Genomic DNA, 57,125 nt, shown 5'->3' with positions numbered 1-57,125 from the left:
GTCGAAATCCTGAAGATCAAGAACCCGGCCGAAAAATTCGCCAAGCTGCGCGAAAGCCAGCACCCGCAGGCGCAGTTCGTGTGGGCGACCTTCCGCGACCTGTTCCATTACAGCGCCTACCACCTGGCCGACATCGCCGAGACCGCGCGCGACGTGGACCTGGCCATCCGCTGGGGCTACGGCTGGTCGCTGGGGCCGTTCGAAACCTGGCAGGCCGCCGGCTGGAAGCAGGTCGCGCAGTGGATCGCCGATGACATCGTCGCCGGCAAGACCATGTCCAGCGCGCCGCTGCCGGACTGGGTGTTCGACGGCCGCGACGGTGTCCACGCCGCCGAAGGCTCCTACAGCCCGATGCAGAACGCCAAGCTGCCGCGCTCGTCGCTGCCGGTGTACAAGCGCCAGCGCTTCCCCGATCCGCTGCTGGGCGAGCAGTTCGCGCAGGGCGAGGCCGTGTTCGAGAACGACGGCGTGCGGATGTGGCACGACGGCGATGACGTGGCCGTGGTCAGCTTCAAGACCAAGATGAACACCGTCTCCGACCAAGTGCTCGATGGCCTGCAGGAAGTGGTCAGCCGCGCCGAGAAGGACTTCAAGGGCCTGGTGATCTGGCAGCAGAAGGAGCCCTTCTCCGCCGGTGCCGACCTGGCTGGTGCGCTCGGCCTGCTGCAGGCCGGCAAGGTCGATGCGTTCGAGGCAATGGTCGCCAACTTCCAGGCCACCAGCCAGCGCATCAAGTATTCGCTGGTGCCCGTGGTCGCGGCGGTGCGCGGCCTGGCGCTGGGCGGCGGCTGCGAGTTCCAGATGCACAGCGCCAAGACCGTGGCCGGGCTGGAGAGCTACATCGGCCTGGTCGAAGCCGGCGTCGGCCTGCTGCCGGCCGGCGGCGGCCTGAAGGAGCTGGCGGTGCGCGCCTCCGAGGCTGCAGGCCCGGGCGGCGACGTATTCGCCGAGCTGAAGAAGACCTTCGAGACCATCGCCATGGCCAAGGTCTCGACCTCGGCGGTCAACGCCAAGGAATTGGGACTCCTGCGCCCGACCGACAAGGTGGTCTTCAACGCCTACGAATCGCTCTACATCGCCAAGAACGAAGCCGCCGCCCTGGCCGACAGCGGCTATCGCCCGCCGATGCCCGCGCGTCGCATCCAGGTGGCCGGCGACGTCGGCATCGCCACCTTCAAGATGCTGCTGGTCAACATGCTGGAAGGCCGCTTCATCAGCGAGTACGACTACGAAATCGCCACCCGCATCGCCACCGTGCTGTGCGGCGGCGAGGTGGACCGTGGCGCGCTGGTGGACGAGGAATGGCTGCTCAAGCTGGAGCGGCGCCACTTCGTCGAGCTGGCCCAGCAGGAAAAGACCCAGGCGCGCATCGGCCACATGCTCAAGACCGGCAAGCCGCTGCGTAACTGACCCAGGGCGCAGGCCTGCTACTGGCGGCCTGCCCTCCTCCTTCGCGTTACCGGTTGCCCCAAGGCAGCCGGCCACTTTTCAGGACCCACTGAAATGAGCAAGCAGATCCAAGAAGCCTATATCGTCGCTGCCACCCGTACCCCGGTCGGCAAGGCGCCCAAGGGCGTGTTTCGTAATACCCGGCCCGACGACATGCTGGCGCACGTGCTGAAGGCGGTCGTGGCCCAGGCGCCGGGCATCGACACCAGCCGCATCGACGACGCCATCATCGGCTGCGCTATGCCCGAGGGCGAGCAAGGCATGAACGTGGCGCGCATCGCCGTGCTGCTGGCCGGCCTGCCCGACGTGATCGCCGCGCAGACCATCAACCGCTTCTGCTCGTCCGGCCTGCAGGCCGTGGCGCTGGCGGCCGACCAGATCCGCCTGGGCAACGCTGACCTGATGCTGGCCGGCGGCACCGAGTCGATGTCGATGGTGCCGATGATGGGCAACAAGGTCGCCTTGAGCCCGTCAGTTTTCCGCGACGACCACGTCGCGATTGCCTACGGCATGGGCATCACCGCCGAGAAGGTCGCCGAGGAATGGAAGGTCTCGCGCGAGGATCAGGACGCGTTCGCACTGGCCTCGCACCAGAAGGCCATTGCCGCGATCCAGGCCGGTGAGTTCAAGTCCGAAATTACCCCGTACGAGCTCCACTCCTACCAGCCCAACCTGGCCGACGGCAACACGATTGCGCTGCGCAAGCTGCTGGTCGAACACGACGAAGGTCCGCGCCCGGATTCGTCGATCGAAGGCTTGGCCAAGCTGCGCCCGGTGTTCCGCAACGGCCAGTTCGGCGGCAGTGTCACCGCGGGCAATTCCTCGCAGATGAGCGACGGCGCTGGCGCGGTGTTGCTGGCCTCCGAGCAGGCGATCAAGGATTACGGCCTGACCCCACTGGCCCGCTTCGTCAGCTTCTCCGTTGCGGGCGTGCGTCCGGAAGTGATGGGCATCGGCCCCATCGCCGCGATTCCCAAGGCGCTCAAACAGGCCGGCCTGACCAAGGACCAGTTGGACTGGATCGAGCTCAACGAGGCCTTCGCGGCGCAGTCGCTGGCGGTGATCCGCGACAGCGAGCTGGATCCGTCCAAGATCAATCCGCTGGGCGGCGCGATCGCCCTGGGCCATCCGCTGGGTGCCACCGGCGCGATCCGCACGGCCACGCTGGTCCACGGCCTGCGCCGTCGCCAGCAGAAGTACGGCATGGTGACGATGTGCATCGGTACCGGTATGGGCGCGGCGGGCATCTTCGAAGCGCTCTGAGTTTCAGCGTTGCCGGGGATCGGGACGGCCTGATGCCCGACATGAAAAAGGCGGCCAGTTGGCCGCCTTTTTCGTCACTGCGAGGTACCGCGCGTTCGCTCAGGACTCGCGGACGCCGAGTTCCTTCAGGGCATTGCGCATGGCTTCGGCCGCAGCTTCACCAATCTTCTCGCTGTGCAGCGCGTAGTGGATCGTCGCCTCGACCAGACCGATGTGGGCACCGCAGTCAAAGCGCGTACCCTTGAAACGATAGGCATGGACCGGCTTCTGCTTGAGCAGCGTGGCGATCGCGTCGGTCAGCTGGATCTCGCCACCCGCCCCCGGCTTGGTTTCTTCCAGCAGCTTGAAGATACTGCCGTCCAGCACGTAGCGGCCGACCACGCCCAGGTTGCTCGGCGCGTCGGCCGGCTTGGGCTTCTCGACCATCGCGTTGATCTTGCCGCTGCGACCATCGAACGCGTCGGTGGCGACGATGCCGTAACTGGCGGTCTTGTCCGGATCGACATCCTGCACGGCGATCTGGCTGGCACCAGTGGCGGCATGAGCATCGGCCATCTGCTTGAGCGAGCCATCACCGTCGCGGTTGACGATCAGGTCGTCCGGCAGCATCACCGCAAACGGCTCATCGCCCACGATCGACTTGGCGCACAGCACCGCATGGCCAAGGCCAAGGGCTTCGTTCTGGGTCACGAAAATCGCACGCACGCCCTTGGGCAGCGGGTTGCGGACCTTTTCCAGCAGGTCCAGCTTGCCGGAGGCTTGAAGCTTGTCTTCCAGCTCGTAAGCTTTGTCGAAGTAGTCGCCAATGGCGTGCTTGTAGCGATTGGTGACGAAGATCAGCGTATCGCAGCCAGCTTCGACTGCTTCATCGACGGCGTACTGGATCAGCGGCCGGTCAATGATCGGCAGCATTTCCTTCGGCACCGTCTTGGTCGCCGGCAGGAAGCGCGTGCCAAGCCCGGCGACGGGAAAAACTGCCTTGCGGATACGTTGGGTCATCGGTGATTCCTGGCCTCTCGTGTGGGGAATGGCACCACAGTGTTGATCGCCTCGTGGTCAGGCGCCGGACTGAATTCCGGGATCGCCGCGTGCAGCACACGCGTGATCGCATCGTTGTCGTAATCAGCCACAGCTTGGCGCAACTGATGCAACGCACGCGTGACGGACTCAGCCGAGACCTCGCGCGCCCGGGCTTCCAGGATCTTGGAATGGGCCGTCGAGCGATACAGCTCCTCGGCATGGAACAGGGTTTCGTGCAGCTTTTCGCCCGGACGCAGGCCGGTGTAGGCGATGGCGATGTCGCGGCCGGGCTGCTTGCCTGCGAGGCGAATCATCTGTTCGGCCAGAACCCGGATCGGGATCGGCTCGCCCATGTCCAGCGTATAGATCGAGGCATGCGCCGCGCTGGCCGCGGCCTGCACGATCAGCTGGCAGGCCTCCGGAATCGTCATGAAATAGCGGGTGACGTCGGGGTGGGTCACCGTGACCGGCCCACCGCTACGGATCTGCTCGCGGAACAGCGGCACGACCGAACCAGCCGAATCGAGCACATTACCGAAGCGAACGGTCGTGAAGCGCGTCCCACCCCGTTCGTCCAGGCTCTGGCAGGCCATTTCGGCCAGACGCTTGCTAGCACCCAGCACGTTGGCCGGATCGACCGCCTTGTCGGTGGAGATGAAGACGAAGGTGCCGACCTTGGCATCGCGGCAGGCGCGGGCCATGGTTTCGGTCACCAGCACGTTATTACGGATGGCCTCACGCAGCTGACCTTCCAGCAAGGGCACATGCTTGTACGCGGCCGCGTGGAAGACCGCGTCCGGTTTGACGATCTTCAGCGCGTGCGCGATCGCGGACGGATCGCCGCAGTTGCCGAGGAACGGCAGGATTTCCAGGTCAGGGAAAGCCTTGGTCAGCGCTTCGTGCGACTTGATCAGGGCTAGCTCGCTGATTTCCATCAGTGCGATGCGCTGCGCGCCGTGACGCGCGCACTGGCGACACAGCTCGGAACCAATCGAACCGCCTGCGCCGGTGACCAGCACCGTGCGCCCGCCCAGCCAGCCGCGGATCAGCTTCCAGTCTGGGGTTACCGGCTTGCGACCAAGCAAGTCGTCGATGGCCACTTCTTTCAGCTCACCCGGCATCGAGCGGCCTTCCAGGATGTCGACCAGACGCGGCACGGTGCGGAACGGCAGGCCGGTCCCTTCGCAGATCGACACCACGCGCTGCATGGCGGTCGCATCGAGCGATGGCATGGCGATGACGATCAGGCGCGCAGCGGTCTCGCGCGCAATCGCCGAGGCGTCGGAAAGCGCGCCCAGCACGGGCACGCCGCGGAGCTTGGTCCCATGGAGCTGCTCGGCATCGTCAAGCAGGCCGACCGGCTCCCAGGCGCCACTGCGGCGCAGGTCGCGCAACAGCGCTTCGGCGGCGCGGCCGGCACCCAGTACCAGCACACGCTTGGCGCCAATCTCCATGGCGTCGTGGGTCTGGGAATCCTTCCAGGCGCGATACATCAGTCGCGGCAAACCAAGCAACCCAACCAACGCAAACGGATACAGCACCAGAGCCGCACGCGAGACCGCATCAATGCGGTTGTAGATCACCAGCCCCATGGCGATGGCTAGCAAGCCGATCAGGCCGGCCTTGAAGATATTGCCCAGGTCCGGAACGCTGGCGAAGCGCCACAGTCCGCGATAGAGCCCCACACGCCAGAACACCAACCCTTGGGCCACCAGCACAATGAACGATTCGGTCGACCACCATGGCAGCGACGGTGCACCGGGAACCATCGCATAGCGCAGCCAATGAAGTCCGTGCCAGCAGAGCCAAACCATGACGAGGTCGTGGCAGACGATCGCCGCGCGTGGCAGCGAGATGGCAAGGCGCGTGCGCCATGACTTCATTCAGTGATCCTCATCCTTGGGGCAATGTCCTGGCGCGGCGCTGTATCCACATCCAGGTCCAGGCAGCGAACGAGCAGGAAAGGATCAACATACTGAACCCCAGCAGAACGGTTCCCTGCCGGGCGATCAGCATCAGAATCGTAGCGGTCAAGGAGAACAGTGCACAAGCCATCGTGACCCAGGTATGCCCCAGGCGGCGCGCGGCGCACTGGTAGGCATGCGTGGTATGCGGCTGCCACCACGCTTCGCCGCGCAGTACACGACGCAGCAACGTGAAGCCAGCGTCAATGCAGAACACCACTAACGGCAGCAGCAGTACGAACGGCGACACCGCAGCCTTGAGGCTCAAGGCTGTAAGCGATGCCAGCAGATAGCCCAGCGCCCCGCTCCCGACATCGCCCATGAAGATCCTGGCGCGCGGAAAATTGAACGGCAGGAATCCCAGGCAACCCGCGCAGAGTGCCCAACCCACCCAGCTCCAGGGCGCCGGCAGCAGCAGTGAAAATCCGGCGGCGGCAATCGCGGCCTGGCTGGCCGCCAGCCCGTTGATGCCATCCATGAAATTCCAGATATTGATCAGGCAGACCGCCAGCCCCCAGCCCAGCGCCACCTGCCACCAAGGCAACGCTTCCAGCCATAGCGCGCTCGCAAGCGAAGATGCAGCCAGCAGATGGACGACAAACCGCCGCGAGGCCGGCAGCGGACGGTGATCGTCGAGCCAACCAATCCCTGCCACCAGGACCAGGCCCGCCGCGAACAAGCTGATCGCCGCGCCATGGTCCGACGAGTGAAGCGCACCCCACGCGCACGCCGCCAACACGACCAACACGATCGCGATCCCGCCACCGCGCGGGGTGGGCTGCGTGTGGCTGCGACGTGCGCCTGGCGTATCGAGCAGCCCGCGGCCGAGCGCGTAGCGCCGGGTCAACCAGGTCAACACCGCTGCGGCAGCCAGATGCAGCAGCAACCACGGCACCAGTCCCGGCATCAGACGACGGCGTAGTTCAGCAGTGGCTTCACCGTGCCCCACTCCTTGCAGCTCGGGCACTGCCAGTGATGGGTGCGGGCGCCGAAGCCGCAGCGTGTGCAGCGATAGCTCGGATTGCGGACCAGCAGCTGATCGGTAATGTGCTTGAGGTCGTGCAGGGTCGCCGTCGAATCCGCACCCTCGGACAGCGTGAGATCGATCAGCGCCGCTTCGCCACGGACCGAAGGTCGGTCCTTGAGCTGCCGTGCCAGATAGACGCGCGCCTCATGCAGGCCATCGTGTTTTTCCACCAGGCGGGTCAGCGCCAGCACTGGCGCGATGCCGCGATAGTGCTCGCACATCTCCGACAGGAAGGCGCGCGCGCCCGAGACGTCGCCGACCTTGTCGTAACTGGCCAGCAGGCCCGGCAGGATCTCGGGCAGGTAATCCGGGTCATGCCGCGCGGCGCGCTCAAAGGCACGGATCGCAGCGTCTGGATTGCCCACCTCGACTTCAAGCCGACCTTCCAGGATGCCCGCGCGCACTGACTTGGCATCAGCCTGGTAGGCGCGCGCGATCGCGCCGCGCGCAGAATCGATGGCGTGCGCGGTGCGGTAGCGCTCGGCCAGCTCGCATTCGAACTGCGACACCAGCTTGCCCATCGGCTCGCCGGTCACTTCCTCGAAGCGGTTGGCGTTGTCGATCGCTTTTTCCCAGTCACGCTCGGCCTGGTAGATGCCGATCAGGTGACGCAGCGCTTGCGGAGCACGCTGGTCGATCCGGGCCAGATCGGTGAAGACGGTCTCGGCGCGGTCCAGCAGGCCGGACTTCATGTAGTCCTCGCCCAGCGCCAGCATGGCCTGCACGCGCTGCTGATCGCTCAGGTCGTTGCGCTGGACCAGGCCCTGGTGCAGACGGATCGCGCGATCGACTTCGCCACGACGCCGGAACAGATGCCCCAACGCGACTTGGGTTTCGAAGGTTTCCTTGTCCAGTTCGGCGATGTGCAGGAACAGCTCGATCGCCTTGTCCGGCTGCTCATTGAGCAGATAGTTCAGACCGCGGAAATAGGTACTAGACAGATGGCTGACCTGGCTGACGTTGTGGCGTTGGCCACCGCGCCGGCCAATGACCCAGCCCACCAGCGCCGCCAGCGGCACGAACAGCACGAACCAGAACCACTGGTTGAGGAACTCCATCGAATCAGACTCCGGTGCCCGGGGGGGCGTCGGTGGTGCCGCGTGCGGCGGTAGGTGTCGGGGACGCCGTCAGCTTGCCCGCCTTGCGCAGGCGCGCATACAGCGGCCAGGCCACGGTGGCCAGGACGATCAGGGCGCCGATGCAGACACCGGCCAGCAGTGACACGATGATCGCGGCGCCAGAGCCGGTCGAGATCTGCGTGAACAGCAGGTTGAGCGTGATCGGCTGGGTATTGAGGATGCCGATGACCAGCCCGATGGCGAGAAACGCCAGGGCAATGATCAGACGAAAGACATTCATGGGATCCCTCCGGAAACGTTGGGGCCTAGCTTAGCCGAGGCAGACCGAAGGAGAAGGTAAAACGGAGCCATCCATAAGGAAGGCCTGGAGGCATCGGAACAGGCGATTACTCGCTGCCGATTTCCTCGATGGGCGCCACGGTGCTCACGCGTTCGCGCAGCTCCTTGCCCGGCTTGAAATGGGGCACATGCTTGGCCGGCAATGCAACCGGATCACCGGTCTTGGGATTGCGGCCCATGCGCGGCGGACGATAGTGCAGCGAAAAGCTGCCGAAACCGCGGATCTCGATCCGTTCGCCACGCGTCAGCGCGCCTCCCATCATCTCCAGCAATGACTTGACCGCGAGGTCGACGTCATCCGGCTTCAGGTGCGGCTGCTTGCGGGTCAGGATTTCGATCAGTTCGGATTTCGTCATCGTCTGCGATGTGGAACGTTGGACATGACCACGGCCGGCCCGGACGAACCGGGCCGGCGTGGCTTCACGCGTACGACAGACTTACTCGGACTTGCCGCCGTCCAGCTGCGCGCGCAGCAGGGCGCCCAGGCTGGTGGTACCGGTCGAGGCTTCGGCCGTGGTCTTGTTGTACTCAGCCAGGGCTTCGGCGGTTTCCGCCTCGTCCTTGGCCTTGATCGACAGCTGCAGGGTGCGGCCCTTACGGTCCATGCCCATGAACTTGGCTTCGATCTTCTGGCCGACCTTCAGGTGCTGACTGGCATCGTCCACGCGGTCGTGGGAGATGTCGCGGGCCATCACGTAGCCTTCGACGCCGTCTGCGAGCTCGATGGTGGCGCCCTTGGCGTCGACTTCCTTGACGGTGCCTTCGACCTTGGTGCCCTTCGGGTTCGACGCCATGTACTGGCCGAACGGATCCTGCTCCAGCTGCTTGACGCCCAGGCTGATGCGCTCGCGCTCCGGGTCAACGGCCAGGACCACGGCTTCCAGCGTGTCGCCCTTCTTGAAGTTGCGCGCGATGTCTTCGCCAGTGGAGTTCCAGCTGATGTCCGACAGGTGGATCAGGCCGTCGATGCCGCCATCCAGACCGATGAAGATGCCGAAGTCAGTGATCGACTTGATCTGACCGGACACCTTGTCGTTCTTCTTGTAGATGGCTGCGAAGGTCTCCCACGGATTGGCGGCGACCTGCTTCATGCCCAGCGAGATGCGGCGACGCTCCTCGTCCACGTCCAGGACCATGACTTCGACTTCGTCACCGACCTGCACAACCTTCGACGGGTTGACGTTCTTGTTGGTCCAATCCATCTCGGACACGTGCACCAGGCCTTCGACGCCCGGCTCGATCTCGACGAACGCGCCGTAATCGGTGACGTTGGAGACCTTGCCGTAGACGCGGCTGTTGGACGGGTAACGGCGGGCGATGTTGTCCCACGGATCCTCGCCCAGCTGCTTCAGGCCCAGGCTGACGCGGTTGCGCTCGCGGTCGTACTTGAGCACGCGCACTTCCAGCTCCTGGCCCACTTCCACGACTTCGGACGGATGACGCACGCGCTTCCAGGCCATGTCGGTGATGTGCAGCAGGCCGTCGATGCCACCCAGGTCGACGAATGCGCCGTAGTCGGTGAGGTTCTTGACCACACCCTTCAGCACCACGCCTTCCTGCAGCTTGTCCATCAGAGCCTCGCGCTCCTCGGAGTGCTCGGACTCGACGACGGCACGACGCGACACGACGACGTTATTGCGCTTGCGGTCCAGCTTGATGAGCTTGAACTCAAGCTCCTTGCCTTCCAGGTAGCCGGGATCGCGCACGGGGCGCACATCGACCAGCGAACCGGGCAGGAACGCGCGGACGTCCTTGATGTCGACGGTGAAACCACCCTTGACCTTGCCGCTGATGCGACCGGTGATGGTTTCGTTCTTCTCGAGGGCTTCTTCCAGCTCGTCCCACACCATGGCGCGCTTGGCCTTCTCGCGCGACAGGACGGTTTCGCCAAAGCCATTTTCGAGGGAGTCCAGCGCGACCTTGACCTGGTCGCCCACACCCACGTCGATCTCGCCGGCGTCGTTACGGAACTGTTCGATCGGCACGATGCCTTCGGACTTCAGGCCGGCGTTGATCACCACCACGTCGTTACGCACCTCGACCACGGTGCCGACGACGATGGCGCCCGGCTTCAGCTTGGCCAGGTGCTGCTGGCTCTGCTCAAACAGTTCTGCAAATGATTCGGTCATTGTTGAATACTCAGTTGGACACACGGACAGGCGGCTGCCTTTCGGCCTTTGCCCCTGTCCACCCGTTGAGGCACCAAGAAGGCTGCCGTGTGTAGTTGGTTGATTAACCCTGCCGGCGGAATTGCCGCCAGGGCGCGGATCTGCTGCGAAAGGCCTTTCAGGCCGCGGATGCTGGCACCAAGGCCAACACCCGCTGGACGACGGCTTCGATGCCAAGTCCGGTGGTGTCGATGAGGACGGCGTCTTCGGCCGGCCGCAGCGGCGCCACCGTGCGTTGGGCATCGCGGGCGTCGCGCGCGAGGATCTCGCGCAGCAGACCGTCAATTGTCACCGAAACTCCCTTGTCTTTCAACTGCTTATAGCGCCGCTCGGCGCGCTCCTCCGCGCTGGCGGTCAGAAACACCTTGTACGGGGCGTCGGAGAAGATGACCGTGCCCATGTCCCGGCCGTCGGCCACCAGTCCCGGCGCGGCCCGAAACGCCCGCTGACGCTCCTTCAGCGCCGAACGGACCTCGGGAATGGCGGCGATGGCCGAGGCCACGGTCCCGGTGGTTTCCAGGCGCAGCTCGTCGGTCGCATCGACCCCGTTCACGATCACCCGCATGTCCGCTCCCGCCTCGTCCCGGAAGGTCACGGTTGTATCGAAGGTGCAACGCACCAGGGCCGCAGCGTCGGACAGATCCAGGTCCGCCCAGCTGGCGGCCACACCAACGGCGCGATAAAGCGCACCGGAATCCAGGTAATGCCAGCCTAGGCGCGAGGCCACCATGCGGCTGACCGTCCCCTTGCCCGCCCCGGAAGGGCCATCGATGGTGAGCACGGGGATCGGTGAAGTCATTGCAAGTACCTGTGGGCGTGAAAGCATGAAATTATGTCCGAACGCGCACGTTCGCCGACCCAAATTTGGTGCCACGAAAGAAATTTCGCCCAACTGCTTGAATCAGCTCGGAAAGCCAGGATAGAATGGGCGGCTTAGTACGCTTCACTCCATTCCACGCCGAGGTTTTACATCATGAAGGTCCTGTCCTCCCTGAAGTCGGCGAAGGCCCGTCACCGCGACTGCAAGGTGGTTCGCCGTCGTGGCAAGGTCTTCGTGATCTGCAAGTCCAACCCGCGCTTCAAGGCCCGCCAGCGCTGATTTCTGGCGCCAGTGCGGCAACGAAGAACCGCCCTTGATGGGCGGTTTTTTGTTGTCGGTCCTCTGCTATAAAGATCGCCTCACTTGGGGAGCCCTGCCATGAAGCGTCGCCTGACCGTGCTGTCTCTGATCGCCCTGACCAGCCTGAGCGCGCAGGCGTGGTCGGAAACCCTGCTCGTGGACCGCGCCCGCGACCCGGCCTCGAACCTGCCCGTGCGCGGCCTGACCACCTCGCAGGTGGAAGCCAAGTTCGGCGCGCCGGCCCAGCGCATGGACCCGCGCGGCGGCCAGAAGCGCCAGTGGCCGACGATCAACCGCTGGGTCTACCCGCAGTTCACCGTGTACTTTGAGAAGAACAAGGTGATCGACGTGGTGACCAACAAGGCCAGCCCCAACGAAATCGGCCCCAAGCCGCCGATCCGCTGAACCACCGCGACGCGGTCGCCAAGCGCGCCGCGTTGCCTGCCCGTCATCATCCCGACGCGGCGCTTCCCTAGAAATATCGCCGGTGACCCGTCCCGGCCCAGCTCATGGAAAAATCCGATGACCGATGTCCGTTTCCCCGCGGAGTGGGAGCCCCAGTCCGCGATCCTGATCGCGTGGCCGCACGCTGGCACCGATTGGGCCGACCGCCTCGAGTCGGTCGAAGAGACCTATATCGCGCTGGTGGCCGGCATCACCCGCTTCCAGCCGGTGGTGATCTGCGTGGCCGATGGCGACCTGCAGATCTACGCCGAGGCGCGCCTGCGCTCGGCCCGCGTGGACATGGACCGGGTGCGCTTTATCGAGGCACCGTACAACGACACTTGGCTGCGTGACTCCGGCCCGATCAGCCTGCGCGGCAAGGACGGCTTCAAGCTGATGGATTTCCGCTTCACCGGCTGGGGCGGCAAGTACGAGGCCTCGCTGGACGACCTGCTGGTCGGCACGCTGGCTGGCGCGGGCGTGTTCCGCGACGCGTACGTGCAGAGCGTGGATTTCGCACTCGAAGGCGGCGGCATCGAGACCGATGGCGCCGGCACGCTGCTGACGACCTGGCGCTGCCTGCACGAGCGTCATCCCGACACGAGCCGCGAACAGATCACCGACACCCTGCAGTCCACGCTGCGCCAAGACCGCGTGCTGTGGCTGGACCACGGCTACCTGGAAGGCGACGACACCGACGCGCACATCGATACCCTCGCCCGCTTCGCGCCGGACAACGCCATCGTCTACCAGGCCTGCGACGACACCAGCGACGTGCACCACGCCGAGCTGACCGCGATGGGCGACGAACTGGCCGCTCTGCGCACCAGCGACGGCGCGCCGTACACGCTGTATCCGCTGCCGTGGGCGCAGCCGATCCTGGACGACGGCCGTCGCCTGGCGGCCAGTTACGCCAATTACCTGATCCTCAATGGCGCGGTGCTGATGCCCGCCTACGGCGATCCGGCCGACGGCCCGGCCGCCGCTGTGCTGGCCGAGGCGTATCCGGGCCGCGAGATCGTGCAGATTCCCTGCCGTGCCCTGATCTGGCAGAACGGCAGCCTGCATTGCGTGACCATGCAGCTGCCCGAAGGCCTGCTGGCGGCTTGAACTTTCTCGCCTGCGCCTCACTCCAAGCCGGAGTGAGGCGCAGTGCGACGATGCATCACGGCGCGGCAGTGTCCGCACGCGAGCGCTTCGCATCCATTGCATCACCCGGGCCTTCTGGCCCGTCGCGCTACCATTTCCCTTCCCTGCCGTTGCCCGATCGCTGCCATGACCCGTCGCACCCTGCCCGTTGCCCTGATCCAGGAAAAGAACCACGGCGATGCCGATGCCAACCTGGCGGTGATCGAAACGCGCGTGGCCGAAGCCGCCAAGCGCGGCGCCAAGCTGGTGCTGCTGCAGGAGCTGCACAACGGTGCGTACTTCTGCCAGCACGAATCGGTGGACGAGTTCGACCTGGCCGAGCCGATTCCCGGCCCCAGCACCGCACGCCTGGCGGAACTGGCCAAGCAACACAAGGTCGTGCTGGTGAGCTCGCTGTTCGAACGCCGTGCCGCCGGCCTGTATCACAACACCGCGGTGGTCTATGAAGCCGACGGCAGCATCGCCGGCAAGTACCGCAAGATGCACATCCCGGACGATCCGGGCTTCTACGAGAAGTTCTATTTCACCCCGGGCGATATCGGCTTCAAGCCGATCGATACATCGGTCGGCCGCCTCGGCGTGCTGGTGTGCTGGGACCAGTGGTATCCGGAAGGCGCGCGCCTGATGGCGCTGGCGGGCGCGGACCTGCTGCTCTACCCGACCGCCATCGGCTGGGACCCGGAGGATGTGCAGGAAGAAAAAGCCCGCCAGCGCGATGCCTGGGTGCTGAGTCACCGCGGCCACGCGGTGGCCAATGGCCTGCCGGTGCTGAGCTGCAACCGCGTCGGCCATGAAGCCTCGCCGCTGGGCGCCTCGGGCATCGATTTCTGGGGCAACAGCCACGTGCTGGGGCCGCAGGGCGAATTCCTGGCCGAAGCCGGCGGCGCGCCTGAGATCCTCAGCGTCGAGGTCGACCTGCAGCGCAGCGAGCACGTCCGCCGGATCTGGCCGTTCCTGCGCGATCGCCGCATCGACGCCTACGGCGACCTGACCAAGCGCTACATCGATTGATGCGACTGCGTGCGCAGTCCGCATGAGCCTCGACCCGCCCGTGATCCGGCCGGTCCGCGATGCGGACATGGCCGCCATCGCCGCCATCTACGGCGTGCAGGTGGAAACCAGCGTGTCGACCTACGAAGTCGATCGGCCTGACATCGCCGAAATGCAGCAGCGCATGGCCACGATCGTGGCCCAGGGTTATCCGTACCTGGTCGCCGAACGCGCGGGCCAGATCGCCGGCTACGCCTATGCCACCGGCTATCGCGCGCGCCGTGCGTATCGCTTCACCGTGGAAAACACGGTGTATGTCGACGCCGCGCACCAGGGCCACGGCATCGGCACCGCGTTACTGAAGGCGCTGATCGACGACTGCACCGCGCGTGGCTTTCGCCAGATGATCGCGGTGATCGGCGAAGCCGCCAATGCGGCGTCCGTGCGCTTGCACGAACGCGCCGGCTTCCGCACCGTGGGTGTGTTCCAGGGCATCGGCCGCAAGCACGGCCGCTGGCTCGATACCGTACAGATGCAGCGGGCGCTGGGTGACGGCGACGCGTGCGATCCCCTTGATGAGTGAACCGATGACCGACCCAGATTCCTCCACCCTGCCCGCCGCGCCTGTGCTCGACGACGCTGTCGAACAACCCATGCGCGTCGTCGAACGCGACGGCGTGCGCTACACGCTGCTGGGCACTGCGCACGTCTCCAAGGCCAGCGTGGAGGCCGTGCAGCACGCCATCGATTCGCATCCCTACGATGCGGTCGCAGTCGAACTGGATGCGCAGCGCCTGCAGGCGTTGAGCGATCCCGATGCGATGGCCAAGCTCGACCTGGTGCAGGTGATCCGCAAGGGCCGCGTGGCCCTGTTCGCCGCCAACCTGGCGCTGGCCGCCTACCAGCGCCGCCTGGCCGAACAGCTCGGCATCGAGCCTGGCGCCGAACTCAAGCGCGCGGTGACCGCGGCGCAGGAACGCGGCATGGCCGTGCACCTGATCGACCGCGAAGTCGGCCTGACCTTCAAGCGCGCTTCGGCCAAGCTGGGTTTCTTCGGCAAGCTCAAGCTGGGCACCGGATTGCTGGGCGGCCTGTTTGCGTCGGAAGAAGTCGGCGAAGCCGAGATCGAGCAGCTCAAACAGGGCGACATGCTGGAAGCCAGCTTCGGCGAGTTCGCCAAGGAAAGCCCGGCGCTGTTCGAAGCAGTGATCGCCGAACGCGACCGCTACATGGCCGCCAGCTTGCGCCAGACCGCAGGTGACGCGCGCGACGTGCTGGCCGTGGTTGGCGCCGGCCATCTGCAAGGCCTGGCCAAGCACCTGGCCGAAGACCAGGCCGATCCCGCCACCGTGCGCGCCGAGCTGGAGCACGTGCAGGCCACGCGCAAGCTGCCGTGGATCATGATGCTGCTGAGCGTGCTCGTCCTTGGCGGTATCGCCTGGGGCTTCTACAGCGGCGGCCTGAAGTTCGGCAGCACCCTGCTGCTGCAGTGGCTGGCCTTGACCGGCGGCCTGGCCGGCCTGGGCTGCCTGATTGCCGGCGGCCATCCGCTGAGCATCCTGGCAGCGATCATCGCCGCGCCGCTCAAGCCGTTCCGCCCGGGCCTGCCGGCCGGTGCCTTCAGCGCGCTGGCCGAGGTGCACCTGCGCAAGCCGGCCTACGGTGACTTCCTCGCCCTGCGCGACGATGCGCAGACGCTCAAGGGCTGGTATCGCAACCGCGTCTGCCGGGTGGTGCTGACCTTCCTGCTGACCAACCTGGGCAGCATGATCGGCTTCTGGATCACCGGCGCACTGATCGCCGGCAAACTGCTGCACTGAAGCGCTCCCGCGCTGGCCGCGCCTTGATCCGCACGGCCAGCGCAGTCCTCACGACGCCTGCAGCGCGGCGTCCTGCGGCACGCCGCGCGCGCGTCGCACCAGCCGGCCCATGCCGGCGCTGGCGTCGTCCAGGATCGCGTAGATGGTCGGCAGGAACAGCAGGCTGACCACGGTCGAGAACGCCAGGCCGCCGGCAATCGCGCGCGCCATCGGGAAATACGGCGGGCCGTCGCCGCCCATCTGGGTGCCGCCCATGGCGATCGGCACCATCGCCAGAATCGCCGTGCCCATCGTCATCATGATCGGGCGCAGGCGTTCGCGGCTGCCTTCCACCAGCGCCTCCGTGCGGGAAAGACCGCCGCGACGCAGCGTGTTGATGTGCTCGATCATCACGATGCCGTTGTTCACCACCACGCCCATCAGCACCAGGATGCCGATGAAGGACATCACCCCGAATGCGGTGCCGGTGATCCAGAACAGCCAGAACACGCCGAAGATCGAGAACACCACGCCGGACATGATCGCCGCCGGGAACAGCAGCGATTCGAACACCGCCGCCATCACCAGGTAGATCATCAGCAAGGCGATCAGCATGTTGAACAGCATCTGCTGCATCGCCTCGCCGTCGTCCTGATAGTCGCCGCCATCGAAAGTGAAGTGATAGCCCGGCGGGAACGCCATCGCCTTCAGGCTCTGCTCCATCGCCTCGCGGCCCTTGGGCGCGGTGACCTTCTCGGCCAGGTTGGCGGTGATGGTCAGCGTGGTCTGACGGTTGCTGCGCGAGATCTGCGAGGCCGACGGCGCCACGTCCACGCTCACCATCGACATCAGCGGCACGCTGCGCCCGTCCTTGGCGCGCACGTTGAACTGCTCCAGGTCGGCGATGGCGTACTGCTCGGCACCGGCGAAGCGCAGGGTCACCGGCACTTCCGTGTCGCCGCGGCGCAGCTCGCGCAGCTGGCCTCCGCGCAGGGCAATGTTGACGAAGGTCGCCACGTCTTGGGCTGAGAAGCCGAACGACGCCGCGCGCTCGCGATCCACGCGCACCTTCAGTTCGCTGCTCTGGTCGCCGGCATCGACACGCACGTCGCGCAGTTCCGGCCGGCTGGCCAGCGCCGGTAGCACGTCACGTGCAATCTCCTGCAGCACGCTAGTGGAATCGCCGGTCAGCTGCACCTGCACGCCGTTCTTGTTGCTGCCCCCGTTGCCATTGCCGCCGATCACGATCTCGGCACGCGCCGACTTGGGCAGGCCCTTGCGCAGCAGCTCGACGCGGCGCTTGGTCTCGTCCGGATCGGTCGTATCGAACTTCACCGAACTCGACGCGCCTTCGGTCTCGCTGAACCACGAATAGATCTGGGTGATGCCCAAGGCCTTGCGTTGGCTTTCCATGTACTGCTCGGCGCGCGCGACTTCAGCTGACATCTGGTCGCGGGTATACGAGCCGCCGAACTGGTAGGCCACATAGGTTTCACCAGCGCGCCCGCCACCGAACATGTCCATCTCGGTCAGCTTCATCGGTACCAGGCTCGCAACCACGATCAGCACGATGCCCAGCACGCTCCAGCCGCGGTGTTCCAGCGTCCAGCGCAGCAGGCGTGCGTAGCGGCGCTGCATCCAGGGGATCAGGCCGCGTTCGGAGCGCAATTGCGGCGGCGTCTTCATCCGTGCCGACAGCATCGGGATCAAGCTGATCGCCACCAGCCACGAGGCCAGCAGCGAGACCGAGATCGTCACCGCGATCTGCGCCATGAAGATGCTGATCTCGTTGGTCTCGCCGAACAGATTCGGCACGAACACGATGCAGTGGCACAGCGTGCCGGCCGACAGCGCGATCGCCACGTGCCGGGTGCCCAGCAGCGCGGCCTTGATCGGCTCGCCGGGCATCTTCTCGCGCTCCTGGAAGATGCTTTCGACCACCACCACGGCGTTGTCCACCAGCATGCCCACCGCCAACAGCAGACCCATCATGGTCAGGATGTTGAGCGTGACCCCGGCGAAGTACATGAAGCCCAGCGTCATCACGAAGCAGATCGGAATCGCCAGGGTCACCATCAGCGTGGACGGCCAATGGCGCAGGAAGAAGAACAGCACCGCGATCGACAGCAGCAGGCCGATGCCACCGGCCTCGGCCAATTCCAGCAGCGAGGAGGTGACGTTCTCGCCCTGGTTCTCCATCACCTTGACCTGGACGTCGGCCAGCTCGGGCTGTGCGCGGATCGCTTCGACCTCGGCCAACGCATCGCGCGAGACTTGCACCAGGTTGGCGCTGCGCTCTTTGAAGATATCCATGCCCACGGCCGGCTTGCCGTCCAGGCGGCGGCCGTAGTCCATGCGCGAAGGCTTGAGCTGCACGCTGGCGATATCGCCCAGACGCAGGCCCTTGTCGTTCACCACCAGCTCGCGCAACTGCTGCAGGTCGGCCACCTCGCCCATCGGCTGCACGCGCAGGCGCTGGCCGTGATCATCGATCTGGCCGGCGGAAATGGAGAAGTTTGCCGCCTGCAGCCGTGTGCTCAACTCGTTGAGATTGAGCCCATGCGCGGTCAGGCGATCAGGCGCAATCGCCACTTCCACCTCGTTGGGCGCCGCACCGGAAATCTCCACGCGCGCCACGCCGGGGATGCGCTCCAACCGCCGCTTGAACTCGCGCTCGATCATGTCGTACGAGGCCGTCATGTCGCGATCGCCGGCCAGACGCACGCGCAGGATCGCCTGGTCGCTGCTGGACCACTTGAACACCGAGTAGCGCTTCAGGTCGTCGGGCAGGTCGCTGCGGATCGCATCGATGCGCTCGCGCGCATCGGACGCGGCGATGGCGATGTCGCGATCCCAGTCGCTGAACTCGATGAAGATGCTGGCCGCATCGGCCGTCGCCGTGCCGCGCAGGCGCTTGATGCCGGGCATGATCGCCAGCGCTTCCTCGGCCGGGCGCAGGATGTTGCGTTCCACCTCCTCCGGCGTGGAGCCAGGATATGGCAGCTGCACGAACAGGAACGGCGCGGAGATATCGGGGAAGGCCTCCAAAGGCAATCGCACCGCCGCAATCGCGCCGATCACCAGCAGCGAGATGAAGCACATCACCGTGGTGACCGGCCGACGGATGCTGAGCGCAGCAATGCTCATGCGGCGGCTCCGTGCGCGATCCCGTCGTCGTCACCGTCGGGCGTCGCCGCCGGCGCGCGCGATGGGTTGCGACGATCCAGCAGGTCGTAGACCACCGGGATCACCAGCAGGGTCAGTAGCGTGGACACCAGCAGCCCGCCGATCACGGTGATCGCCATCGGCGCGCGCACTTCCGCGCCTTCGCCCGAGGCCAACGCCAGCGGCAGGAAGCCTAGCAACGTGCACAGCGTGGTCATCACGATCGGCCGCAGGCGCGAGCGGGCGCCTTCCACCAAGGCACGCTGCTTGGCCATGCCCGCGGCGCGCAGCTGGTTGACCGAATCGATCAGGATGATCGCGTTCTTGGTCACCAACCCGACCAGCAGGATCAAGCCAATGAACACCACCACCGACACCGGCGAGCCACTCAGCTTCAACGCCAGCACCGCGCCGACCAACGCCAGCGGGATGGTGAAGAGGATGACGAACGGGTGCAGCAGCGACTCGAACTGCGAGGCCATCACCAGATACACCAGGAACACCGCCAGTCCGAAGGCGAACAGCAGCGAGCGCACCGAGTCCCCCAACTCCTCGCCCTGTCCGCCGATATGCATCGACACGCCGGCGCCCAGCGGATGCTCCGCGGCCAGCGCCTGCACCTCGCGTACCGCGCTGCCCAGGTCGATGCCCTGCAGGCCAGCAGAGACGATCGCCACGCGGCCCTGGTCGGCGCGATGGATTTCGCTGGGGCCAGTGGTGGCGATGACATCGGCCACCGCGGCCAGCGTCACCGGACGGCTGCTGGACGGATTGATGATCAGCCGGCGCACGTCCTCCACGGAAGCGCGATCCGACGCCTGCGCGCGCACCAGCACATCGATCTTGCGATCGCGGAAGCTGTAGCGCGTAGCCACTTCGCCGCGCACCTTCTGCACCACCGCATCGGCGACCTGGCGCGTGGTCAGGCCCAGCGCGCCCGCCCGCTCCTGGTCGAAGCGGATCTGGATCTCGGGGAAGCCCTGCTCCACGGTCGAGCGCACATCGGTGTAGTGCGCGTTGCCGCGTAGCAGCTGGGCCAGGCGCTGGCCGGCCACTTCCAGCGTGGCCAGGTCCTGGCCGCGAAGCTCTACTTCCAGCGGCGTGGACAGGCTGAACAGCGCAGGACGCGCGAAATCCACCTGCGCGCCCGGCCAGGCCTGCATCGATGCGCGCAGCAAGGCGGACTCACGCGCCTCGACCTGCGGGCTGCCGCCGCCGGCCATGACCACGGTCAGCTTGCCTATGTTCTCGCCGCTTTCGGTCGGGTTGGCATCCAGCCGCGTGCCGCTGCCGCTGACGCCGAAGATGGCGGAAATGCCTTCGTCCTTGACGTGCTTCTCCTGCAGCGTGCGCAGCACCGCATCGGTGTCGCGCAGCGGCGTGCCCGGTGGCAGCTTGACCGTCATTTCGAAGCGGTCCTGCGCCAGCTGCGGGATCAGGTCGGTCCCCAGGCTGGGCACAAGCGCGGCCGTCCCGATCAGCGCCAATGCCGCCAGCCCCAGCACGCGGCCCGGATGCGCCAGCGCCGCGGGCAACATGCGCAGGTAGGCGCGCTCGATCCCCGCGTAGGGCTTCATCGCCCAGTCGCTCAGGCGGCGCATCACCGGCCCGACGATCGCGGCGACGCCCCGTGCCAGCCGCACGATCAGCCAGGCGATGCCGAACACCGCTCCGCGCACGCCGGCGCCGATGCCGCGTCCACCCAGGGCAAAGGGCTTCTGCCAGCGCGACTGCGGCTGCCACTGCGGATGCGGCGCTTCGGGTGCAAAACCCAGCGGCGCCTGGCCGCGCAGCGAACTCAGCATCGGGATCAGCGTCATCGCCACCACCAGCGAGATCGCGATGGCGATCGCCACGGTCAGCGCCTGGTCGCGGAACAGCTGGCCAGCGATCCCATCGACGAACACCAGCGGCAGGAACACCGCGATCGTGGTCAGCGTCGAGGCCACCACGGCCATGCTCACTTCGCGCGTGCCAGTCATGGCGGCTTGCACGATGCCAAGCCCACGCTCGCGCGCCTTGGCGATGCTTTCCAGCACCACGATCGAGTCGTCCACCACCAGGCCGGTGGCCAGTGCCAAGCCGCCCAGCGACATCACGTTGAGGCTCAGGCCAAGCCGGTCCATGAAGAAGAAGGTCGCCACGATCGACACCGGCAGCGACAGGCCGATCACGAACGTGCTCCAGCCATCGCGCAGGAACAGGAAGATCACCAGGATCGCCAGCAGGCCGCCGATCACCGCGTCCTGCTTGACCTCGCCGATGGCGTGCTCGATGAAGCGGGATTGGTCGTCCAGCGTGTCCAACGAAACATCGGCTGGCAGCTGCGCGCGCAGGCGTTCCAGCCGCTGCGACAGCGCCTTGGCAGTCGCCACGGTATTGGCATCGCCCTCCTTGTAGATCGCCAGTTCCACCGCTTCGCGCCCGGCCAGGCGGATCACCGCCTCGCGCTCCTTGTAGCCCTGGCGCACGGTGGCCACATCGCGCAGCCGCACCGGCATGCCGCCGGCAATCGAGGTCGTGTCGGACGATGACGCGCTCTGCACCGAGGCGGCGGCCGCCAGCACTTCGGCCGAGCCGCTGGAGGCGGCAATCGCGGCCATCTGCGCCGCTGCGTTGGCTGCCGCACTGTCGCCGCCGCTACGCGTGGTCAGCAACAGGTTGCCGATGTCGTCCACGTCGGCGAACTGGTTGACCGTGCGCACCAGGTAGCGCTGCGTGCCCTGCTCCAAGCGCCCGCCGGACAGGTTGACGTTCTCGGCCTTGAGCCGCTCGATCACGGTGGACAGCGGCATGTGCAGCTGGGCGAGTTTCTGCTGGTCGATGTCGACTTGCACCTCGTCTTCCAGGCCGCCGCCGACCTTGACCGCGGCCACGCCCTCGACCGGTTCGAGTTTCTTCTTCAGATCCTCGTCGGCAAAGCGACGCAGCGCGACCAGCTGGCGCTGCGCGCCGCGCGCATCGTCGGCCGGGACGTTGGCCGACAGGGCCAGGCGGATGATCGGTTCGGTCGACGGATCGAAGCGCAGCAGCACCGGCGCGGTGGCTTCCAGCGGCAGCTGCAGGGCTTCGAGCTTGTCGCGCACCTCCAGCCCGGCCTGGTCCATGTTGGTGCCCCAGGCGAACTGCAGCACCACGTCGCTCTGGCCGGTGCGCGACACCGAAGTCAGGCGACGCAGGTTCTTGACCACGCCGACCGATTCCTCGACCGGCTCGGACAGCAGCGTCTCGATCTCGGCGGGTGCGGCGCCGGTGTACTCGGTGCGCACGGTCAGCGTCGGATAGCTCAAGTCCGGCAGCAGGTTGACCTTCAAACTGTTGAGCGCGATCACGCCGAACAGCAGCAGCGTGATGGTCACCATCGCCACGGTGACGCGGCGCCGCACCGCCAGCGCGACGATGCCGCCGCCCGAAGCGTCGCCTATTTCCCCATTCCCCAGGTGCATGGCGTGCTCCTTCAGCGCTGCGGGCTGGCCATCGCCACGGCCTTGCCGGGCGAGCTGGGCGGCGCATCGATCACGGTGACCGCGCTGCCGTCACGCAAGGCGACCTTGCCGGCGGTGACCACCGCGTCGCCGGCCTTCAAGCCCTTGCGGATCTCGACCCAGGCGCCGTCGATGTAGCCCGGCTCGACCGCGGTGCGCACGGCCTTGCCGCCGCGCACCAGGTAGACGGCCGGATCGCCGTCATCCAGCAGCGCCGCCCGCGGAATCACCAGCGCATCGGCGCGGTGGTCGTACTCGATCCGCAGGCGGCCGAACATGCCGGCCTGCAGCTGGGTGTCACCGGAAAACGCGCAGACCACGCGGAAGGTGCCGCTGCCGGCGTCGACCACCGGCGCCACGCGGTCCACCTTGCCGGTGAAGCCCTTGCCCGGCAGCGCATCGGCCAGCAGCGTCACCGGCTGGCCGGCGCGCAGCGTCGCCAGTTCGCGCTCGGGCACGTTGAGCGTGGCCTCCAGGCGCGAGCGGTCGACGATGCGGATGATCGGCGTGTTGATCTGGACGAAATTGCCCGGCTTGATCGAGCGCGAGGCGACCACGCCGGAGATCGGCGCCACCACCGTGGTGTAGGACAGCTCCAGGCGCGCCAGCCGGTTCTGCGCGCGGGTGTCTTCCAGGTCGTAGCGCAGCTGGTCGACATCGTTGGCGCTGATCATCTGCTGGTCAACCAGCTTCAGGGCGCGTTGGTAGCTGTTCTCCAGCTTGCGCACCTGGGCATCGGTCTGGGCCACGGCCAGCTGGGCGCGGTCGGCATCCAGGCGCACCAGCGGCTGGCCGGCACGGACTTCCTGGCCCTCTTCCACCAGCACCGCCAGGGCGACGCCGGAGGTCTTGGCGATCACCTGCGATTCGGCGCGCGGCTCGAGCGTGGTCGTGCCGGAATAGCTCGCGGCGACCGCACGATGGCTGGCCTTGGCCGCTTCGACCGGCACCGCGTCGGCGGGCTTGTCTTTTTTCTCCTCGGTGGCCGTCTTGGGATCGGCGCCCTCGGCCTTGTTGCAGCCCGGCAGCGCAGCCAGGCAGGCCAGCATCAAAACGGTCAGGCCCAGGCGGGCGACGGGGCGGATCGGGGGAGAGCAGTTCATGGCGGCTGGCCGGATTGAGTGTTGTAGGCAACTACATCACCGAATCGATACCGTTCCATGCGCCAAAGGTCATGGTGACCTGTGTCGCCCCGTGTCGGCCTGCGACACGCGATCCGGGCCAGATTTCCACGCGCCGAAACGCACGTAAGTTGTTGCACCGCGTCAATTTTTCCCCGATCGCGGCCTTGCCGGAGACGCTGAACGGCAGGCTATACTTCGACCCAGCCAAGCGGCTCGGATGGGACGGGACGCGCGCAAATCACGGAACACGACATGACGCGACCGCTGTTGTTCGCCGCCTGTTTCGCCCTGCTCCTCGCTGGTGTGATTCCCACCAGCCAGGCTCGCCAGGACGCCAAGGAACCCGCCCCGCCTGCCTCCACGCCGCCTGCCGCTGCTCCTGCAGCGTCGGTCGCCGCCGCCCCGGCCGCGCCCAAGGCCAACCTGGAGACCGGCAAGCAGCTGTCCTACACCTGCCAGGGCTGCCACGGCGTCACCGGCTACAAGAACGCCTACCCCAACTACCACGTGCCGCGGATCGGCGGGCAGACGAGCGAATACCTCGTCCAGGCATTGACCGAGTACAAGGCCGGCAAGCGCAAGCATCCAACGATGCAGGCCCAGGCCCAGAGCTTCTCCGACCAGGACATCACCGACCTGGCCGCCTACCTGTCCAGCCTGAAGTAAGCCGACCATGCGCACAGCCTTCTTTTCGCGTCTGACCCTGGCCCTGGCTGCCGCCCTGGCCCTGGGCGCCTGCTCCAAGATCGAAACCACCGACACCGCCGCCGCCGATCCCGGCCACGCCAGCGGCGAACACGGCAGCAGTTCTTCCGCCGGCCTGCCGCCGGGCGACATCGCCGCCGGCGAGAAGCGCGCCCAGGAGAAAGGCAAGGCCACCGGCCAGAGCTGCATCGACTGCCACGGGGCCGAAGGTAACAAGCCGATCGCGCCGAACTACCCGCACCTGGCCGGCCAGTACGCCGACTATTTGGCCCACGCGCTGCAGGCCTATCGCGCCGGCGATCGCGAACAGGCGCTGATGACCCCGCAGGCCAAAGACCTCAGCGACCAGGACATCGCCAACCTCGCCGCGTACTTTGCTTCGCGCAAGGGCGAGCTGCGCGACCTGCACGGCCTGGATTGAATGCTTCCTGTCATCCGCACAAAAGAAAAAGGGCCGCAAGGCCCTTTTTCTTTTGTGCATGCCGCGGCGTGTGGACAGTCGTGGAGCGCTAGCCGGCAAGTTCCGCCCTGACGATCGCGGCGCCTGCAGCGAGCGCTTTCAGCTTGCCGTTCGCCACCTGGCGCGGCAGCGGCGCCATTCCGCAGTTGGTGGACGGGTAAAGCTTGTCGGCCTCCACGAACTTGAGCGCCTTGCGCAGCGTGCTGGCGACTTCTTCGGGCGTTTCAACGACGTTGGACGCCACGTCGATGGCGCCGACCATCACCGTCTTGCCGCGGATCAGCTCGATGAGATCGATCGGGACATGCGAGTTGTGGCACTCCAGCGAGATGATGTCGATGCTGGATTGCCGCAGTTTGGGGAAGGATTCTTCGTACTGACGCCATTCCGAGCCCAGCGTCTGCTTCCAGTCCGTGTTGGCCTTGATGCCGTAGCCGTAGCAGATATGCACGGCGGTCTTGCACTTGAGTCCTTCCACCGCCCGTTCCAGCGTAGCGACACCCCAGTCGTTGACCTCATCGAAGAAGACATTGAAGGCCGGCTCGTCGAACTGGATGATGTCCACGCCGGCCGCTTCCAGCTCGCGGGCCTCTTGATTGAGGAGCTTGGCAAATTCCCAGGCGAGCTTCTCGCGGCTCTTGTAATGCGCGTCGTAGAGTGTGTCGATCATGGTCATCGGACCCGGCAGCGCCCACTTGATCGACTGCTTTGTCTGCTCACGCAGGAACTTCGCATCGTCGACGAAGACCGATTTCGGGCGACTCACCGCGCCCACGACGGTCGGCACGCTGGCGTCGTAGCGATCGCGGATCCGGACCGTCTCGCGCTTCTCGAAATCGACACCGTCGAGGTGCTCGATGAAGGTCGTGACGAAGTGCTGGCGCGTCTGCTCGCCGTCGCTGACGATGTCGATGCCGGCGTGTTGTTGCTCCTGCAGTGACAGGCGCAGCGCGTCGCGCTTGCCTTCGATCAGGCCCTCGTCCTGCAATTTCCAGGGCGACCAGAGCTTCTCGGGCTGGGCAAGCCAGGAAGGCTTGGGCAGGCTGCCGGCGGTCGAAGTGGGGAGCATTTTTTTCATGATGGATGCGGTGTGTTCCTGTTGATCAAAGTGCACAGCGGGCCGCCCACTGGTCGAGGACGTTGCGGTAGGGCTTGATGAAATGTTCCTCGGTGAACCTGCCCTGCTTGATCGCGAGCTGGCTGCGCTCCTCGCGGTCGTAGACGATGCGCGTCGACGAATAATCCTGGTGTTTCAGGCTCGGCCGATAGACGTTGCCCGCGGGCGAATTGGCGTTGTAGATCTCGGGCCGGTAGATCTTCTGGAAGGTTTCCATCGTGCTGATGGTCGCGATCAGTTCGAGGTTCGTGTAATCGCCCAGCAGGTCGCCGCGAAAATAGAACGCCAGTGGTGCAACGCTGTGCGGCGGCATGAAGTAGCGGACTTGTAGCCCCATCTTGTCGAAGTACTGGTCGGTCGAGGACGAAGCATCCTGCTTGTATTCCACGCCCAGGATCGGATGCTGGTTTTCGGTCCGAAGATAGGTCCTGCTGCTTGAAGCGCTGATGCAGATGACCGGCGACTTCCTGAAGCGCGCCTTGTAAGCCTCCGAGTTTAGGAAGTGCTTGAACAGCTTTCCATGCAGGTCGCCAAAATCTTCCGGCGCGCTGAAGGCAGAGGCGTTCTGGTTATGCGCCGGCAGCAGCACGCTGAAGTCGTAGTCGCGCACGTACGAGGAAAAATTGTTCCCCGCAATGCCGTCGATACGCTGACCCGTCTGCTTGTCGACGATGTGCGGCACCAGGATTTCGATCAGGGGAAACCCTTCGCCTGCCTGGTTCGCATCGAGCTGCATCTCGGCGGAGATGATCTCGAGTTCGACCGCGTAACGATCGCCGTTAGGGTTGTCCCAATGGGCAAGATCATTGAAGCGGTTGTCGATCATGCGCAGGGTGTTACGCAGGTTTTCCTGGCGATGCGCGCCACGCGCCAGATTGGCGAAGTTGGTCGTGATGCGCGTGCTGTCTGCAGGCTGGTAGTCCTCATCGAACCAGAGGCTCTTGAGGCTGAAGGTGAAGTCTTGCGTCATGGTGCGTGGATGCCTTGTTGCTGAACTGAAAGCCGGGTGCACCTCCAGGTGCGGATGCGGACGCTGGACTGAGCGGCCGATGGCCTGACCTGCGTCATGCCGCGACCTCTTCTTCGGTGACGATCGCGGCGGCAGGCCGCGTCGCTGCAATCAGCGGCATGGCGCGTTGGACCGCCAGCTTGGTCCGCGCGATCAACGCCTCGTCGTGCAGGCGGTAGTCCACGAAATCCCGATCGGTCGCATAGACGCCTAGCGGCAAGGTGCGCGCTTGGAAGAAGCTGAAAAGCGGCCGCAGCTGGTGGTCGATCATCAGCGCGTGGCGCTCGCTACCACCGGTCGCGGCCAGCAGGACCGGCGTATCGATCAACGCGTCCTGATGGATGAAGTCGAAGAAATGCTTGAACAAGCCGGTGTAGGCGCCGCGATACACCGGTGTCGTCACGATCAGCACGTCGGCCTGTTCGACCGCGGCCAGTTCCCGTTCCACCGCCTTGGGCAGTTGGGAACGCCATAACGCGCCAGAAAAGTGCGGTGCCAGACGCCCCAGTTCGACCAGATGCGGCCGGCAGGCAACTCGATCGGCCATCAGCTCCAGCAGGTGTTCGGCCAGCGCGGTCGCCTTGGAGGGACGCTGCAGTCCGCCGGAGACTGCGACGACGCGGAGCGGTGGCTTCGATTGTGGATGCATGGGGATCGACCTGAGCGGCATGGCGCGATGCGACGAAGGGGAAGCTGCCATCACTCAACGCGGGAGCGGCAAGCAAGTTGCGAAGGCCGCAAGCGACCGACGCCAAGGATGCTAGGGCTGGCATTCCATGAAGTAAAATGGTGATATTTCACGGATCCATGAAATTGAATCATCCGAATGCTTGAGCGCATCCATCTGAGCATCGTCCAGCAGGTCGAGCAGCAGGGCTCTCTGACCGCCGCCGCGGGCGTGCTCAACCTGACCCAATCGGCCTTGAGCCACAGCATGAAAAAGCTGGAACAGCAGCTGGGCACCGACGTCTGGCTGCGCGAAGGGCGCAGCCTGCGCCTCACCCAGGCTGGCCAGTACCTGCTGGCGGTCGCGAACCGGGTGTTGCCGCAGCTGGACCTGGCCGAGGAACGCCTGGGCCAGTTCGCACAAGGCGAGCGCGGCGCGCTGCGCATCGGCATGGAATGCCATCCCTGCTACCAGTGGCTGCTCAAGATCGTCTCGCCGTATCTGGCCGCCTGGCCGGACGTGGATGTGGACGTCAAGCAGAAATTCCAGTTCGGTGGGATCGGTGCGCTGTTCGGCTACGAGATCGATCTGCTGGTCACGCCTGATCCACTGTTCAAGCCGGGGCTGACGTTCGAACCGGTGTTCGACTACGAACAGGTTCTGGTGGTGCCCAGGGACCACGCACTGGCGTCGGTCGCCTACGTGAAGCCGCAGCAGCTGACGCGCGAAGTGCTGATCAGCTATCCGGTGGATATCGAGCGCCTAGACATCTACAGCCAGTTCCTGCTGCCGGCCGGCGTCACGCCGCGGCGGCACAAGTCCATCGAGACCACCGACATCATGATGCAGATGGTGGCCAGCGGCCGCGGCGTAGCGGCCATGCCGCGCTGGCTGGTCGAGGAGTACGCGACCCGGATGGCGGTCGTGCCGGTGCGGCTGGGCGCGCGCGGCATTCCCAAGCAGATCTACCTGGGCGCACGCGAGGCGGATACCGCCGTCGACTACCTGCGGGCGTTCATCGAACTGGCCCGGCAACCCGCCGCCGCCCTCGCGGCGCCGTCGAACGCCACGCGATAAATCAACGCACCAGGCGCGACTGCGCTCAGCTGCCTTCGGGAATCGGCGTGCGCTTGACCGGGATGTCCGGCGGCGGCCGCGCGGTGGCGGGCTGATTGTTCTTGTTCGGATCGAACAGCCCGCAGGCGCCGCCGGCCTGCAGCACCGAGACCACGCAGCGGATGCGCTTGCTGGTGCCGGGGATCGGGATCTCCATTTCGCTCACGCCGGCACGGACCCAATCCTGCAGTAGCGTGCCGCCGGGAATCCAGTAGCGGTCGAACATCGTCGGCTCGTAGCCGAACGCCGGGCGCTCCAGCCATTTGCCGGCGCGGTCGGCATCGAACTTGGCCTGCTGGCGCGAGCCCGGCACGCCGGGTTTGACCGTGCTGCCTGCGGCCGTGTCGCCGGGCAATTTGGTGCTGCCGTCGGCGTTGAACAGGCCTTTCAACCCCTCGCCTGCCCCGGCCTGGTTGCCCGGGCTGGCTTTGTTGGATGCGCCCCAGTCATCGGCGGTCTTCGGCCCGGGCGTGCCCCAGTCGTCGCTGGGTTTGGCGCCGGCACCCCGCGCGTTGGCCAGGCTGCCCGCGGTCTGGCCGCCGCTGACCGGCGACGGCGGCGCGCCGGTGTTGGCGCTACTGCTGGATGCTTGGGTCGACTGGCCCTGCTCGGCTTTGGTAGTCGCCGTATTGGAAGCGCTCGACGCTGACGATGCAGCCTCGCTCGTTTGCGCCGGGTTGGCCGCGGAGGCGGTGGCCGCTTCTGAGGCCGGCGCCGATGGCATCGGGATCTCTCGCTGACGCGCCTGCGCCGGCGTGGCCTCGCGCAGCTGGACTTCCGACGGCGTTGTGCTCGGGCGCACGGCCTGCAGCGCCGGCGCCTGTACGGTCTGGACTTCTTCCGGCATCGGGATGTCGCGCTGGCGCACCTGCGGCTGGGCGGCGGCCGTCGCCGGCAGGTCCATCGGACGCGGCGCCACCTGCTGCACGGCGACCGGCTGCTGGCTCTGCACCACCTCGACCTCGCGAACCCGCGCGGCCGTCTGCGGCATCTGGATCGTCGGGCTCTGCAGCTGGATCTGCGGCGGCGTGACCGGCGGCACCACGAAATCCTGCGTGGGCTGCGAGGTTTCGGTGACCTGCAGCGGTTGCTCGACCGGCGGCGTTGGCGTGGGCGTCGGTTGGGGTTCCGGCGCAGCGGCTGGCGCCGGTTGCGCGGGTTGCTGCGCGACCTGGGGCGGTGGCGGCGTTGCCGGCGGCGCTTCTGCAGGCTTCGCAGCCGTCGCTTCCGCCTGCGCGGCAGAAGCTGAAGGTGTGCGTCGCGCCGGGCTTGTCGTCTTGCTGGGCTGAGAAGGCGCGGCCGCCTGCGCACCGGTGTCCGGTGTCTGAGGCCCGGCGCCACCGCCTTCGCCCTGGGTGCCGCGGCCGATCAAGGTCAGCTGCACGCGCGTGCCGTCCTCTTCGTCGGGCGGGGCTGGCATGGTGATCAGGCTGACCAACAACAGCAGCGCGAAGAATCCCAGGTGCAGCAGCAGGCTGCCCAGGCCGCCAAGCCAGCGCGTGCCGCGCTCCTCACGCGGCGGCGGGTCCCAGTGTTGCCACAGCAGCGAGCGCAACGCCCTCCAACGCGTCATCGGCGCCACCTTCGCAGGCGGCTTGTGCGGGCGCCGCGCCAGTTCGGCCACCAGCGCATCGATCGGCGCGTAGGTCAGCTGGCCATGGCGCTGCGGCGCGTTGCGCAGCCAGATGCCCCAGCCGTGTGGCAGGCCGGTGGTGCGTTCGACAACGGGCTTGGGCCTGCGCGGCAGCAGGTACGCGATGATCTCGGTGGCAGTCGTCACCGGGGCGGCGAAATGTCAGGCCGCGTCGCGCGGCATGTACGGCGCTTCGCCCGTGTCGTGATCGGTCGCATCGCGCACCGCGGTCACGCCGGGGACGCGGGTCAGCAGGGTTTTCTCGATGCCCTGCTTGAGCGTGACATCGGCCATGCCGCAACCATGGCAACCACCGCCGAAGCGCAGGAACACCACGCCTTCGCCGGTCACTTCCTGCACTGCGACGCGGCCGCCGTGCGAGGCCAGCTGCGGATTAACTTCATGTTCGACCACCCAGCGCACGCGCTCGACCAGCGAAGCACCTTCGGCCGGCGCCTTGCCCTTGATGTGCGGCGCCTTGATGGTCAGCTGGCTGCCGGTGCCCTGGGTGACGTAATCGATCTCGGCGCCATCGAGCCACGGCACGCTGGCCGCATCCACGTAAACGGTGAAGCCATCGCAGTCCACGGCCCATTCGTCGCCGGCCAGCTCGCGCGGCTCGGCGAACTCCAGCCGCGCATCGGCGCGCGGCGTGCCCGGATCGACGGCGCTCAGGCGCACGCCGAGGCCTTCGGTGGCCTCGCGCTCGATCAGCTTGCGGAAATGGGTCTGGGCGGTGTCAGAGATCTGGATCATGGCCGTATTCTACCGGCCCGCCCGGCCTGCAGTCAGAACACTGCAGTCACGTGCCGGAATGCTACGTTCATCCGCCTGTTCGACCGGTCCGCCGCAGGAGATCCACCATGTCCGACCTCGTCCCGCTTGCCGCTGCCCACTGCCTGCCCCGCAGCGGCGCCGAACATCGCCTGGGACAGGCGCGTATCGCCGAACTCCTGCCGCAGCTGCCCGGCTGGGACCTGTCCGAACAGGGCAAGGCGCTGACCCGCACCTTCCGCTTCCCCGACTATTACCGCACCCTCGCCTTCGTCAACGCGCTGGCCTGGGTCGCCCACAGGGAAGACCACCACCCCGACCTCGGCGTGCATTACGACCGCGTGGTGGTGCGTTTTTCCACGCATGACGTGGGCGGCCTGAGCGAGAACGACTTCATCTGCGCCGCCAAGGCGCAGGCACTGGAACCCAATCAATGAACAACGCGACGTCCCTGCTCCGCCCGCTGCGCCTGGCCCTGTGCGCCTCCGCCGTCCTACTCGCCGCCGGCTGCAGCCAGCAGGCCGAGCCCGAAGCGCCCGCCGCGCCGGCCGCCACCGAACTGACCGCGCTGGAAACCCCGCCGCCGCAGTACCCGATGGAAGCAGCCTGCAACGGCAACGGCGGCACCTCGACCCTGAAGGTCACCGTTGGCACCGAGGGCGCGCCGACCGATGTCACCGTGTTCCGCGGCAGCGGCATTGCCTCACTCGACGACGCGGCGGTCGCCGCGGTGAAGACCTGGAAGTTCAAGCCCGCCACCCGCGGCGGGCAGGCGGTCGCGCAGACCATCAACGTGCCGGTGAACTTTCCGCCGCCGCAGGTCCGCCCGGACGCCTGCTTCTCGCTGGACGAGAAGAAGCCGGCCGCGCAGTAAGCACGGCCGAACGACGCGCCGGCCTCAGGCCAGCGCGTCCAGGGCGGCCGCCAGGTCGTCTGCAAGCGGCGCATTCAGAACATAGGGCGTGCGGCCGCTGTCCAGCGAAAACTCGAGCGACGCGGCATGCAGGAACAGCCGCTTCAGCCCGGCCTGTTCGCGCAGGCGCTTGTTGGCGTCCGGATCCCCGTACTTGTCGTCACCGGCCACCGCGTGGCCGATGTGCTGGGCATGGACGCGGATCTGGTGGGTGCGGCCGGTTTCGATCAGGACCTCGCAATAGGATTGGCCGCCGCGACGTTCCAGCACCTTGAAGTGGCTCACGCTGGGCTTGCCGCCGTCGTTGACCTGAACGTGGCGCTCGCCGCCCTGGCGCAGGCCGACCAGCAGCGGCGCGTCGACGGTCATGGTGCCGTCGGGCATCCGCCCGGTCAGCAGGGTCAGGTAGCGCTTGCGGATGCCCTTGTTCGGGCCGGCATCTTCGCGCAGCAGCGCCTGCAGTTCGGTCAGGGCCGAGCGCTTCTTGGCCAGGATCAGCAGGCCCGAAGTGTCCCGATCCAGGCGATGGACCAGTTCCAGCGGCTGGTTGGGCCGCAGGGCACGCATGGTCTCGATCGCGCCATGGCTGATCCCGCTGCCGCCGTGGCTGGCCACGCCGGTGGGCTTATTAATGACCAGCAGGCGCGCATCCTCGAACACGATCGCCGCCTCCATCCGCGCCAGGAAGCCGGCCGGCGGGGCTGAACCGGGGCCGGTTTCCTCCAGATTGACCGGCGGCACCCGCACCTCATCTCCGGCCAGCAGCTTGCGCTCGGCCTTGGCCCGCCCCCCGTTCACCCGGACCTGGCCGCTGCGGACCAGCTTGTAGACCAGGCTGCGCGGGGCGCCTTTGAGCTGGCCCAGCAGGAAATTATCAAGGCGCTGGCCCTCGCGGTCGGCCGGCACCACGACGGTGCGAACGGCGGTGCGCGGGGCAGGATTTTCGGGGCGTGGGGGTGCAGTCATTTGTCCATCTTGTCTGATACACTCGGCTTGCGAGATAAGGGTTTGATTTCGCAGGGAAGTTGCTCCACGGGCCAGAAGCCCAGCTTTCCTCGCGAAGCCCGGCATAGTGCGCGACCACCGTCCTCGGGATGGCCATGTTAGCGGCTCGCCGGCAGACCCCGACACCCGCCGGGTGCGTCAGACATCCGAGCTGAACACGTCCCGCGCGGCACGACCGGCCTTTGGGCCGGGCAGCCGACGGTCCTGTAGTACCGACTAGCAACAACAAGCGCTCCCGCGGCTCGCCGTGGTGTCGAAGCGCTGGAAGCTCCAACCCGCCCACTCGCGCTGTGCGCGATAAGCGGCCGAACGTTCCAGAGGCAAGAACGCCATGGCGTTTGTCGCGCGGTAGAGCGCGAGGAACGCAACAATGAAACGTATGTTGATCAATGCCACGCAGGCAGAAGAACTGCGCGTGGCGATCGTCGACGGCCAGACGCTCTACGACATCGATATCGAGCAGCCGTCCAAAGAGCAGAAGAAGTCCAACATCTACAAGGGCCGCATCACCCGGCTCGAACCTTCCCTGGAAGCCGCCTTCGTCGATTATGGCGCCGAGCGCCATGGCTTCCTGCCGCTGAAGGAAATCTCCCGCGACTACTTCCAGTCCGGCGTCGACCACAACAAGGCCGGCCTGCGCGAACTGCTGCGCGAGGGCCAGGAAGTGGTGGTCCAGGTCGACAAGGACGAGCGCGGCAACAAGGGCGCGGCCCTGACCACGTTCATCTCGCTGGCCGGCCGCTACATGGTGCTGATGCCCAACTCGCCCACCGCCGGCGGCGTCTCGCGCCGGATCGAGGGTGACGACCGCGCCGCGCTGAAGGCGGCGATGGACGCGCTGACCATCCCCGACGACATGGGCGTGATCATCCGCACCGCCGGCGTTGGCCGCGACGCCGAAGAGCTGCAGTGGGACCTGGATTACCTGCTGAGCGTCTGGAAGGCCGTGGCCGAGGCCGCGTTGGCCAAGCCGGCGCCGTTCCTGATCTACCAGGAGTCGCGCCTGATCGTGCGCGCCCTGCGCGACTACCTGCGCTCGGACGTGGGCGAGATCCTGGTCGACACCGAGGAACTGCACGCCACCGCGCAGGAATTCATGCAGCAGGTCATGCCGCACAACCTGCGCAAGCTCAAGCACTACACCGACGACATCCCGCTGTTCAACCGCTTCCAGATCGAATCGCAGATCGAAGGCGCCTACGAGCGCAACGTGCGCCTGCCCTCGGGCGGCTCGATCGTGGTCGACCAGACCGAAGCGCTGACCGCCATCGACGTCAACTCGGCCCGCGCCACCAAGGGCGGCGACATCGAGGAAACCGCGTTCCACACCAACTGCGAGGCAGCCGAGGAAGTGGCCCGCCAGCTGCGCCTGCGCGACCTGGGCGGCCTGGTGGTGATCGACTTCATCGACATGTCCTCGACCAAGCACCAGCGTGAGGTCGAGAACCGCCTGCAGAACGCGCTCAAGTACGACCGCGCCCGCGTCCAGCTGGGCCGCATCTCGCGCTTCGGCCTGATGGAAATGAGCCGCCAGCGCCTGCGTCCGAGCCTGGGCGAATCCAGCCAGATCGTGTGCCCGCGCTGCGATGGCCACGGCCGCATGCGCAGCGTGGAGTCGCTGTCGCTGTCGATCATCCGCGTGGCCGAAGAGCACGCGATGAAGGACAACACCGGGCAGGTCCTGGTGCAGGCGCCGCTGGAAATCGCCAATTACCTGCTCAACGAAAAGCGTAGCGCCCTGCGCGAGATCGAACAGCGCCACGATGCGCCGATCATCATCGTGGCCGACGAGCAACTGCACACGCCGCATTACGAAGTCACCCGTCTGCGCGAGAACGAGCTGGGCGAAGAGTCGACCAAGCCCAGCTACCAGCGCGGCACCCCGCGCAAGCTGCCGGTGCATGCGCTGACCAAGGCCCAGCTCAACATCCCGGCCGCGCCGGCCGTGACCACGGTCAAGCACGCCGCGCCCGCCCCGGTCCGCCAGGAACGCGAAGCCCCGGCCCCGGTCGAAGCCGCGCCTGCCCCGGTCGCCCCGACGCCGGTGGCAGCCGCCCCGGTCGGCGGCGTCGTCGGCTGGCTCAAGCGCGTATTCGGTGGCGTCGAAGCCCCGACGCCCGCGCCGGCCCAGCCGCAGCGCAACGAGGCCCGTCCGGCACGTCAGGACCGTGGCGGCACCGGCGGCAACAACGCCCAGCGTCGTGACGGCGGCCGCAACCAGAGCGGCAACAACGCCCGCGGTGGCCAGCAGAACGGCCAGCAGCGCCGTGGCGAACGCGACAACCGCAACAAGGACAAGGACGCCGCGCCCGCGCAGCAGGCCAACAACGGCCAGCCGCCGCGTAACCGTGGCGAACAGCAGCCCAAGCAGAACCAGCAGCCCAAGCAGCAGAACCAGCCCAAGGCCAAGCCGCAGAACGACGGCCAGCAGCAGGGCGGCCGCGGTCCCAAGCCGCCGCGCGAGTCGCAGAAGCCGGCCGCCGAAGCGCCGATCGAAACGGTGACTGCAGCCGCCGCGCTGACCGTGGCCGTGCAGGAAGCCGATCAGGTCCAGCAGCAGCCGGCGGTTGTCGAGCAGCCGGAGGCACCGGTCCAGGCCGAAGCCAAGGCCGCACCGGTCGCCGAGCCGCGCAAGGAAAAGCCGCCGGTCGTTGAAGACGCTGCAGCATCTGACGCCGACGCCGATGACGGTGACGATCAGGACAGCGACGGCAACCAGGCCGATGGCGTCGACGAAAGCGGTGCGCCGCGTCGTCGTCGTGGCCGTCGCGGCGGTCGTCGTCGTCGTCGTGGCAACGGCGAGACCGCCGGCGCCAATGGCGAGCAGAACGACGTCGAGTTGAGCGGCGACGAGGAACCGGTCGTGGTGCCGTCGTCTTCGCAGCCGGAGTTCGATTTCGACGACGCCGAGCCGGTCGCGCCCAAGCCCGCCGCCCAGCCGCGCGCGCAGGCCAATGCCGCCAGCACCGCGGCCGTAGCCGCCGCCAGCGCCACCGCCGTGGTCGCGGACGCCGTCGTGGCCGAGACCCGCGCACCTGCGCCGGTCCAGGCCGAAGCGCCGGTGGAAGCCAAGCCGCCGGTCTCCGCACCGGTGGAAACCGTTGCCGAACAGGCGCCGGTTGTTGTTCCGCCGCAGGCCGAAGCACCGCAGGTGGTTGAAGCGGCCGAGCCGGCCGTGGTCGCCGAGGCGGCACCGGTCGCCGAGATCGCCCCAGTCGTCGTGAAGACCGAATCGACCGAACACCAGTCTGTAGTCGAGGCCCAGGCCGAGATCGTGCCGGTGGTGGCTGAAGCCACGCCGGTCACGACCTTTGTCACCGAGGTCCAGATCGAACCCGCAGTCGAAGTGCCGGCGCCGGTCGTCGAACCGCAGGCCGCCGCGCCTGCCGTGGTCGAAGCCCAACCGGACCTGCTGGTCGAAGCCGAGGTCGCGCCATCTGCGGCCCAGGCCGAAGCCGAACAGGCCGCCGAGGCTTCGACTTCCGAAGCCGCACCGGTCGCGACCAAGCCCAAGCCGGCCGCATCGGCCGCCGCGGGCAGCTCGTTGTTCTTCACCGCCGATGCGGACACCCCGCGTTCGGTGACCCGCCATCTGTTCGAGCCGGTGTCCGCACCGCGCCCGGCCCAGGGCGAGACCGAAGCCAACAACGACGATGACGCGCCGGGCAGCGACAAGCCCGACAGCGAGCGCAGCGCCTGAGTCCAGGCGCCCTCGCCCGCCCCGGTCGTGCCGGGGCGGGCATGAAAAATGAAAAAAGGCGGCCGATGGCCGCCTTTTTCTTTGACGTGAGGAAGCTCTGCGCCGCGCTCAGACCACCTTGGCCGGATCGACCAGGCCGTACTGCGCGGCCAGCCGCGCCAGCGCGACCGTGTCCTGCACCTGCGCCTTCTGGAACAGCCGCGTCTTATGCGTGCTGACGGTCTTGGGACTCAGGCTGAGACGGCGTGCGATGTCCTCCTGGCGCAGGCCCTGGATCAACAGCATCGCCACTTCCAGCTCACGCGGCGACAGATCGTCGAACGGCGAATTCGCTTCGTTGACCGCCGCCATCGCCAAGTGGTGGGCAACATTGGTGCCCAGGTAACGCTTGCCGCGGGACACCTCCCGCACGGCGCGCAGCAGCTCGGCCGCATCGCCGCCCTTGCCGACGTAGCCGGAGGCACCGGCCTCCAGCACGCGCTTGGGCAGCGGGCCGTCTTCCAGCACCGAAACGATGATCACTCGGCTGCCGTAGTTGCCGCGCACGATCCGGTCGGTCACGTCGAACCCGCTCAGGCCCGGCAGGTGCATATCGCACAGCACCACGTGCGGCTTGAGCTTGCGGATGATCGGCAGCGCTTCTTCGCCGCTGTCGGCCTCGCCGACCACTTCCATATCGTCCTGGTCGGCCAGGATCATCTTCAAACCCGTGCGCACCAGCGCATGGTCGTCCACCAGAAAAACCCGGATCGTCATCCCTGCTATCCCCTTGCTCGCTGAACGTACATCCCCGCGAGCGAGCCTAACCCTGGCCCCAGATGAGGGCAAGCGCGTGGCTAGGACCTTTTTTTCAGCACCGTGATGCGGCCCGAGGTTTCCAGGATGGCCAGGTCGATCTCGGCATCGTCGCGGCAATCGGCTTCGCGCTTGGAGGTCTCGAAGTCCGCATAGCTGACGTTGCGCCGGACCAGCTCCTTCCAGTCGATGTCGCCATCGCGCGCCAGCACGACCGGCCTGCCCTGCACCAGCGCGTCCAGCGCCTTGCTGCGCGCGGTGCACACGCCGATCAGCCAGTTGAGCGCCAGCAGCACCCCCGCCAGTAGCAGGCCTCCGAGCAGCGAGGTGTCCTCGCCGATCAGCGAGTTCTGCACCGCCGTGCCCAGCAGCACGATCACCAGCGTGTCGAACGGCGTGCTCTGGCCGAGGGCGCGCTTGCCGGTCAGGCGCACCATCAGCAGCACCACCATATAGACGGCCATCGCACGCAGGACGAACTCCCACCACGGCATCGCAAGATCGAATAGTTCGTGTGGCATGTCCCTTCCCCGCCGGTGCGACGATCGCCCGATCTGCGCGGCAGCTTGCGCAAGCGTGCTGGCAGGGTGCGTGAAGTCGCCGCATTGCGCATTTCGGCGACGTCACGCGATCGCTGAAAGCGCGAGCCACGCATTCAGCAATCTGTCTGCGCAGACAAATCAATGCCCTGCACGTTTCACTAACATTCGCCGACAGACGGCGTTAGCCCCAGCCGTGTTTGCCAGTACCTTCGCACCGCTGGGGGCAGCTGTTGTGGACCGGGGATTTCAATGACGTCCTACATGTTTCGCTGCGCGCAACGCGAAGATCGCGTTTCACCGGACGCACTCTATCAACGGGTTTTCCATGCCATTACCGAGCTGCGCCGCGCGCAGCTGGACGTGGTCATGCACCTGGAACGCCTGCTGGTGATGGAAGACCACGATGGGCCGATCGTACTGGCCTCGGTGTCGGGGCCGGATGGTTGGTTCGACGATGAAACGCTGATGGGCAAGCACCAGATCAGCTGCAGCCCGTACGTCTGAGCAACAGGCGTCGCGTCGGTGCGCGATGCAAAACCTGCGACGTCTTGAACGCCGCAGGTCGCGACCGCGACCTCGCATGGCCTGCGATGCACGATCAAAGCTGCATCGCATGCTTCGCTCAATATTCCTGACGCGTCGGGCGGAACAGGATTTCGTTGATATCCACCTCGTCCGGCTGCGACAGCGCGAACACCACCGCACGCGCGAACGAATCGGCCGGGATCGCCACGTCGGCGTAGTACTTGCGCATGTTCTCGCGCACGTCGGCTTCGGTGGCGCTATCGGGCAGCTCGGTATCGACTGCGCCGGGCGAGATCACGGTGGTGCGGATGTTGTAGGGCTTGACCTCCTGGCGCAGGCCTTCGGAGATCACGCGCACCGCGTGCTTGGTGGCCGAATACACCGCGCCGCCCGCGCGCACCTTATGGCCGGCGACCGACGACACGTTGACGATGTGGCCGGACTTGCGCGCCTGCATGTGCGGCAGCACCGCGGCGATGCCGTACAGCACGCCTTTGATGTTGACGTCGATGGTGCGATCCCAGTCTTCGAGCTTGCGACGCTCCAGCAGGGACTGCGGCATCAGGCCCGCGTTGTTGATGATCACATCGACCGTGCCGAACACCTTGATGGCGTGGTCCACCAGCCGCTGTACCTGCGCCGCGTCGGTCACGTCGGTGGCCAGGGCGCTCGCCTTGCCGCCTGCGGCGACGAGCGTTTCGACCAGCGCCTTCAAGCGATCCTCGCGGCGCGCGCCCAGCACGACCGCCGCGCCCTGCGCGGCCAGCATGCGTGCGGTGGCTTCGCCCAGGCCGCTGCTGGCGCCGGTGATGACCACGACCTTGCCGTGGAGGTTGTTGTCCTGCATGTCGGATTCCTTCTGAAGCGGTGTGCTTACTGCCCGCGGTACTGCGCGTCGCTGACCTGTTCCATCCAGGTCACCGGCGAACCGTCGCGCGATTCGGCGATGGCGATGTGGCTCATCGCCACCGTCTCCTTCGCGCCATGCCAGTGCTTGACGTCGGCCGGGATCCACACCGTATCGCCGGCGCGGATTTCCTGGATCGGCTTGCCCCATTCCTGCACCTGGCCCACGCCGCTGGTGACGATCAGGGTCTGGCCCAGCGGATGGGTGTGCCATGCGGTGCGGGCGCCGGGCTCGAAGGTCACGGTCGCGCCGGCGGCGCGCGCCTCGCCGTTGCCCTTGAACGGCGCATCGACCCGCACGGTGCCGGTGAAGTAATCCGGCGAGCCAGCCACCGACGCGGCCGTGCCGACGCGGGTAACGGTGACGGGCGTGGTGTCCTCCGCGGCGCGCTCGATCGGCGCGGCGGCAGCCATCATCGACAGTGACATGGCAAACAGATTCATGGGCGAGACCTCCAATACGGGATGGCCCCAATCTAGGCGCGCGCCGTGCCCGCCACTAGCCGGCGCACTTCGCATGGTCCTAGAAGCCCCGCTCATCAATCGCGTAACGCCCGCCATTGAAGGCGTTGCGGCCGTGACTCATGATGAGCAGGCATGAATCTCATGCAGTGATCTGGTGCGTTCATCATGGCTCGCGAGAATTTCAACGATCTGATGGTGTTCGTCACCGTCGCGCGCGAAGGCAGTTTCACCCGCGCCGCGGCCCAGATGGGCCTCTCGCAATCGGCCCTGAGCCACACCGTGCGGGCGCTGGAAGCGCGCCTGGGCATCCGCCTGCTGACCCGCACCACGCGCAGCGTGTCGATGACCGAGGCCGGCGAGCGCCTGTTCGAAACCCTAGCGCCGCGCTTCGAGGAGATCGAGTCGGAGCTGTCGGCGATCACCGAATACCGCGATCGCCCCGCCGGCACCGTGCGCATTACCACCGCCGGCCACGCGGCCAAGCACTACCTCTGGCCCAAGCTGTCCAAGGTGCTGCCGCAATACCCGGACCTGAAGGTCGAGATGACCGTGGACTACGGCCTGGCCGATATCGTGGCCCAGCGCTACGACATCGGCATCCGCCTCGGCGGCACCATCGCCAAGGACATGATCGCCGTGCCGATCAGCCCGCCGCAGCGCATGGCCGTGGTCGCGGTGCCGGAGTACTTCGCCCAGCACGCGCCGCCGCTGCATCCGGCCGACCTGGCCCAGCACAACTGCATCGGCCTGCGCCTGCCCACGCACGGCGGCCTGCTGCAATGGGATTTCGAGAAGGACGGCGAGGAAGTGAAGGTCCGCGTCGATGGCCAATGGACCTTCAACGGCAGCGACGCGATCCTGCGTGCCGCGCTGGCCGGTGGCGGGCTGGGCTTCCTGCCCGAAACCATGCTGATGGAGCACCTCGCCGCCGGGCGCCTGCAACGCGTGCTGGATGATTGGTGCGATGTGTTCGAAGGCTATTACGCCTACTACCCCAGCCGCCGCCAGTCATCGAGCGCGCTGAAGGTGGTCATCAACGCCCTGCGCTACGAGCCGCCAGCGCCTTGAGGGGATCTTTCGCAACTAGTTGCACACATCCAGGCGATGCGTTGAACTCCGACACTGCCGGAATGATTTGAATTTCAGGAATTTTTTCAACGCTCGCATGACGTAGGCGTCAAGTTCGTCGAAGCGGCCAATGACCTCCAATGCGCACCGCATTGATGAGGACGTCTCATGACACCAATCAGGCGCAGCCGCTTAATGCCGCGCGATGCGCTCCGTAGCATGCAGGGCGTTCTCCCCTGCCTCGCAGGCCACCGCGACACGCGTGCATCTATCTGGCATGCAACCGCGTGATGGCGTTCAGCGCGATGCGCCCTTTCCTTCCCAGGAGCCTGATCCATGAAGACCGTCGGTTATGCCGCCCACAGCGACAGCACGCCGCTTGCCCCCTACACCTTCGAACGTCGCGCCTTGCGCGGCAACGATGTCGCGATGGAAGTCCTCTATTGCGGGGTGTGCCACTCGGACCTGCACACCGCGCGCAACGACTGGGGCTGGAGCTATTACCCGATCGTACCGGGCCACGAGATCGTCGGCCGCGTGATCGAAGTCGGCCCCGAAGTCACCCACTACAAGGTGGGTGACCACGTCGCCGTCGGTTGCATGGTCGACAGCTGCCAGCACTGCGACCAGTGCCATAACGGCGAGGAACAACTCTGCCGTGAAGGCAACACCGGCACCTACGCCGGCCGCGACCGCATCACCGGCGAGAACACCCAGGGCGGCTATTCCAAGCACCTGGTGGTGCGCGAGGAATTCGTCCTGCGCGTGCCCGAAGGCCTGGACTTGGCCAAAGCCGCGCCGCTGCTGTGCGCCGGCATCACCACCTACTCGCCGCTGCGTACCTGGAACATCGGGCCCGGCAGCCGCGTCGGCGTGATCGGCCTGGGCGGCCTGGGCCACATGGCGGTCAAGCTGGCCGTCGGCCTGGGCGCGGATGTCACCGTGCTGAGCCGCACCCCGGACAAGCTGGCTGACGCGCTGTCGCTGGGTGCCGACCGCCTGCTGGTCTCCACTGACGACGGCGCGATGGACGAGGCTGCCTCGCACTTCGACCTGATCATCGACACCGTGCCGGTCAAGCATTCGCTGGACCCGTACCTGCCGCTGCTGGACGTGGACGGCACGCTGGTCATCGTCGGCCAGGTCGGCCCGATGGAAGGCCACAGCACTGTGCCGCTGTTGTTGGGCCGCCGCCGCGTGGCGGGCTCGCCGATCGGCGGCATCGCCGAAACCCAGGAGATGCTCGACTTCTGCGCGAAGAAGAACATCCTGCCGGATTGCGAAATGATCCGCATGGACCAGATCAACGAGGCCTACGCGCGCATGGAGAAGTCCGACGTGCGCTATCGCTTCGTGATCGACATGGCCTCGCTGGAACAGCCGGCCGCCGCCTGATCCACCACGTGCGTCGTCCATGACGCACTGCGCTCGCTGGCCGCCATGCGCGGCCGGCGAAGCGCTATCGAATTCCGGTTCCTCCACTTTCAGGAGTACGCCCCATGCATCCCTTCTTCGCCACGCTGGCCGCGATGTCGCTCTCCGGCGCGCCGCAGTCCGAGCCCACGCCCAACGGCACAACGCCGTCGCCACCGATCGAAGTCCAGCAGGTCGCGCCCTCGTTGTACGACTACACCCAGGACGTGCTGTTCGGGCAGAACTGGAAGCAGGCCGACCTATCGCCGCGCGATCGCAGCCTGGTCACGCTGTCCTCGCTGGTGGCCGGTGGCCGCACCGCGCAGCTGCCTTCGCACCTCAAGCTCGGCCTAGACAATGGCCTGAAGCCGAGCGAGATCGTCGGCCTGATCACGCACCTGGCGTTCTATTCCGGCTGGCCCAATGCGATGTCCGCGGTCGGCGTGACCAAGGACGTCTTTGCCGAACGCGGCATCGATCTGTCCAGCATCAACGTCCATGACGCTGCGCTGCTGCCGGTCGATGCCGCGGCTGAAGCCAAGCGTGCCGCGACCGTCGCGAACAACGTCGCACCGCTCGCGCCGGAGCTTGCGCGCTACACCGATGAAGTGCTGTTCGCCGACCTGTGGCGTCGTCCCGATCTGACCGCACGCGATCGCAGCCTGGTGACTGTTGCCGCGCTGATCACGCAAGGCCAGGCCGAGCAGCTGCCGTTCCACCTCAACCGCGCGATGGACAACGGCCTGAGCCAGGCCCAGGTCGGCGAAGTCATCACCCATCTGGCGGTCTACGCGGGCTGGCCGCGCGCGATGTCGGCCGTGCCGGTGGCCCAGTCGGTGTTCGCTTCGCGCGCAAGCGAGTCCTAAGCGCACGCTTCCTGACGAGACCTGCCCATGCGCCCCAAGATCATCTGCCACATGGTCAGCTCCATCGATGGACGGCTGCTGGCCGATCGCTGGACCCCGCCGGCCAGTGGCATCGATCCGGACATCGTGCCGCGCCACTACGCGCAGGTCGGCACGCGCCTGGAGGCCGATGGCCTCATGGTCGGCAGTCGCACGATGGCCGAGTTCCGTGGCATCACCCGCGGCGAGCCACACCTCGCACTGGGGGCACAACCACGTAGCCTGCCGCACGTGGCCAACAAGACCGAGCCGCGCGTGGCGGTGGTGTTCGACCGCAAGGGCCGGCTCGACTACAGCGTCGATCACGCCGATGGCGATCACATCGTCGCCGTGCTCGGGCACCACGTTGAAGCGCGCTATCTGGCGCGCCTGCGCGCAAAGGGCATCTCGTATCTGTTTGCCGGTGAGGATGGCAACGACCTGGACGCCGCGCTGCGCACGCTGGCCAGCGTATTCGGCGTGCGCACGCTGCTGCTGGAAGGCGGCGCGCGCCTCAACGGCGCGTTCCTGCAGGCCGGCCTGATCGACCAGATGAGCCTGCTGGTGTATCCGGGCATCGATGGCCTGGCCGGCATGCCGAGCATCTTCGAATACCAGGGCGAGGCCTCCACGCGCCCGGCCGAAGGCCAGGTGCTGCGCCACCTCGCCACCAAGACGCTCGATGGCGGCATGGTCTGGATCCGCTACGCAGTCGAGGAAGACGCGCTGCCTGCCGTGGTGTGAGCGTGGCGTCGACAAGGCGCACGCCATCCATGAGCGGCGTTTCTAACCACATGCATGGGTGGCCAGCTAATCAACGCGCGCCTGCGTTGCTAATTTGGAATCACCCAATACGTAGCGGAGTCCGCGCATGAAAACCCGTCAACTTGGCACCAGCGGCCTGGAAGTCTCGGCCATCGGCTTCGGCTGCATGGGCCTCAATTTCAGCTATGGCCATGCGCTCGAAGACCAGGCCTCGATCAAGCTGATCCGCGATGCCGTCGAGCGCGGTGTCACCTTCTTCGATACGGCCGAGGTCTATGGACCGTTCACCAACGAGGAGATCGTCGGCCAGGCGCTCAAGCCGATCCGTGACCAGGTGGTGATCGCCACCAAGTTCGGCTTCGATATCGAAGGCGGCAAGATGGCCGGCCTCAACAGCCGTCCCGAGCACATCAAGGAGGTCGCCGATGCCTCGCTCAAGCGCCTGGGCATCGAGACCATCGACCTGTTCTACCAGCATCGCGTCGACCCGAACGTGCCGATCGAGGACGTCGCCGGCGCGGTCAAGGACCTGATCGCGCAAGGCAAGGTCAAGCACTTCGGCCTGTCCGAGCCCGGTGCGCAGACCGTGCGCCGCGCCCACGCCGTGCAGCCGGTGGCCGCGCTGCAGAACGAGTACTCGCTGTGGACGCGCGGCCCGGAAAGCAACGGCATTCTTGAGGCCTGCGAGGAGCTGGGCATCGGCCTGGTCGCCTACAGCCCACTGGGCAAGGGCTTTCTCACCGGCGCGATGGGCAAGGACACGCAGCTCAGTGAAGGCGACTTCCGCAAGTTGCTGCCGCGCTTCACGCCCGAGGCGATGGCCGCCAACCAGGCATTGATTGCGCTGATCCAGGACATCGCACAGAAGAAGCAGGCCACGCCCGCCCAGATCGCGCTGGCCTGGCTGCTGGCGCAGAAGCCCTGGATCGTGCCGATCCCCGGCACCACCAAGCTGCATCGCCTCGAAGAAAACCTCCGCGGCGCCGACGTCGAGCTGACCCTGGCCGACCTGGGCGAGATCGAGAACGCTGCGGCCGCCATCAAGATCGAGGGCGACCGCTACCCGCCGCAGCTGATGGCCACCACCGGCCGCTGATCACCCGTTTCAACGCAAAAGAAAAAGCCCCTGCATGCAGGGGCTTTTTGCTGATCTGGCGGAGAGAGTGGGATTCGAACCCACGGTAGGCTTACACCTACGGCAGTTTTCAAGACTGCTGCCTTAAACCACTCGGCCATCTCTCCGGGGAGCTTCCAGCGGCAGCGAGGCGCGGCGGGAAAGCACAACGCCCGGGATTGCTCGCCGGGCGTTGCCATTCTCGCATGTGGCCGGCGCAGGTGCACTGCCCTGCGCGCGCATCGGTCACGAGGCCTGGCGCAGGCCCAGCTCCACCAGGCGGTCCACGCACTTGCCACCGCAGTCCAGGCGCGAATCCTCGATCTGCTGCGGCAGGTGTTCAGCCAGGTAATCGATGAACACACGCACGGCCGGCAGCAGGCCGCGACGCGAGGCGAATACCGCGTGGCAGATGCCCTGCGGCAGCGACCATTCCGGCAGCACCACTTCCAGCTCGCCGCTGCGCACGGCATCGGCGCAGACGGTCTCGGGCAGCATGGTGATGCCGTAACCGTCCTTGGCCATCGCCTTGAGCAGCGGGAAGTCGAAGCCGGCCAGGCGCGGCTGCAGCTCGACGCGGCGCACTTCACCTTCCGGCCCGTGCAGTTCCCAACGCTGGCGCGCTTCGTCCTCGCTCATCGACATGGTGACGTGCTGGGTGAGGTCTTCCGGCGTCTGCGGACGGCCGGCACGCTGCAGGTACTTGGGGCTGGCGACGAGCAGTTCCTGGATCTGGCCGAAGCTGCGCATCACCAGGCTGCCATCGTCATCCAGCTTGGCGCGCACGCGCAGGGCAATATCGTAGCCCTCGTTGATGATGTCCACGCGGCGATTGTTGACGTGCAGCTGCAGGCGGACCTTGGGGTACTTGTCCAGGAAGGCCGGCAGGATCTTGGGGAGCTGCATCTGCGCCACCGCGACCGGCACGCTGACGCGGACCACGCCGCGCGGCTCTGCCGAGAGGCGATCCACCACTTCGCGTGCGGCCTGGGCCTCGGCCAGCATGGTCTGGGCGTGGCGATGCACGCTCATGCCCACGTCGGTGACTGCGAAGCGACGCGTCGAGCGCTGCAGCAGGCGCACGCCCATGTCGGTTTCGAGCTGGCTGATGCGCCGGCTCAGGCGCGACTTGGGAATACCCAGCGCCCGCTCGGCCGCGGCAAAGCCGCCGTGGTCCACGACCATGGCGAAGTAATAGAGGTCGTTGAGGTCTTGCATGGCGCCATCCCGAATCTGGAACGATTCAGGCTATTTAACACCCACATGTTTGCCCGCGCAACGAAAACAGACCAAATCGGGCGGGATTCACCACCCCGCCCGTGGGCCAATCGCGACTCAGGCGATGCGTTCGATGCCGCCCATGTACGGACGCAACGCTTCGGGCACCTCGATGCTGCCGTCGGCCTGCTGGTAGTTCTCCATCACCGCGATCAGGCAACGACCCACGGCCACGCCCGAACCGTTGAGCGTATGCACGCTCTCGGGCTTGCCGGTGGCCGGGTTGCGCCAGCGCGCCTGCATGCGGCGGGCCTGGAAATCCTCGCAATTGGAGATCGAGGAAATCTCGCGGTAGGTATCCTGCGAGGGCAGCCAGACTTCCAGGTCGTAGGTCTTGGCGGCCGAAAACCCCATGTCGCCCGAGCACAGCAGCATGCGGCGATACGGCAGGCCGAGGGTTTCCAGCACAACCTCGGCGCAGCGGGTCATGCGCTCGTGCTCGTCGTAGCTTTCTTCCGGACGGCTGATGGCGACCAGCTCTACTTTCTCGAACTGGTGCTGGCGGATCATGCCGCGCGTATCGCGGCCGTGGCTGCCGGCCTCGGCGCGAAAACACATCGAATGCGCGGTCATGCGCAGCGGCAGCGCGGCGTCTTCGACGATGCTGTCGCGGACGATATTCGTCAGCGGCACTTCCGAGGTCGGAATCAGGTAACGCTTGGTTTCGTTGACCTCGGTCGAGAACAGGTCGTCCTCGAACTTGGGCAGCTGGCCGGTGCCGCGCATCGACTCGGCGTTGACGATCACCGGGACGTTGGTTTCCTGGTAGCCGTGCGGGCCGGTGTGCAGGTCCAGCATCAGCTGCGCCAGGGCGCGATGCAGGCGCGCGACCGGGCCGCGCAGCACGGTGAACCGCGCGCCGGAGAGCTTGGCCGCGGTATCGCCGTCCAGCCACCCGTTGCGCGCGCCGAGTTCGACATGATCCTTGACGCCGAAGTCGAAGTTGCGCGGCGTGCCCCAGCGATGCTGCTCGACGTTGCCGGCCTCGTCCTCGCCCGGCGGCACGCTGGCGTGCGGCAGGTTGGGAATGGCCATGGCAATCGCGTCGATCTGCGCGCGCAGATCATCCAGCTCGATCTCCGAAGCCTTCAGCTCCTCGCCGAAGCCGGCGACCTCGGCCATCAGCGGCGCAACGTCCTCGCCCTTGGCCTTGGCCTGGCCGATCGCCTTGGAGCGCGTGTTGCGCAGGTTCTGCAGCTCCTGCGTGCGCACCTGCAGCTGCTTGCGGCGTGCTTCCAGGGATTCCAGCGCGGACACGTCCAGATCGAAGCCGCGCGTATCGCGCAGGCGTTGGGCAAGGTCGGCGGGCTGGTTGCGGAGCAGGACGGGATCAAGCATGGGAAAGGACAGGTCGCGCGTGGAAGAACGCGGGATTATCGCCTTTTCCGCCCGGCAGCGCCTCACAGCCAGCCGCCGGTCGGGATCGCGCCGACGCGCTGTGCAAGAATCGCAGGCTCCCGTTGCCCGCCCCGCTGCTGCCATGTCACGTGCTCCCTCCCGCGCTTTCACCTTCCGGCTGCCACATCGTGCGTTGTGGATCGCGCTGGGCGCCTTCGCGGCCGGGCTGCTGCTGTTCGGGATCGTGTGGTTGTCCAACCGCAAGGACGACACCTTCTACAGCGTCAAGCCGGCCGACAAGACCGGCGAGGCCGCCGCGATCGATCCCCTGCCCGAGCCGATGACCGCGCAGGACAGCGCCAGCGGGATGAAGGCCCCTTCGGCCGATGCCCAGGCACAAGCCGCCGCCGCGCAGAACGGCGACGGCACCGGCGCCTTCCCCAAGCCGATGCTGGAAGACTCCCCGGAAAACGCCGCCAACGGCGCGCCCGCGCCGAACGTGGCCGCTGCCAACGAGGCACCGCCGGAAGACCGCGTGACCCCGATGCCGATCGACGGCCAGAGCCCGCCGCCGACCTATCCGCAGGCGGCGTTGCGTCGTGGCGAAACCGGCACGGTGATGGTGCGCATCCAGGTCGATGCGCAGGGCAATCCGGGCGGTGTGGCGTTGACCCAGCGCAGCGGCTCGCGCGACCTGGATCGCGCCGCGATGGAAGCCGTGCGCAAGTGGCATTTCGCCCCGGCCATCCGCGATGGCGCGCCAGTCGCCGGCACGGTCGACATCCCGGTGGAATTCAATCTGCAGCGCTGAAGATGCACCGCGTGAATGCGATTTCGCATCACTGAACCACACCGGCGCCGTGCAGACGCGTTTTACCTGCATGTCACGTCATGAAAACGAAATGCGCTCGACACTCCTGCCACACGCCACCCGGCGCTGATGCAAGGAGACACCCATGTCCCGATCGCAGACCGAGATCAACGCAGACCTGCAGCACGATGCCAAGACGCAGCAGGACAAGCCCACCAGCCCGCTCCTGTGGCTGCTGCTGATTGCAGCGGTGCTCGTCGCCGGCGTTTGGTGGTTTGGCAGCAACCGAGAAAGCCAGGCACCGATGACCGCCGATACGACCACCTCCACTCAGGCCGAAGCCGATGCCGCTGCGAGCGCGCAGGCCAGCAAGCCGGCCAAAGCGGTGACCGCACGCAAGGAGACCGCCAGCAGGAAACCCGTTGTGGCCGATCGCGCGCCGTCGCTGATGGCCGGCATGGCCCAGCCGAAGTACCCGCCGAGCGCGCTGCGTGCCGGCGCCGCTGGCACGGTGACGCTGGATGTGCAGGTCGATCCGCAAGGTGAGCCTTCGCAGATCAGCATCGCCCAGCGCAGCGGCAACCGCGACCTGGATCGCGCCGCGTTGAAGGCCGCCAGCGACTGGCGCTTCGAGCCGGCCATGCGCAATGGCAAGGCCGTCGCCGCTGCGGTGAAGGTGCCGGTGGAGTTCTCGGTGCAGTAACACCGAGCCGCGGTGCATGACCTGAGTCGTCGACCCCGGTGCAGCAATGCACCGGGGTTTTTCGTGACGGACATATGCTGAAAAGATCGAGCTGCACCATGCGATGACGCATGCATGGCTCGCCGATGCGCTGCCCGATCCAGTGCGATGCCTGATGGCGTCATTCATCGGCGATCGCAGCGCAAAACATGACTGGGATGTTCAGAAAGTTAGCGATTCAATACATCCCCTGAACACACGCGCCGTCATGTTGCGCCACACAAAGCGATGCCCCCGTCTCGCATTGAGTGTGTCTGCAACATGATTTTGAACACCTGCCTGTCCCTTATTCGCCGCATCCCGGCACGTCCCGCTTGCGGCCGCTGAACCTGCTGCTCCCCCTGGCGCTGATGGGCTTCATCGCCCAGGCCCAGGCGGAGACGACGCAACCGGACGATCCGTTCTTCCCCATCGAGGAGCTGCGCAAGGCGCAGCGCTTCCCTGATGCCTTGCAGGCGATCCAGACGTTGCTCGCGCAGGACCCGGGGAATCGCCGTGCCCTGCGCCTGCAGGTGCTGACCCTGGACGACATGGGCGCCTCGCAGCAGGCCTGGCAGCTGATGCAGGCGCATCCCGAGGATTTCGCGACCTACGAACGCGAGAAGGTCGAAGACGACCGCATCGCCCATCGCATCCGCTGGGGCACGGCCTACGCGGCCGATGAAGTCGATCGCGAAAAGGAAACGCGCAACGCGCTGGCGCTGCTGCGCCAGCTGCAGGACCAGCATCCGCGCCAGACCACGTGGGAAGCCACGCGCCTGCGGGTCGATGCGCTGTCCTCGCTCAATCAACTGCAGCGGCACCAGGAGGTCATCGACGGCTACGACGCGCTCAAGCGCGATCAGATCGACGTGCCGGCCTACATCCTGCCGACCGTCGCCGATTCGATGATGGCGCTGCGCCGGCCGGAAGACGCCAGCGCGGTGCTGCTGACGTACCTCAAGACCAGCCCGGGCGATGTCAACGCGCGGATCCTGCTGTCGTACGCGTGGATCGAGCAGGAACGTTTCGATCGCGCGCTGCCGCTGCTGGAACAGCTCTCGCGCGAACAACCCGCCTGGCCCAGGCGTGAAGGCGCGCTGCGCGGTTACGAGAACTGGGACAAATACAGTGCCGACATGACCCTGGCGATGGCGCGCTCGTTCGCACAGGACAACGCCTCAGCCGAACGCGCGTTGCGGGCGCTGATCGCCATCGGCCCGACCGACTCTGCGCTGCAGGCAGCGCTGGGCGCGGTGGAAGCGCGGCGTCAGCGTCCATCGGCTGCGCTGGAGCGCTACGCGATGGCGCTCACCCTCGACCCGCGCCAGCGCGATGCGCGCTTCGGCCAGGTCGATGCGCTGACCGCACTCAACCGGCCCGACCAGGCCACTGCGGTCCTGTCGGACCTGCGCACGCGGTATCCCGAAGACCTGCGCGGCCCGCGCGCGCAGCGTGCGCTGGACCTGAAGCGTGGCTGGCAGTTCCGCGTCGAGGCCGGCCGCGGCCGCAGCGATGCGCGCGAAGGCGGCACTTCCAATTCACCGCTGGGCAGCCGCGACGGCAGCCTGCTGCTGGAAGCCGATTCGCCCTTGATGGACGACCGCTGGCGCGCCGCGCTGCTGGCGCGCGACGACTGGGCCTCGCTCAGCGGCGAGCACGTGCGGTATCGCGGTGTCGGCGCCGGCATCCGCTATCGCTACGACCGCCTGGGCGTCTCGGTCGATGCGCTGCAGGCCATCGATCGCTACGACCGTGGCGCCACCACGGTGGCAGTCAAGGCCGACTGGCGTTTCAGCGATGCCTGGACCGGCACCGTGGCGGCGACGACCAACGACCCGGAAGCCTCGCTGCAGGCCCGTCGGCTCGGCATCACGGCCAATAGCGTTGGCGTGGGCGCGACCTACGCGCCCAGCGATACCACCGAGATCGCGACCAAGCTCAGCCACTTCCGCTACGACGACGGCAACCGTCGCGACCAGCTCGGCATCGATGCGCGCCAGCGCCTGTCGAGCCAGCCGCATCTGCTGGTCGACGGGCTGGCGTCGGTCTATACCAGCCGCGGCTCCGACGGCGCGGACGCGGCCTACTTCAATCCCTCGCGCGATGCCTCGGCCGCGTTCGGCGTGCGTCTGGATCATATCGGCTGGCGCCGTTACGAGCGCGAGTTCCGCCAGATCCTCGACGTCACCGTCGGGCCGTACTGGCAGGAAGGCTATGGCACCTCGATCGTGCCGGCGATCAGCTATCGACATCGCTGGGCACCGGCCGAAAGTAACCGGCTGGAATACGGCGTGTCGTGGTCCAGGCCGGTCTATGACGGGCGACGCGAGAACCGCGTGTCGCTGGATGTGATCTGGCGCTGGGGGACGGCCGAATGAACCTGTTGAAGACGGCCATGCTGGCCCTGTTGCTTGCCCTAGCCTGCCCCGCTCACGCGCTGGTCGTGCTGGCCTATCACGACATCCGCGACGACGTGGCCGCCAAGGGCGACCCGGATGCGTACGCGGTGTCCGCCGCCAACTTCACCGCGCAGCTGGACTGGCTGCGCGGCAACGGCTACACGCCGGTCAGCGTGCAGCAGGTGCTCGACGCACGTGCAGGCAAGGCGAAACTGCCCGAACGCGCGGTGCTGCTGACCTTCGACGACGGCCTGCGTAGCGTGTACACGCGGGTCTTCCCGCTGCTGCGCGCGTACGGCTATCCGGCGCTGGTAGCGCCGGTCACCGGCTGGGTCGGTTTGCCGCAAGGCCAGGAGATCAACTACGGGCCGCACGAGGTCAGCCACGACGGCTTCGTGACCTGGGAAGAACTGAAGGAGATGCAGGACAGCGGCCTGGTCGAGATCGGATCACACAGCGACAACCTGCATCGCGGCCTGCCCGGCAATCCGCAGGGCAACCAGACGCCGGCCGCGGTCACGCGCGTTTACGCCAACGGCCAGTACGAGACCGAAGGTGCGTATCTGGGCCGCGTGCGCGCCGACCTGCAGGCCAGCCGCGATGCCATCGCCACGCACCTGGGCAAGGCCCCGCGCGTGATGGTGTGGCCGTACGCGGCCTACAACAGCGAGACCAACGGCATCGCCTCCCAGCTGGGCATGACGCTGTCCTTCGACCTGGAAGGCCGCAGCGATAACGCCGACCTGGCCTTGCAGGGCCAGCAGCAGCTCGACGGCCGGCCATTGGGCAGCCTGGGGCGCCTGCTGCTGTTCAACAATCCCGATGTCACCGACCTGGCGCGCGAGCTGCGCCGCGACCTGTCGCTGGACGGCATGCGCGCGATGCAGATCGACCTCGACTATGTCTACGACCCGGACCCGGCGCAGACCGAGCGCAACCTGGACATGCTGGTCCAGCGCGTGCGCGACATCGGGCCGAGCCATGTGTTCCTGCAGGCCTTCGCCGATCCCGATGGTGATGGTGCGGCCGATGCCGTGTACTTCCCCAACCGGCACATGCCGATGCGCGCGGACCTGTTCAACCGCGTCGCCTGGCAGCTGCGCACGCGCGCCGGGGTGAAGGTGTTCGCATGGCTGCCGGTGCTGGGCTGGAAACCCCCGGCCGGCGTAGTCCCGGATGACGCCCGCATCGTCGGCCGCGATCCCAAGGATGTGCCGCGCCTGGATCCGCGTCGCCCGCAGGTGCAGCAGCTGGTCCAGGACGAATACGAGGACCTGGCCGCCAACGCGCACTTCGACGGGCTGCTGTTCCATGACGATGCCTATCTGCGCGACGACGAACTGCCCGACCTGGGCCACGGCGATCCCGCCTTGCGCACCAAGCTGCTGATCGACTTCACCCATCGCCTGACCCACGCCGCGCAGCGCTGGGCGCCGCGCTTGGTGACGGTGCGCAACCTGTTTGCCGAACCGGTGCTGCGGCCGGAGAGCGAGGCCTGGTTCGCCCAGCGCCTGGATGCCTTCCTGGAGGCCTATGACTACACCGCGCTGATGGCGATGCCGCAGATGGAAAACGCGCGTGATCCCAAGGCCTGGATGGCGCAGCTTGTCGAATCCGTCAAAGCCCATCCGAGCGGACTGCAGAAGACGCTGTTCGAACTGCAGACCGTGGACTGGCGCAACGGCAAGCCGATCGCCGGCAAGGCGCTGCAGGCCCAGGTGCGTGCACTGACGGCTGATGGCGTACGCCATATCGGCTACTACCCTGACGACTTCCTTGGCAACCAGCCGAAGCTCGAAGACGCGCGTGCGGCGATGTCCGCACGCCAGTTCCCCTACCTGGAGCCCTGATGCTCATGGTCTCCAATTTTTCGTTGATCACGCTGCTGTTCAATTTCGCGTTTTTCTACCCGATCATCATGGCGTTCTTCTGGATGGTCGGCGGCACCTACTACTACCTGCGCCGCGAACGCGGCCATCGCCGCCCGGAAGACCCGCCGCCGCTGCGTGAGACGCCGTTCGTCAGCGTCCTGGTGCCCTGCTACAACGAAGCCGAGCGCATCGCCGAGACCATCGCGGCGATTGCCGGCCAGGAATATCCGGACTTCGAAATCATCGCCATCAACGATGGCAGCACCGACAAGACCGCCGAGGTCCTGGACGATCTGGTCGAACTGCATCCACAGCTGCGCGTCGTGCACCTGGAGGGCAACCACGGCAAGGCCAACGCCTTGCGCGTGGGCGCGCTGGCATCGCGTTCGGAATACCTGGTGTGCGTGGATGCCGATGCGCTGCTGGACCCGCATGCCACGCGCTGGATGGTCGGCCACCTGATGGACGGCCCGCGCGTGGGCGGCGTCACCGGCAACCCGCGCGTGCGCAACCGCACCACCCTGCTCGCCCGCATGCAGGTCGGCGAGTTCTCTGCGATCGTCGGGCTGATCAAGCGCGCGCAGCGCACTTATGGACGCCTGTTCACCGTATCTGGCGTGATCTGCGCGTTCCGCAAGACCGCGCTGCATCGGGTCGGCTTCTGGTCCGATCACATGGTGACCGAGGACATCGATATTTCCTGGCGCCTGCAGCTGGACGCGTGGGACATCCGATACGAGCCCAACGCGCTGTGCTGGATCCTGATGCCCGAAACCCTGGGCGGCCTGTGGAGCCAGCGCCTGCGCTGGGCCAAGGGCGGCGTCGAAGTGCTGCTCAACCACGGCAAGAGCGTGCTGTCCTGGCGCAAGCGCCGCATGTGGGGCGTGCTGGCCGAATACGCACTCAGCCTGACCTGGGCGTACGTGATGCTGGCGATCTTCGTGCTGTGGGTGCTGGGCAACTTCATCGCGCTGCCGCCGTCGCTGTACGTGGACACCATCCTGCCGCGCTGGCATGGCCTGGTGCTGGCGGTGGTGTGCATGATGCAGTTCGCCACCAGCCTGCTGATCGAACGCCGCTACGAGCGCGGCCTGTCGCGTCACTTCTACTGGGTGATCTGGTATCCGCTGGCGTTCTGGGTGATCGGCATGCTGACCGCGGTGATCGCCGTGCCCCGCACGCTGGCCGCACGTCGCGGGCAACGCGCCCGCTGGACCAGCCCTGACCGAGGTGTCCGATGAACCCGCCGCTGATCGAACGGCCCGACAAGGTGAGCCGCGCGCGGCGCACCGTGTGGGGCGCCCTCACCGCGATCCTGTGGATCGTCTACGCCTATCTGTGGGTGCCGCTGATCACGCTGATTGCCTGGATCCTTGGCGCGCGCACGGCCTGGCAGCGGCTGTACCTGGAACAGAATGCGGTCGATCCCTTCATCCTGGCCGCCTTGCCGGTCATCGCCCTGGTCTGCGGTTTGCTGCTGATCGGCTGGGCCGAATACAACCGCACGCGCTTCTCCGACGCTGACAAGCGCAAGCGGCGCAAGGACGTGGCCGACGACGCCGTCGACGATCGCCTCGGCGCACCGCATCCGGTCGCCGATGCGCTGCGCACCCACCGCATCGTCACCGTCCGCCTGGACGGCGACGCGCACCCGGTGGGCGCGCGCGTGCTGGTCGATTGACTTGCATCGCCACGCCAGCGTCCCGGCTGGCGTGGCGTATGGCGCTTACTCCACCGGCAGGCTGATGAAGCTCGGCTGCTGCGGGGTGTGCCAGATGCGCTGCGTGGCCTTCTGGTAGTCGCCGGGCTTGGCGAAGAAGATGTTGTCCACGTAGGTCTGCGGATTGCGGTCGTACAACGGGAACAGGCTGGACTGCACCTGCACCATGATCCGATGGCCCTTCTTGAAGGTGTGGTTAGCGTTGGGCAGGTCGAAGTCGTAGGCCAGCGTGGCGTTCGGCGTGATGGCCTGGGGATGCTCGAAGCTTTCGCGGTAGCGGCCGCGGAAGATCGTCAGCGCCACCGGCAGCTCATAGCCACCCATCTGCGGATCCGAAGCCACTTCATCCGGACCCACGTCGATCAGCTTCACTACCCAATCGCTGTCGCTGCCACTGGTCGAGGCCTGCAGGTTGACCTGCGGACGCCCGGCGATCTTGACGTCTTCGGTCAGCGGCGCGGTTTCGTAGGTCATCACGTCCGGACGGCCATCGACGAAGCGCTGGTCGTGCACAAGCCATGTGGTCCACATGCTGCGGTCGGAAAAATCCACCGGACGCGGCACGAACGGCACCGGCTTGGCCGGATCGGACACGTACTCGTCGTACTCGGCCGCGCCTGCAGTGGGCGCCTCGAAGGACAGCTTGCCGCCAGCCTGCAGGTACAGCGACTTCGGCTTGGCCTTGCAGCCTTCGGCACACACCTGCGGCCAGGACTTCAGGCGATCCCAATGGTTTTCGCCCGTGTTGTAGATCAGCACCGGCGGCGTGTCGGCCTTGGGCGCGCCGTCCATCAGGTACTGGTTGAAGAACGGCAGCAGCACATCGCGGCGGAACTGCAGCGCGGTGTCGCCATCCCACTTCAGCGCGCCCAGGTTGCTGCCGTCATAGTTGACCTGGCTGTGGCGCCACGGGCCCATGACCAGGTAGTTCTTGTCGTTGCCCTTGTCACGCGCTTCCATCGCTGCGTAGCTGTGGTTGGCGCCCCACATGTCTTCCTGGTCCCATAGGCCCTGCAGCCACATGGTCGGCACCTTGATCGGCGTCTTGGCCATCACCTTGTCCAGCGCCTGGCCCTGCCAGAACGCGTCGTAGGCGGCGTGTTCGGTCAGCTTGTGCCACCACGGCAGCTGGTCCAGCCCCGCCGCCTTGGCGTAGTCGCCAGCCGAACCGGCCCGTAGGAAGTTGCTGTAGTCGTCATAGCCTTCGCGCGCGATCGCACTGCCCTTGCCACGCTTGGTCAGCTGGCCGGTGAAGTAGTCGAAATTGATCTGGCGAAACGCGCCATAGCTGAACCAGTCATCGCCCATCCAGCCGTCGACCATCGGACTCATCGGGTTGGCCACCTTCAGCGCCGGGTGCGGGTTGGTCAGCGCCATCACCACGGTGAAACCCTCGTACGACGAGCCCAGCATGCCGACCTTGCCGTTGGACTCATGCACGTTCTTGACCAGCCAGTCGATGGTGTCCCATGCGTCGGTGGCGTGGTCGACATCGGTGCCGTTGAGCGGTCCTTTCAGCGGCCGGGTCATGACGTAGTCGCCTTCCGAGCCGTACTTGCCGCGGATGTCCTGGATCACGCGGATATAGCCGGCGTCGACGAACACCTCGTCGCCCTGCGCCAGCAGGTCGCGCATGTGCGGCGAATCCATCCGCGAGGTGCGGCCATCGGCGTTGTACGGCGTGCGGGTCAGCAGCATGGGCGCGTGGGTGGCGCCCTTGGGAATCACGATGACGGTGTGCAGCTTGACCCCATCGCGCATCGGGATTTCCACCACGCGCTTGATGTAGTCGTTGGCCGCGTCCGCTGCGACAAAGGGTTTGC

At 66.6% G+C, this 57,125-nt stretch carries 49 protein-coding genes, 1 tRNA gene and 1 pseudogene (2 of these 51 running past the window's edge); 26 read left to right on the top strand and 25 right to left on the bottom strand.

The features are described from left to right. Together BMZ17_RS14500 and BMZ17_RS14495 are read left to right on the top strand one after the other, a co-directional pair. Positions 1-1,410: the 3' portion of a 3-hydroxyacyl-CoA dehydrogenase/enoyl-CoA hydratase family protein gene (locus BMZ17_RS14500; protein ID WP_093139300.1), read on the top strand. 963 nt of this gene lie to the left of the window's left edge; the window shows 1,410 of its 2,373 coding nt (coding positions 964-2,373); its start codon lies beyond the left edge, outside the window; it ends in the stop codon at positions 1,408-1,410. A 93-nt stretch (positions 1,411-1,503) separates the two neighbouring features. After that, positions 1,504-2,712 (top strand): acetyl-CoA C-acyltransferase, encoded by a 1,209-nt coding sequence (locus tag BMZ17_RS14495; RefSeq protein WP_093139298.1) that lies wholly within the window; start codon positions 1,504-1,506, stop codon positions 2,710-2,712. Positions 2,713-2,811: 99 nt separating this feature from the next. On the opposite strand, the gene galU is transcribed toward BMZ17_RS14495, so the two are convergent. From galU to cmk, 8 genes and pseudogenes are all read right to left on the bottom strand, one after another. Next, positions 2,812-3,711, bottom strand: coding sequence for a UTP--glucose-1-phosphate uridylyltransferase GalU (galU, locus tag BMZ17_RS14490; protein ID WP_093139295.1), 900 nt, complete (start codon positions 3,709-3,711; stop codon positions 2,812-2,814). Then, a complete protein-coding gene (locus BMZ17_RS14485) occupies positions 3,708-5,615 on the bottom strand; it encodes a polysaccharide biosynthesis protein (protein ID WP_093139292.1) in 1,908 nt (635 codons plus the stop codon). Before BMZ17_RS14485 ends, galU begins: the two co-directional genes overlap by 4 nt. A 10-nt stretch (positions 5,616-5,625) precedes the next feature. Next, positions 5,626-6,591, bottom strand: coding sequence for an MraY family glycosyltransferase (locus tag BMZ17_RS14480; RefSeq protein ID WP_254775342.1), 966 nt, complete (start codon positions 6,589-6,591; stop codon positions 5,626-5,628). Between the two features lie 11 nt (positions 6,592-6,602). Then, on the bottom strand, positions 6,603-7,781 hold the full coding sequence (gene lapB, locus BMZ17_RS14475; protein WP_093139286.1) for a lipopolysaccharide assembly protein LapB: 1,179 nt from the start codon (positions 7,779-7,781) through the stop codon (positions 6,603-6,605). Positions 7,782-7,785: 4 nt separating this feature from the next. Beyond that, positions 7,786-8,082, bottom strand: a complete 297-nt coding sequence (locus BMZ17_RS14470; RefSeq protein ID WP_093139283.1) for a LapA family protein — start codon at positions 8,080-8,082, stop codon at positions 7,786-7,788. Positions 8,083-8,188: 106 nt separating this feature from the next. Continuing rightward, positions 8,189-8,512: pseudogene (locus BMZ17_RS14465) on the bottom strand (integration host factor subunit beta); the annotation flags it as partial. Between the two features lie 66 nt (positions 8,513-8,578). Continuing rightward, entirely contained in the window at positions 8,579-10,270 is a 1,692-nt protein-coding gene (gene rpsA / locus BMZ17_RS14460; RefSeq protein WP_093139277.1) for a 30S ribosomal protein S1, read from the bottom strand. 157 nt (positions 10,271-10,427) lie between these two features. Next, complete coding sequence (cmk, locus tag BMZ17_RS14455) at positions 10,428-11,108, bottom strand: (d)CMP kinase (protein ID WP_093139274.1); 681 nt, start codon at positions 11,106-11,108, stop codon at positions 10,428-10,430. Between the two features lie 174 nt (positions 11,109-11,282). On the opposite strand from cmk, the gene ykgO reads away from it, so the two are divergent. The 6 genes from ykgO (at position 11,283) to BMZ17_RS14425 (ending at position 15,832) form a co-directional block, all read left to right on the top strand. Then, entirely contained in the window at positions 11,283-11,408 is a 126-nt protein-coding gene (ykgO, locus tag BMZ17_RS14450) for a type B 50S ribosomal protein L36 (RefSeq protein ID WP_010342887.1), read from the top strand. Positions 11,409-11,507: 99 nt separating this feature from the next. After that, positions 11,508-11,834 carry a hypothetical protein gene (locus BMZ17_RS14445; protein ID WP_093139271.1) on the top strand — a complete coding sequence of 109 codons (327 nt, stop codon included), beginning with the start codon at positions 11,508-11,510 and terminating at the stop codon, positions 11,832-11,834. A 117-nt stretch (positions 11,835-11,951) separates the two neighbouring features. Continuing rightward, on the top strand, positions 11,952-12,983 hold the full coding sequence (locus tag BMZ17_RS14440) for an agmatine deiminase family protein (protein ID WP_093139269.1): 1,032 nt from the start codon (positions 11,952-11,954) through the stop codon (positions 12,981-12,983). Positions 12,984-13,148: 165 nt separating this feature from the next. Next, positions 13,149-14,033 (top strand): carbon-nitrogen hydrolase, encoded by an 885-nt coding sequence (locus BMZ17_RS14435; RefSeq protein WP_093139266.1) that lies wholly within the window; start codon positions 13,149-13,151, stop codon positions 14,031-14,033. Between the two features lie 22 nt (positions 14,034-14,055). Next, positions 14,056-14,595, top strand: a complete 540-nt coding sequence (locus BMZ17_RS14430; protein WP_093139263.1) for a GNAT family N-acetyltransferase — start codon at positions 14,056-14,058, stop codon at positions 14,593-14,595. Next, positions 14,588-15,832: a TraB/GumN family protein gene (locus BMZ17_RS14425; RefSeq protein WP_175485596.1), complete on the top strand. Its 1,245-nt coding sequence runs from the start codon at positions 14,588-14,590 to the stop codon at positions 15,830-15,832. The genes BMZ17_RS14430 and BMZ17_RS14425 overlap by 8 nt, the downstream gene beginning before the upstream one ends. 48 nt (positions 15,833-15,880) lie before the next feature. On the opposite strand, the gene BMZ17_RS14420 is transcribed toward BMZ17_RS14425, so the two are convergent. Genes BMZ17_RS14420 through BMZ17_RS14410 form a run of 3 tightly spaced genes read right to left on the bottom strand, consistent with a single transcriptional unit; the run spans position 15,881 to position 23,510 of the window. After that, positions 15,881-18,958: an efflux RND transporter permease subunit gene (locus BMZ17_RS14420; RefSeq protein ID WP_093139258.1), complete on the bottom strand. Its 3,078-nt coding sequence runs from the start codon at positions 18,956-18,958 to the stop codon at positions 15,881-15,883. Then, the gene (locus tag BMZ17_RS14415) at positions 18,955-22,422 is read right to left on the bottom strand and encodes an efflux RND transporter permease subunit (protein ID WP_093139255.1); all 3,468 of its coding nucleotides are present in this window, start codon (positions 22,420-22,422) and stop codon (positions 18,955-18,957) included. The genes BMZ17_RS14420 and BMZ17_RS14415 overlap by 4 nt, the downstream gene beginning before the upstream one ends. Positions 22,423-22,433: 11 nt before the next feature. Next, complete coding sequence (locus tag BMZ17_RS14410; protein WP_093139252.1) at positions 22,434-23,510, bottom strand: efflux RND transporter periplasmic adaptor subunit; 1,077 nt, start codon at positions 23,508-23,510, stop codon at positions 22,434-22,436. Positions 23,511-23,837: 327 nt separating this feature from the next. On the opposite strand from BMZ17_RS14410, the gene BMZ17_RS14405 reads away from it, so the two are divergent. Both BMZ17_RS14405 and BMZ17_RS14400 read left to right on the top strand, forming a co-directional pair. Next, positions 23,838-24,251 carry a c-type cytochrome gene (locus tag BMZ17_RS14405; RefSeq protein ID WP_093139249.1) on the top strand — a complete coding sequence of 138 codons (414 nt, stop codon included), beginning with the start codon at positions 23,838-23,840 and terminating at the stop codon, positions 24,249-24,251. A gap of 7 nt (positions 24,252-24,258) precedes the next feature. After that, a complete protein-coding gene (locus BMZ17_RS14400; RefSeq protein ID WP_093139247.1) occupies positions 24,259-24,711 on the top strand; it encodes a c-type cytochrome in 453 nt (150 codons plus the stop codon). 88 nt (positions 24,712-24,799) lie between these two features. Here the strand turns inward: BMZ17_RS14400 and BMZ17_RS14395 are convergent, their stop codons facing one another. The 3 genes from BMZ17_RS14395 to msuE form a co-directional block, all read right to left on the bottom strand. Continuing rightward, positions 24,800-25,828, bottom strand: coding sequence for a methionine synthase (locus BMZ17_RS14395; RefSeq protein WP_093139244.1), 1,029 nt, complete (start codon positions 25,826-25,828; stop codon positions 24,800-24,802). Between the two features lie 25 nt (positions 25,829-25,853). Beyond that, positions 25,854-26,837 (bottom strand): DUF1852 domain-containing protein, encoded by a 984-nt coding sequence (locus tag BMZ17_RS14390; protein ID WP_093139241.1) that lies wholly within the window; start codon positions 26,835-26,837, stop codon positions 25,854-25,856. A gap of 94 nt (positions 26,838-26,931) precedes the next feature. After that, entirely contained in the window at positions 26,932-27,525 is a 594-nt protein-coding gene (gene msuE, locus BMZ17_RS14385; RefSeq protein ID WP_093139239.1) for an FMN reductase, read from the bottom strand. Between the two features lie 177 nt (positions 27,526-27,702). On the opposite strand from msuE, the gene BMZ17_RS14380 reads away from it, so the two are divergent. Further along, positions 27,703-28,620, top strand: a complete 918-nt coding sequence (locus tag BMZ17_RS14380) for a LysR family transcriptional regulator (RefSeq protein WP_093139236.1) — start codon at positions 27,703-27,705, stop codon at positions 28,618-28,620. A gap of 25 nt (positions 28,621-28,645) precedes the next feature. On the opposite strand, the gene BMZ17_RS14375 is transcribed toward BMZ17_RS14380, so the two are convergent. After that, positions 28,646-30,439: a hypothetical protein gene (locus BMZ17_RS14375; protein WP_093139233.1), complete on the bottom strand. Its 1,794-nt coding sequence runs from the start codon at positions 30,437-30,439 to the stop codon at positions 28,646-28,648. 15 nt (positions 30,440-30,454) lie between these two features. Further along, the gene (locus BMZ17_RS14370) at positions 30,455-31,048 is read right to left on the bottom strand and encodes an NfuA family Fe-S biogenesis protein (RefSeq protein WP_093139230.1); all 594 of its coding nucleotides are present in this window, start codon (positions 31,046-31,048) and stop codon (positions 30,455-30,457) included. A 107-nt stretch (positions 31,049-31,155) separates the two neighbouring features. Here BMZ17_RS14370 and BMZ17_RS14365 point away from each other — a divergent pair, with 107 nt between their 5' ends. Next, on the top strand, positions 31,156-31,503 hold the full coding sequence (locus BMZ17_RS14365) for a 4a-hydroxytetrahydrobiopterin dehydratase (RefSeq protein ID WP_093139227.1): 348 nt from the start codon (positions 31,156-31,158) through the stop codon (positions 31,501-31,503). After that, the gene (locus BMZ17_RS14360) at positions 31,500-31,940 is read left to right on the top strand and encodes an energy transducer TonB (protein ID WP_093139224.1); all 441 of its coding nucleotides are present in this window, start codon (positions 31,500-31,502) and stop codon (positions 31,938-31,940) included. The genes BMZ17_RS14365 and BMZ17_RS14360 overlap by 4 nt, the downstream gene beginning before the upstream one ends. Positions 31,941-31,964: 24 nt before the next feature. Here the strand turns inward: BMZ17_RS14360 and BMZ17_RS14355 are convergent, their stop codons facing one another. Next, a complete protein-coding gene (locus BMZ17_RS14355; RefSeq protein WP_093139221.1) occupies positions 31,965-32,945 on the bottom strand; it encodes an RluA family pseudouridine synthase in 981 nt (326 codons plus the stop codon). A gap of 418 nt (positions 32,946-33,363) precedes the next feature. Between BMZ17_RS14355 and rne the strand changes: the two genes are divergently transcribed. Continuing rightward, positions 33,364-36,684: a ribonuclease E gene (gene rne / locus BMZ17_RS14350; RefSeq protein WP_093139219.1), complete on the top strand. Its 3,321-nt coding sequence runs from the start codon at positions 33,364-33,366 to the stop codon at positions 36,682-36,684. A gap of 108 nt (positions 36,685-36,792) precedes the next feature. On the opposite strand, the gene BMZ17_RS14345 is transcribed toward rne, so the two are convergent. After that, positions 36,793-37,440 carry a response regulator gene (locus BMZ17_RS14345; RefSeq protein WP_093139216.1) on the bottom strand — a complete coding sequence of 216 codons (648 nt, stop codon included), beginning with the start codon at positions 37,438-37,440 and terminating at the stop codon, positions 36,793-36,795. A gap of 80 nt (positions 37,441-37,520) precedes the next feature. Next, positions 37,521-38,000 carry a DUF421 domain-containing protein gene (locus tag BMZ17_RS14340; RefSeq protein ID WP_093139213.1) on the bottom strand — a complete coding sequence of 160 codons (480 nt, stop codon included), beginning with the start codon at positions 37,998-38,000 and terminating at the stop codon, positions 37,521-37,523. Between the two features lie 282 nt (positions 38,001-38,282). Between BMZ17_RS14340 and BMZ17_RS14335 the strand changes: the two genes are divergently transcribed. After that, on the top strand, positions 38,283-38,525 hold the full coding sequence (locus BMZ17_RS14335; protein WP_175485595.1) for a hypothetical protein: 243 nt from the start codon (positions 38,283-38,285) through the stop codon (positions 38,523-38,525). Between the two features lie 118 nt (positions 38,526-38,643). Here BMZ17_RS14335 and BMZ17_RS14330 read toward each other — a convergent pair whose 3' ends face one another. After that, complete coding sequence (locus BMZ17_RS14330) at positions 38,644-39,393, bottom strand: SDR family oxidoreductase (RefSeq protein ID WP_093139208.1); 750 nt, start codon at positions 39,391-39,393, stop codon at positions 38,644-38,646. Between the two features lie 26 nt (positions 39,394-39,419). Then, the gene (locus BMZ17_RS14325) at positions 39,420-39,896 is read right to left on the bottom strand and encodes a (R)-mandelonitrile lyase (RefSeq protein ID WP_093139205.1); all 477 of its coding nucleotides are present in this window, start codon (positions 39,894-39,896) and stop codon (positions 39,420-39,422) included. Between the two features lie 186 nt (positions 39,897-40,082). On the opposite strand from BMZ17_RS14325, the gene BMZ17_RS14320 reads away from it, so the two are divergent. From BMZ17_RS14320 to BMZ17_RS14300, 5 genes are all read left to right on the top strand, one after another. Further along, complete coding sequence (locus BMZ17_RS14320) at positions 40,083-40,985, top strand: LysR family transcriptional regulator (RefSeq protein WP_093139203.1); 903 nt, start codon at positions 40,083-40,085, stop codon at positions 40,983-40,985. Positions 40,986-41,321: 336 nt separating this feature from the next. Next, complete coding sequence (locus tag BMZ17_RS14315; protein ID WP_093139201.1) at positions 41,322-42,380, top strand: NAD(P)-dependent alcohol dehydrogenase; 1,059 nt, start codon at positions 41,322-41,324, stop codon at positions 42,378-42,380. A gap of 104 nt (positions 42,381-42,484) precedes the next feature. After that, positions 42,485-43,264 carry a carboxymuconolactone decarboxylase family protein gene (locus tag BMZ17_RS21410; RefSeq protein ID WP_093139199.1) on the top strand — a complete coding sequence of 260 codons (780 nt, stop codon included), beginning with the start codon at positions 42,485-42,487 and terminating at the stop codon, positions 43,262-43,264. A gap of 27 nt (positions 43,265-43,291) precedes the next feature. Further along, positions 43,292-44,026 (top strand): RibD family protein, encoded by a 735-nt coding sequence (locus BMZ17_RS14305; protein ID WP_093139197.1) that lies wholly within the window; start codon positions 43,292-43,294, stop codon positions 44,024-44,026. Between the two features lie 127 nt (positions 44,027-44,153). Then, on the top strand, positions 44,154-45,143 hold the full coding sequence (locus BMZ17_RS14300; protein ID WP_093139195.1) for an aldo/keto reductase: 990 nt from the start codon (positions 44,154-44,156) through the stop codon (positions 45,141-45,143). 56 nt (positions 45,144-45,199) lie between these two features. Here BMZ17_RS14300 and BMZ17_RS14295 read toward each other — a convergent pair. The 3 genes from BMZ17_RS14295 to serS form a co-directional block, all read right to left on the bottom strand. Further along, positions 45,200-45,289: transfer RNA gene (locus BMZ17_RS14295), tRNA-Ser, on the bottom strand. A gap of 118 nt (positions 45,290-45,407) precedes the next feature. Then, positions 45,408-46,394: a LysR substrate-binding domain-containing protein gene (locus tag BMZ17_RS14290; RefSeq protein ID WP_093139194.1), complete on the bottom strand. Its 987-nt coding sequence runs from the start codon at positions 46,392-46,394 to the stop codon at positions 45,408-45,410. Positions 46,395-46,496: 102 nt separating this feature from the next. Continuing rightward, complete coding sequence (gene serS / locus BMZ17_RS14285) at positions 46,497-47,777, bottom strand: serine--tRNA ligase (RefSeq protein ID WP_093139193.1); 1,281 nt, start codon at positions 47,775-47,777, stop codon at positions 46,497-46,499. A gap of 142 nt (positions 47,778-47,919) precedes the next feature. Between serS and BMZ17_RS14280 the strand changes: the two genes are divergently transcribed. The 6 genes from BMZ17_RS14280 to pgaD all read left to right on the top strand — a co-directional run bounded on the left by BMZ17_RS14280 (position 47,920) and on the right by pgaD (position 55,263). Beyond that, positions 47,920-48,588 (top strand): energy transducer TonB, encoded by a 669-nt coding sequence (locus tag BMZ17_RS14280; RefSeq protein WP_093139192.1) that lies wholly within the window; start codon positions 47,920-47,922, stop codon positions 48,586-48,588. Between the two features lie 145 nt (positions 48,589-48,733). Further along, positions 48,734-49,291: an energy transducer TonB gene (locus BMZ17_RS14275; RefSeq protein ID WP_093139191.1), complete on the top strand. Its 558-nt coding sequence runs from the start codon at positions 48,734-48,736 to the stop codon at positions 49,289-49,291. Between the two features lie 353 nt (positions 49,292-49,644). After that, entirely contained in the window at positions 49,645-51,690 is a 2,046-nt protein-coding gene (gene pgaA / locus BMZ17_RS14270) for a poly-beta-1,6 N-acetyl-D-glucosamine export porin PgaA (protein WP_254775307.1), read from the top strand. 17 nt (positions 51,691-51,707) lie between these two features. Further along, positions 51,708-53,561 carry a poly-beta-1,6-N-acetyl-D-glucosamine N-deacetylase PgaB gene (gene pgaB / locus BMZ17_RS14265; protein WP_254775338.1) on the top strand — a complete coding sequence of 618 codons (1,854 nt, stop codon included), beginning with the start codon at positions 51,708-51,710 and terminating at the stop codon, positions 53,559-53,561. Positions 53,562-53,566: 5 nt separating this feature from the next. Then, positions 53,567-54,823 (top strand): poly-beta-1,6-N-acetyl-D-glucosamine synthase, encoded by a 1,257-nt coding sequence (gene pgaC, locus BMZ17_RS14260; protein WP_093139882.1) that lies wholly within the window; start codon positions 53,567-53,569, stop codon positions 54,821-54,823. Then, positions 54,820-55,263 (top strand): poly-beta-1,6-N-acetyl-D-glucosamine biosynthesis protein PgaD, encoded by a 444-nt coding sequence (pgaD, locus tag BMZ17_RS14255; protein ID WP_093139189.1) that lies wholly within the window; start codon positions 54,820-54,822, stop codon positions 55,261-55,263. Before pgaC ends, pgaD begins: the two co-directional genes overlap by 4 nt. A gap of 45 nt (positions 55,264-55,308) precedes the next feature. On the opposite strand, the gene BMZ17_RS14250 is transcribed toward pgaD, so the two are convergent. Further along, positions 55,309-57,125, bottom strand: partial view of a CocE/NonD family hydrolase gene (locus BMZ17_RS14250; RefSeq protein WP_093139188.1) — the 3' portion only. Its footprint extends 106 nt past the window's final position; the window shows 1,817 of its 1,923 coding nt (coding positions 107-1,923); the start codon falls outside the window, past its right edge — the gene reads right to left on this strand; its stop codon occupies positions 55,309-55,311.

The organism is Pseudoxanthomonas sp. GM95 (genome assembly GCF_900109775.1).
Classification (GTDB): Bacteria; Pseudomonadota; Gammaproteobacteria; order Xanthomonadales; family Xanthomonadaceae; genus Pseudoxanthomonas_A.
This window is presented reverse-complemented; position numbering and strand designations above follow the sequence as displayed.

Bases quoted from the DNA above. Each gene is read 5' to 3' on its own strand.
- BMZ17_RS14390 (WP_093139241.1), bottom strand. From the start codon at position 26,837: ATGACGCAAGACTTCACCTTCAGCCTCAAGAGCCTCTGGTTCGATGAG.
- BMZ17_RS14365 (WP_093139227.1), top strand. From the start codon at position 31,156: ATGTCCGACCTCGTCCCGCTTGCCGCTGCCCACTGCCTGCCCCGCAGC.
- BMZ17_RS14425 (WP_175485596.1), top strand. From the start codon at position 14,588: ATGAGTGAACCGATGACCGACCCAGATTCCTCCACCCTGCCCGCCGCG.
- BMZ17_RS14430 (WP_093139263.1), top strand. From the start codon at position 14,056: ATGAGCCTCGACCCGCCCGTGATCCGGCCGGTCCGCGATGCGGACATG.
- BMZ17_RS14435 (WP_093139266.1), top strand. From the start codon at position 13,149: ATGACCCGTCGCACCCTGCCCGTTGCCCTGATCCAGGAAAAGAACCAC.
- galU (WP_093139295.1), bottom strand. From the start codon at position 3,711: ATGACCCAACGTATCCGCAAGGCAGTTTTTCCCGTCGCCGGGCTTGGC.
- BMZ17_RS14485 (WP_093139292.1), bottom strand. From the start codon at position 5,615: ATGAAGTCATGGCGCACGCGCCTTGCCATCTCGCTGCCACGCGCGGCG.
- BMZ17_RS14280 (WP_093139192.1), top strand. From the start codon at position 47,920: ATGTCACGTGCTCCCTCCCGCGCTTTCACCTTCCGGCTGCCACATCGT.
- BMZ17_RS14445 (WP_093139271.1), top strand. From the start codon at position 11,508: ATGAAGCGTCGCCTGACCGTGCTGTCTCTGATCGCCCTGACCAGCCTG.
- BMZ17_RS14400 (WP_093139247.1), top strand. From the start codon at position 24,259: ATGCGCACAGCCTTCTTTTCGCGTCTGACCCTGGCCCTGGCTGCCGCC.
- BMZ17_RS14380 (WP_093139236.1), top strand. From the start codon at position 27,703: ATGCTTGAGCGCATCCATCTGAGCATCGTCCAGCAGGTCGAGCAGCAG.
- BMZ17_RS14335 (WP_175485595.1), top strand. From the start codon at position 38,283: ATGTTTCGCTGCGCGCAACGCGAAGATCGCGTTTCACCGGACGCACTC.
- BMZ17_RS14345 (WP_093139216.1), bottom strand. From the start codon at position 37,440: ATGACGATCCGGGTTTTTCTGGTGGACGACCATGCGCTGGTGCGCACG.
- BMZ17_RS14360 (WP_093139224.1), top strand. From the start codon at position 31,500: ATGAACAACGCGACGTCCCTGCTCCGCCCGCTGCGCCTGGCCCTGTGC.
- BMZ17_RS14315 (WP_093139201.1), top strand. From the start codon at position 41,322: ATGAAGACCGTCGGTTATGCCGCCCACAGCGACAGCACGCCGCTTGCC.
- pgaD (WP_093139189.1), top strand. From the start codon at position 54,820: ATGAACCCGCCGCTGATCGAACGGCCCGACAAGGTGAGCCGCGCGCGG.
- pgaB (WP_254775338.1), top strand. From the start codon at position 51,708: ATGCTGGCCCTGTTGCTTGCCCTAGCCTGCCCCGCTCACGCGCTGGTC.
- rne (WP_093139219.1), top strand. From the start codon at position 33,364: ATGTTGATCAATGCCACGCAGGCAGAAGAACTGCGCGTGGCGATCGTC.
- BMZ17_RS14410 (WP_093139252.1), bottom strand. From the start codon at position 23,510: ATGCTGGCCTGCCTGGCTGCGCTGCCGGGCTGCAACAAGGCCGAGGGC.
- msuE (WP_093139239.1), bottom strand. From the start codon at position 27,525: ATGCATCCACAATCGAAGCCACCGCTCCGCGTCGTCGCAGTCTCCGGC.
- BMZ17_RS14495 (WP_093139298.1), top strand. From the start codon at position 1,504: ATGAGCAAGCAGATCCAAGAAGCCTATATCGTCGCTGCCACCCGTACC.
- BMZ17_RS14300 (WP_093139195.1), top strand. From the start codon at position 44,154: ATGAAAACCCGTCAACTTGGCACCAGCGGCCTGGAAGTCTCGGCCATC.
- BMZ17_RS14440 (WP_093139269.1), top strand. From the start codon at position 11,952: ATGACCGATGTCCGTTTCCCCGCGGAGTGGGAGCCCCAGTCCGCGATC.
- BMZ17_RS14330 (WP_093139208.1), bottom strand. From the start codon at position 39,393: ATGCAGGACAACAACCTCCACGGCAAGGTCGTGGTCATCACCGGCGCC.
- BMZ17_RS14395 (WP_093139244.1), bottom strand. From the start codon at position 25,828: ATGAAAAAAATGCTCCCCACTTCGACCGCCGGCAGCCTGCCCAAGCCT.
- BMZ17_RS14470 (WP_093139283.1), bottom strand. From the start codon at position 8,082: ATGAATGTCTTTCGTCTGATCATTGCCCTGGCGTTTCTCGCCATCGGG.
- rpsA (WP_093139277.1), bottom strand. From the start codon at position 10,270: ATGACCGAATCATTTGCAGAACTGTTTGAGCAGAGCCAGCAGCACCTG.
- BMZ17_RS14340 (WP_093139213.1), bottom strand. From the start codon at position 38,000: ATGCCACACGAACTATTCGATCTTGCGATGCCGTGGTGGGAGTTCGTC.
- serS (WP_093139193.1), bottom strand. From the start codon at position 47,777: ATGCTTGATCCCGTCCTGCTCCGCAACCAGCCCGCCGACCTTGCCCAA.
- BMZ17_RS14275 (WP_093139191.1), top strand. From the start codon at position 48,734: ATGTCCCGATCGCAGACCGAGATCAACGCAGACCTGCAGCACGATGCC.
- BMZ17_RS21410 (WP_093139199.1), top strand. From the start codon at position 42,485: ATGCATCCCTTCTTCGCCACGCTGGCCGCGATGTCGCTCTCCGGCGCG.
- ykgO (WP_010342887.1), top strand. From the start codon at position 11,283: ATGAAGGTCCTGTCCTCCCTGAAGTCGGCGAAGGCCCGTCACCGCGAC.
- BMZ17_RS14355 (WP_093139221.1), bottom strand. From the start codon at position 32,945: ATGACTGCACCCCCACGCCCCGAAAATCCTGCCCCGCGCACCGCCGTT.
- pgaC (WP_093139882.1), top strand. From the start codon at position 53,567: ATGGTCTCCAATTTTTCGTTGATCACGCTGCTGTTCAATTTCGCGTTT.
- cmk (WP_093139274.1), bottom strand. From the start codon at position 11,108: ATGACTTCACCGATCCCCGTGCTCACCATCGATGGCCCTTCCGGGGCG.
- BMZ17_RS14420 (WP_093139258.1), bottom strand. From the start codon at position 18,958: ATGAGCATTGCTGCGCTCAGCATCCGTCGGCCGGTCACCACGGTGATG.
- lapB (WP_093139286.1), bottom strand. From the start codon at position 7,781: ATGGAGTTCCTCAACCAGTGGTTCTGGTTCGTGCTGTTCGTGCCGCTG.
- BMZ17_RS14325 (WP_093139205.1), bottom strand. From the start codon at position 39,896: ATGAATCTGTTTGCCATGTCACTGTCGATGATGGCTGCCGCCGCGCCG.
- BMZ17_RS14370 (WP_093139230.1), bottom strand. From the start codon at position 31,048: ATGATCCAGATCTCTGACACCGCCCAGACCCATTTCCGCAAGCTGATC.
- BMZ17_RS14305 (WP_093139197.1), top strand. From the start codon at position 43,292: ATGCGCCCCAAGATCATCTGCCACATGGTCAGCTCCATCGATGGACGG.
- BMZ17_RS14405 (WP_093139249.1), top strand. From the start codon at position 23,838: ATGACGCGACCGCTGTTGTTCGCCGCCTGTTTCGCCCTGCTCCTCGCT.
- BMZ17_RS14320 (WP_093139203.1), top strand. From the start codon at position 40,083: ATGGCTCGCGAGAATTTCAACGATCTGATGGTGTTCGTCACCGTCGCG.
- BMZ17_RS14415 (WP_093139255.1), bottom strand. From the start codon at position 22,422: ATGCACCTGGGGAATGGGGAAATAGGCGACGCTTCGGGCGGCGGCATC.